The 41,036-nt window shown below is 41.9% G+C and carries 33 protein-coding genes; 15 read left to right on the top strand and 18 right to left on the bottom strand.

From position 1 onward, the window contains the following. From LYNGBM3L_RS45780 to LYNGBM3L_RS15405, 4 genes are all read left to right on the top strand, one after another. The coding region (locus tag LYNGBM3L_RS45780) for a hypothetical protein (protein ID WP_044493358.1) at positions 1-481 on the top strand (481 nt) is incomplete at its 5' end. Between the two features lie 171 nt (positions 482-652). Then, a complete protein-coding gene (locus tag LYNGBM3L_RS50405) occupies positions 653-2,566 on the top strand; it encodes a glycosyltransferase family protein (protein ID WP_044493378.1) in 1,914 nt (637 codons plus the stop codon). A gap of 26 nt (positions 2,567-2,592) precedes the next feature. After that, complete coding sequence (locus LYNGBM3L_RS48705) at positions 2,593-2,718, top strand: hypothetical protein (protein WP_267872044.1); 126 nt, start codon at positions 2,593-2,595, stop codon at positions 2,716-2,718. Between the two features lie 10 nt (positions 2,719-2,728). Continuing rightward, a complete protein-coding gene (locus LYNGBM3L_RS15405) occupies positions 2,729-3,220 on the top strand; it encodes a hypothetical protein (protein WP_008184995.1) in 492 nt (163 codons plus the stop codon). Between the two features lie 191 nt (positions 3,221-3,411). Here LYNGBM3L_RS15405 and LYNGBM3L_RS15400 read toward each other — a convergent pair whose 3' ends face one another. Continuing rightward, positions 3,412-3,708 (bottom strand): hypothetical protein, encoded by a 297-nt coding sequence (locus tag LYNGBM3L_RS15400; protein ID WP_008184993.1) that lies wholly within the window; start codon positions 3,706-3,708, stop codon positions 3,412-3,414. Positions 3,709-3,797: 89 nt separating this feature from the next. Beyond that, a complete protein-coding gene (locus LYNGBM3L_RS40800; RefSeq protein ID WP_131826896.1) occupies positions 3,798-4,052 on the bottom strand; it encodes a hypothetical protein in 255 nt (84 codons plus the stop codon). 174 nt (positions 4,053-4,226) lie between these two features. Here LYNGBM3L_RS40800 and LYNGBM3L_RS15395 point away from each other — a divergent pair, with 174 nt between their 5' ends. Then, positions 4,227-5,213 (top strand): MraY family glycosyltransferase, encoded by a 987-nt coding sequence (locus LYNGBM3L_RS15395; protein ID WP_008184991.1) that lies wholly within the window; start codon positions 4,227-4,229, stop codon positions 5,211-5,213. A gap of 2,760 nt (positions 5,214-7,973) precedes the next feature. Further along, on the top strand, positions 7,974-9,890 hold the full coding sequence (locus LYNGBM3L_RS15390) for a polysaccharide biosynthesis protein (RefSeq protein ID WP_008184988.1): 1,917 nt from the start codon (positions 7,974-7,976) through the stop codon (positions 9,888-9,890). A gap of 243 nt (positions 9,891-10,133) precedes the next feature. Here LYNGBM3L_RS15390 and LYNGBM3L_RS15385 read toward each other — a convergent pair whose 3' ends face one another. Next, entirely contained in the window at positions 10,134-11,117 is a 984-nt protein-coding gene (locus tag LYNGBM3L_RS15385; protein WP_008184985.1) for an NAD-dependent epimerase/dehydratase family protein, read from the bottom strand. Between the two features lie 317 nt (positions 11,118-11,434). Here LYNGBM3L_RS15385 and LYNGBM3L_RS15380 point away from each other — a divergent pair, with 317 nt between their 5' ends. Next, complete coding sequence (locus tag LYNGBM3L_RS15380) at positions 11,435-12,022, top strand: YdcF family protein (protein WP_008184983.1); 588 nt, start codon at positions 11,435-11,437, stop codon at positions 12,020-12,022. A 410-nt stretch (positions 12,023-12,432) separates the two neighbouring features. Here the strand turns inward: LYNGBM3L_RS15380 and LYNGBM3L_RS15375 are convergent, their stop codons facing one another. The 9 genes from LYNGBM3L_RS15375 to LYNGBM3L_RS15335 all read right to left on the bottom strand — a co-directional run bounded on the left by LYNGBM3L_RS15375 (position 12,433) and on the right by LYNGBM3L_RS15335 (position 24,819). After that, a complete protein-coding gene (locus tag LYNGBM3L_RS15375; RefSeq protein WP_008184979.1) occupies positions 12,433-13,611 on the bottom strand; it encodes a glycosyltransferase family 4 protein in 1,179 nt (392 codons plus the stop codon). Positions 13,612-13,680: 69 nt separating this feature from the next. Further along, positions 13,681-14,421, bottom strand: a complete 741-nt coding sequence (locus tag LYNGBM3L_RS15370) for a class I SAM-dependent methyltransferase (protein WP_008184976.1) — start codon at positions 14,419-14,421, stop codon at positions 13,681-13,683. A gap of 190 nt (positions 14,422-14,611) precedes the next feature. Next, on the bottom strand, positions 14,612-15,760 hold the full coding sequence (locus LYNGBM3L_RS15365) for a glycosyltransferase (RefSeq protein ID WP_008184974.1): 1,149 nt from the start codon (positions 15,758-15,760) through the stop codon (positions 14,612-14,614). Next, a complete protein-coding gene (locus LYNGBM3L_RS15360; RefSeq protein ID WP_044493375.1) occupies positions 15,753-16,868 on the bottom strand; it encodes a glycosyltransferase in 1,116 nt (371 codons plus the stop codon). The genes LYNGBM3L_RS15365 and LYNGBM3L_RS15360 overlap by 8 nt, the downstream gene beginning before the upstream one ends. An 8-nt stretch (positions 16,869-16,876) precedes the next feature. After that, positions 16,877-18,067 carry an O-antigen ligase family protein gene (locus LYNGBM3L_RS15355; protein ID WP_008184970.1) on the bottom strand — a complete coding sequence of 397 codons (1,191 nt, stop codon included), beginning with the start codon at positions 18,065-18,067 and terminating at the stop codon, positions 16,877-16,879. A gap of 497 nt (positions 18,068-18,564) precedes the next feature. Beyond that, positions 18,565-19,896: a phenylacetate--CoA ligase family protein gene (locus LYNGBM3L_RS15350; protein ID WP_008184969.1), complete on the bottom strand. Its 1,332-nt coding sequence runs from the start codon at positions 19,894-19,896 to the stop codon at positions 18,565-18,567. Then, a complete protein-coding gene (locus LYNGBM3L_RS15345; protein WP_008184966.1) occupies positions 19,896-21,011 on the bottom strand; it encodes a glycosyltransferase family 4 protein in 1,116 nt (371 codons plus the stop codon). Before LYNGBM3L_RS15345 ends, LYNGBM3L_RS15350 begins: the two co-directional genes overlap by 1 nt. Further along, on the bottom strand, positions 21,008-22,600 hold the full coding sequence (gene murJ, locus LYNGBM3L_RS15340; RefSeq protein ID WP_229414508.1) for a murein biosynthesis integral membrane protein MurJ: 1,593 nt from the start codon (positions 22,598-22,600) through the stop codon (positions 21,008-21,010). The genes LYNGBM3L_RS15345 and murJ overlap by 4 nt, the downstream gene beginning before the upstream one ends. Positions 22,601-22,623: 23 nt before the next feature. Continuing rightward, complete coding sequence (locus LYNGBM3L_RS15335) at positions 22,624-24,819, bottom strand: GumC family protein (RefSeq protein ID WP_008184963.1); 2,196 nt, start codon at positions 24,817-24,819, stop codon at positions 22,624-22,626. Between the two features lie 707 nt (positions 24,820-25,526). Here LYNGBM3L_RS15335 and LYNGBM3L_RS40795 point away from each other — a divergent pair. Then, a complete protein-coding gene (locus tag LYNGBM3L_RS40795) occupies positions 25,527-25,844 on the top strand; it encodes a hypothetical protein (RefSeq protein ID WP_131826893.1) in 318 nt (105 codons plus the stop codon). Here LYNGBM3L_RS40795 and LYNGBM3L_RS48700 read toward each other — a convergent pair. Next, complete coding sequence (locus LYNGBM3L_RS48700; protein WP_008184960.1) at positions 25,806-26,921, bottom strand: SdrD B-like domain-containing protein; 1,116 nt, start codon at positions 26,919-26,921, stop codon at positions 25,806-25,808. The two genes, LYNGBM3L_RS40795 and LYNGBM3L_RS48700, sit on opposite strands and share 39 nt — an antisense overlap. A 920-nt stretch (positions 26,922-27,841) precedes the next feature. Here LYNGBM3L_RS48700 and LYNGBM3L_RS15325 point away from each other — a divergent pair. The 4 genes from LYNGBM3L_RS15325 (at position 27,842) to LYNGBM3L_RS15315 (ending at position 31,715) form a co-directional block, all read left to right on the top strand. Further along, a complete protein-coding gene (locus tag LYNGBM3L_RS15325) occupies positions 27,842-28,075 on the top strand; it encodes a hypothetical protein (protein ID WP_008184949.1) in 234 nt (77 codons plus the stop codon). Between the two features lie 73 nt (positions 28,076-28,148). Beyond that, on the top strand, positions 28,149-28,283 hold the full coding sequence (locus LYNGBM3L_RS48695; RefSeq protein WP_267872043.1) for a hypothetical protein: 135 nt from the start codon (positions 28,149-28,151) through the stop codon (positions 28,281-28,283). A gap of 352 nt (positions 28,284-28,635) precedes the next feature. After that, positions 28,636-30,453: a tetratricopeptide repeat protein gene (locus LYNGBM3L_RS15320; protein ID WP_008184948.1), complete on the top strand. Its 1,818-nt coding sequence runs from the start codon at positions 28,636-28,638 to the stop codon at positions 30,451-30,453. A 2-nt stretch (positions 30,454-30,455) separates the two neighbouring features. Continuing rightward, positions 30,456-31,715, top strand: coding sequence for an ATP-binding protein (locus tag LYNGBM3L_RS15315; protein WP_008184945.1), 1,260 nt, complete (start codon positions 30,456-30,458; stop codon positions 31,713-31,715). Between the two features lie 40 nt (positions 31,716-31,755). Here LYNGBM3L_RS15315 and LYNGBM3L_RS47440 read toward each other — a convergent pair whose 3' ends face one another. Then, positions 31,756-31,914, bottom strand: a complete 159-nt coding sequence (locus LYNGBM3L_RS47440) for a hypothetical protein (protein ID WP_154659810.1) — start codon at positions 31,912-31,914, stop codon at positions 31,756-31,758. A gap of 17 nt (positions 31,915-31,931) precedes the next feature. Beyond that, positions 31,932-32,681, bottom strand: a complete 750-nt coding sequence (locus tag LYNGBM3L_RS15310) for an SDR family oxidoreductase (RefSeq protein ID WP_008184943.1) — start codon at positions 32,679-32,681, stop codon at positions 31,932-31,934. A 234-nt stretch (positions 32,682-32,915) separates the two neighbouring features. On the opposite strand from LYNGBM3L_RS15310, the gene LYNGBM3L_RS15305 reads away from it, so the two are divergent. From LYNGBM3L_RS15305 to LYNGBM3L_RS15295, 3 genes are all read left to right on the top strand, one after another. Next, positions 32,916-34,238: a tetratricopeptide repeat protein gene (locus LYNGBM3L_RS15305; protein ID WP_008184941.1), complete on the top strand. Its 1,323-nt coding sequence runs from the start codon at positions 32,916-32,918 to the stop codon at positions 34,236-34,238. 37 nt (positions 34,239-34,275) lie between these two features. Next, on the top strand, positions 34,276-35,976 hold the full coding sequence (locus tag LYNGBM3L_RS15300) for an Eco57I restriction-modification methylase domain-containing protein (RefSeq protein WP_008184939.1): 1,701 nt from the start codon (positions 34,276-34,278) through the stop codon (positions 35,974-35,976). Positions 35,977-36,040: 64 nt separating this feature from the next. Then, complete coding sequence (locus LYNGBM3L_RS15295; RefSeq protein ID WP_008184937.1) at positions 36,041-37,357, top strand: D-arabinono-1,4-lactone oxidase; 1,317 nt, start codon at positions 36,041-36,043, stop codon at positions 37,355-37,357. A gap of 473 nt (positions 37,358-37,830) precedes the next feature. Here LYNGBM3L_RS15295 and LYNGBM3L_RS15290 read toward each other — a convergent pair whose 3' ends face one another. The 3 genes from LYNGBM3L_RS15290 to LYNGBM3L_RS47435 form a co-directional block, all read right to left on the bottom strand. Beyond that, complete coding sequence (locus LYNGBM3L_RS15290) at positions 37,831-38,472, bottom strand: IS607 family transposase (RefSeq protein ID WP_044493348.1); 642 nt, start codon at positions 38,470-38,472, stop codon at positions 37,831-37,833. A gap of 559 nt (positions 38,473-39,031) precedes the next feature. Continuing rightward, positions 39,032-40,717, bottom strand: coding sequence for a purple acid phosphatase family protein (locus LYNGBM3L_RS15280; protein ID WP_229414506.1), 1,686 nt, complete (start codon positions 40,715-40,717; stop codon positions 39,032-39,034). Further along, positions 40,689-40,871, bottom strand: coding sequence for a hypothetical protein (locus LYNGBM3L_RS47435; protein ID WP_229414504.1), 183 nt, complete (start codon positions 40,869-40,871; stop codon positions 40,689-40,691). Before LYNGBM3L_RS47435 ends, LYNGBM3L_RS15280 begins: the two co-directional genes overlap by 29 nt. Positions 40,872-41,036 lie beyond the last annotated feature (165 nt).

The raw sequence follows: 41,036 nt of genomic DNA, 5'->3' as shown, positions 1-41,036 counted from the left end.
CAGTCAGCAGTCAGCAGTCAGCAGTCAGCAGTCAGCAGTCAGCAGTCAGCAGTCAGCAGTCAGCAGTCAGCAGTCAGCAGTCAGCAGTCAGCAGTCAGCAGTCAGCAGTCAGCAGTCAGCAGTCAGCAGTCAGCAGTCAGCAGTCAGCAGTCAGCAGTCAGCAGTCAGCAGTCAGCAGTCAGCAGTCAGCAGTCAGCAGTCAGCAGTCAGCAGTCAGCAGTCAGCAGTCAGCAGTCAGCAGTCAGCAGTCAGCAGTCAGCAGTCAGCAGTCAGCAGTCAGCAGTCAGCAGTCAGCAGTCAGCAGTCAGCAGTCAGCAGTCAGCAGTCAGCAGTCAGCAGTCAGCAGTCAGCAGTCAGCAGTCAGCAGTCAGCAGTCAGCAGTCAGCAGTCAGCAGTCAGCAGTCAGCAGTCAGACCTTGACCTTGGCCGTTGGCCACGCACTCGCGTTTGGCTGAAAGCACCTCAAGTAGCGTGCGGGTAGCACATAAGCTGATAACTGATAGCTGAAAGCTGAAAGCTGAAAGCTGAAAGCTGAAAGCTGAAAGCTGAAAGCTGAAAGCTGATAGCTGATAACTGATAACTGATAACTGATAGCAAGCCATATCGTCATAATTAGGAGTGGGGAAGAGTGCCAGCAGCAGATATTTTAGTTATGTCCAATGGCCCAGGAGAGGTGACCACCTGGGTGCGACCAGTGGTGAAGGCATTGCGGGAAACTTTAGGCAATGACCGTTCATTACTCCGGATATCGGTAGTCCTATCTCCTTGCCCTCATGCCACGGGCAAAGAAGATGCGATCGCAAAATCCTACCCAGAAGTAGACCGGGTTCAAGCAGCAGAGGATTTTTTGCCATTCTTGTTGTGGGGCAAGACAGCTCAAAACTGGGACTGGCATCCACAAGGGGTTGTTCTATTCCTAGGGGGAGACCAATTTTTTCCAGTAGTGATTAGTAAGCGCTTAGGGTATCGCAGTGTTGTCTATGCCGAGTGGGATGCTCGTTGGTACCCCTGGATTGACCACTTTGGCGTGATGAAACCCGATATTATCGCTCAAGTGCCTAAGAAATATGCCCACAAATTCACCCTAGTAGGGGATTTAATGGCAGAGATTAGGGGATTACCCCTTACCGGTTCTCAGGTTAATCAGGAGTTACAGGTTACTCAAGGGTTACAGGTTGCAGGTTCTCAGGTTACTCAGGAGTTACAGGTTACTCAGGGGTTACAGGTTACTCAGGGGTTGAAGGTTGCAGGTTCTCAGGTTACAGGTTCAACCCAAGAAGATAACCTTGGCCAAAAGGCCACGCTACGCGAACAACATTCAACCCAACCACCTTGGCCAAAAGGCCACGCTACGCGAACAACCCAAGAAGATAACCTTGGCCAAAAGGCCACGCTACGCGAACAACCTTCAACCAAACAACCTTCAACTAAACAACCTTCAACTAAACAACCTTGGCCAAAAGGCCACGCTTCGCGAACAACCGAAGATAACCTTCAACATTCCACTGAAGTGATCGGACTATTACCGGGGTCAAAACCAGCCAAACTAGCTCAGGGAGTACCTTTATCTTTAGCGATCGCTGAACACATCCATAGGGCTAGACCCCAAACTCGCTTTGTGATTCCGGTTGCTCCTACCATAGATCTAAAAACATTAGCCAAATTTGCCAATCGAGATCACAATCCCATTATTAACAAGACAGGATGGTCAGAGGCACAACTTATATATAAAGTTGATAACGACTCGGTGATTAATCCAGGGTTACAAGTTAAGGGGTTACAGGTTAAGGGGTTACAAGTTAACGGGTTACAGGTTAAGGGGTTACAAGTTAAGGGGTTACAAGTTAAGGGGTTACAAGTTACAGGTTCAAACTCCGATAACCTACCCTACGGCAACGCCAAAGGCGAACAACCAAATACCCTTCAACCAAATACCCTTCAACCAAATACCCTTCAACCAAATACCCTTCAACCAAATACCCTTCAACCAAATACCCTTCAACCAAATACCCTTCAACCAAATACCCTTCAACCAAATACCCTTCAACCAAATACCCCGCCCCCGCAACTATTCCTCAAAACCCCCAGTGGCTTGTGTGTAGAACTCTGGGAGTCCTTTCCTACCTATGAATTGTTATCGCAATGTTGTCTTTGCTTAACCACAGTGGGAGCGAATACCGCTGAGTTGGGGTCTCTGGCCGTGCCAATGATTGTGCTGTTGCCGACGCAACAGTTAGATGCCATGCGGGCTTGGGATGGCTTACCCGGTCTATTGGTCAAGTTACCAGGAGTAGGCTCTAGCGTAGCGAAAGTGATTAACTGGTTGGTGCTAGGGCAAAAGCGTATGTTTGCATGGCCCAATATTTGGGCAAAAAGGGAAATTGTGCCAGAATTGGTAGGAAAGCTTGAGCCGGTTGAGGTTGCCCAACTTGCTCTAGACTATCTGGAGCATCCAGAGAAGTTGTCGGAAATGCGATCGCATCTCAAGAGCGTTCGCGGAAAACCAGGAGCTGCCCAAACCTTAGCTCAACTGGTTAAACAAGAACTTCACAAAGACATGATATAGCTTACCTAAATCAATTCTGATAATTTTTGATTACCTACTCCCGATTCCCTACTCCCGATTCCCGATTCCCGATTCCCTACTCCCGATTCCCTACTCCCCACTTGAGCTTGACTTTCCGAGTTAGATGGGATTACAATACTATTCCGCAATAGTATTTTAATTATGATTGTCGGTACAACACAAGCTGCATCTCTGCTGGGTATATCATCTCAACGACTGCGGATGCTATTAAGTAAAGATCGCATCAAAGGAGCCAAAAAAGTTGGTCGGTTTTGGCAGATTCCATTATATGATGGTGTGCCAGTGGTCACCGAAGGTCGTAGGGGACCAAAAGGTACATGGAATCAGGAGAAGCATGTCGGAGCTACCTATATCCACGTTAATGAGGAAGCGTTAAAGAGCAATCACAAGAACCAGACATCTTTGCCAGTGTTTACTGTTAAACGGGGTGAGCGGACTCATTACTGTCATGAGGTAGAAATAGCAGGAGCCTGCCGACTGGTTTATCGACCATTACAAGCTGAGTCTATGAGTGATTCGGTGTGGCTCCAAGTTGAGCCTAATGTTCTAGTGACTACTAAAGTGTTTACTGGTAGTGAGAACCTCGACGATAAATTAGAGGAGTCTCAAGATAGCCTTGACGCAACAGTTTAATTAGTTAGTTAGATTAAGGCCATTGCTGAATCTTAGAATCAATAGGAGTAGAGTGGGCATCCTGCCCGCCCGAAAACATCCCCGAACGGGCAAGATGCCCATTCCACAAAACTATTAAAATCATTCCATTATTAAGCAAAGCCAAATTAAGAGCTATTTTTCAATAACTCTTGCTACCTATACCTTTAAGGTCAAGCTTGCATTAAAAAGCAACCGCCAAGATTCAACAAACCTGTAATCAAACCACCAATAATCACTCCTTTCATCAATTCCCATCGTCCTAGCAATCTTAGCACAACTAAGACTGGGATAACATAGACTAACTGAGCGATACCAATCATAGACAATATAATAAAATAAAACAGACCATCATAACCTGTAGAAAAGTGTAGATAAATACTTAAACAAATAATACCTATTACTAGATTGATCAAAATAACGACTAAACTGCCGATTACAATAGGATTTGCCTGATTACTGTTGCGCATATCACAAACCTCAAGAATGGTTTAGAGCAAGTCCGGTTAATCATTACTCATTAATAAGTTCTCAAATAGTACCAGGTTTTTGGTAATGGTTAATGGGTATAGCAGTACCCGATTGAGAACGGGTGTATCTCACTTTTGTAAATGTTGTATAGGGTGCGTGATAAGACGGGCTCGCCCTCATTTTCCCGGTCGCCAGTGTTGGGACAGCCCGACTGGGAATGAAACGGGCAAGATGCCCGTTCCACCAAGATGCCCGTTCCACCAAGATGCCCGTTCCACCAAGATGCCCGTTCCACCCACCAGGTCAAACAGCTTTTAGGAGATGCACCCGGCATAAGGGACAAGAGTTTCAGTTTTTTTTTCTGATTTAATAATATGTCGTTTAAATGCGCGACAGCTTAAACACTTCTGCCGTTTACCCTGTCACCGAAACGTATTGTAAGTTTTCTTTTCTCACTCTTAATACTGAATGTTTAACTGAGGCTAGTAAATAGTGGTGTATTAATCAAAAAGTTTAAATGCACCCACTATTAACTCTCTGTGTAATCAGTTTTTCCCTCAGCCTTCTTAGCGTCGCTCTAATTAAACAAAGCTTAAGTCAACAACTTATTGACATCCCCAACGAACGCAGTTCCCATAGTCAACCCACACCCAGAGGGGGTGGGTTAGGTTTTATTATTGCCTTTGCTATTGCCATCATTGCCAGCCAATTTCTTGGTCTTAACCTGATTGATTCCGGACAAAATACGCTTTGGTTCGCCCTCATTCCCTTGGTAATTATTGGCATTATCGACGATTCGCGAGGAGTTCCTGCCAGCGTTCGCTATCTAGTACAATTCTCGGTTGCTACCGTCGTGGTCGCCTCCTGTGGTGCTTTTCCCTTTCCTGGGCTAGCTCACCTAGGTATAGCAGGCGAGCTTATTGCTACTCTACTCACCATCATTGGCATGACCGCCCTGATTAATTTCTATAACTTCATGGACGGTTTAGATGGCTTAGTAGGCGGAGTAACTGCTGTACAGTTAGGATTTTTTGCCCTCTGGTTGAATCAGCCCCTTCTCTGGCTATTGGTAGCAGCTTTAGCAGGATTTCTCTATTGGAACTGGTCACCGGCCAAGATTTTTATGGGGGACGTCGGTAGTACTGTGTTAGGTGCTGTGGTGGCGATAACCCTCCTAAGTCAGAATCATAATCCGACTTCTGCTTGGTCAGCACTGGTATTGACTTTACCTCTAATCGGCGATGGGATCTATACCCTCTGTCGGCGGCTGCTGCGTGGTGAAAATATCTTCAAAGCTCACCGTAGTCATCTGTACCAGAGGCTCCAGCAATCAGGCTGCTCCCATAGTCAAGTGGCGATTACCTATATTTGCATAACTCTTCTGATGGCCTTTAGTATTGATTTCCTAGGAACCATAGGAGCTTGGAGTAGTTTAGCTTCCCTAATTGTGGCGATCGCCTGCGCAGAAACTTACCTACGGACGCGTATGCTGTCGTCTACTTAGGCGTTCCTGAATTGAAGTATGAATTTAGATTGTCTGGTTTTGAGAAAGCCCCCGTTGGTTCCCAGGGCTGTTTCATTCTCAAGAAAATAGAAGATAATCAAAGATAATTACTCTTAAGTGCCAAAAGTCAGGATATAGCTCAGATTATAGCTCATTGTATTGATCCAGCGCGGTTTTACCGCGCTGGATCGCTTTTATACATTGATATTTAGTCTTTTATTCGTAACCATAAGAAGTTTTAAACTCTAAAAATTGACGACAAAATTCGTGAATTTATATCTTGATTTTCCTCTGTGATGACCATATTTATGAGTTTTGTAGCTATGACATGCGCGGGCATTTTAAGTCGGGTTTGAGGAAACCATGCCATCCCCGTATATTGGGAACTTCTTGGTAAAAAATGAAATAGCAGTTTCGGCCAACAAAAAAAAGTAATTGCACCAGTATTACCCTTACTGCGTCCTTATCCAGTTGTCTTGTTAGGAGACCTTGGCCTTTCGGCCACGCTACGCGAACGGTGCGTAATTTCAGAGCGTGAAGCTAGCCAAGTGGCGCGAATTTCTGGGGGATAGACTTGGCATTACGTCAGAGGGGACATGCTTATAGCAATCCTATCTGATTCGTGAAAGAAATGGGCTGCTTTAAGGCAGAAGGCAGAAGGAACCCACCCCTAACTCCTCCCAGGAGGGGAATGGCAGAAGGGACAGGAGTTGGAGCTAGTTTTTAAGAAGTCCAGTGATTTTACAAGCGATGCAGAGGTGCGACCCGTGGCGAATTTAATTCGCCTACGGAAAACGCACCATTACGGTCTTGGGGGTTTCCCCCACTCGCGCTTTGCATCAAGACAATGATTTAGGATTGCTAAGCACCTACACAGAATTAATTGCCTACTCCCAATCTCTGTAACCCTTACCCTGCAAGGCTTTGAGTTTTGTAAAATGTGTAATTAATTTTGTGTACCTGCTTATATCTGATGACGAGCAAATTTATATGGCTCTAAAAAATTTAGTAATTAAACCGGGAATGTTGCGAGTTTATCAAGACATTTATTATACAAATAAAACATAATTTATTAAATTTTAATTTGGCGGCATATTGGAAGCGTAACTATCGAAGCAAGAGTCCTAAATAACCTTGGTATATCCTGAAAAGTATCCAGATTATATCAGGTTCGGATAATTAGTTATAAAAAATCATTACCCTTGAAAGCTTACTTCTTTACTTCTGCCTTCTGCCTTCTGCCTTCTGCCTTCTGCCTTCTGCCTTCTGCCTTGCTTTCGGCGCTTAGTATAAGTATTCAAACGGACATGATATTAGTCAACTTACTTTATCATTTTAGGCGGCTCGTTGGGGTATTGATACAATGTTCAGATATTACAAAACTGGAGGCGAAAATCGGGTAAACACGATAGTTAATATTCAGGGTTAACTTGGTATTATATTGCTCATTAATATCGCTTATTTTAATTGATATAAGTTTCCTTATAATATTTACAAAAAATGAGAGTGGATGAGTATATTTTTCACCCGAATGAAGAGAAACGTTCTGTGAAAAGGCACAGTGATTTTTGGATATAATTATATGGATCTATCTGGGTTGAATCGATGGAACTTTGGTCAGACCTAGCTACTGATCTGATGAATCTCAAACCTCATAAACACCTCAATTTTATCAAAGACATGAAAGCTCTATCCCTTATAAAGTCTATAGTGTAGCCATATTTTCACCCCTTAAGAGGGACTATTTGGGTTGGGAAGTGATTAACCGGAGATGAGATTATATCATGTCCGGTGCTTTCGGTAGTCTTCATAGTTTTCTGAAAAATTTTTCTGCAAATAATTTCACCATTTGTTCATTTTAGAGTAATTCACAAACTATTCACAAACTAGTGTTATCTCTTTCTAAATATAGTAGCTATTCATTTTTTTTTACTATCCGGATTTAGAGTTGATACGGTGTATTAATAATCGGGATACTTCATGGTTTAATTCCAAAATTATGATGCTTGTTAATTGAGTTATTAACATTTTTTTATTGTATTATGATGACCACCGAATAATTCTTTTAGTGAAAAAAAATATTTTTATCCTAGATTAGGGATGTTAATCAATGCCATCCACCTATTATCTATAGGGTTCAAGGGGAACGATTCCAACAATACTACTTAGTTGGTGAACACACTATGGTTAACTCTATAAATTCTCAGGACGAGTGAGGACAAAGCTTATGCTTTTAAGGCAGAAGGCAGAAGGCAGAGGGCAGAATTAATAAGGTCTTAAAGGCAATCAGCGCCAATCAAAACTGTACCTCATAGCTATGAGAAACGCTATATATAGCATTTCCAAATAGCTCATAAAACCCAAGACTGATTTATCAGCACACCAAAAAATCCTCGGATCGTCTTGATGCATCCCTCTTTCATACTGATCCGAAGTTCCCTGATCCGAAGTTACCTTGTTCTATCACTTCTATGTTTACATCTCAAATAGAAATGCTATGGGGAATCATCGCCAGAATCAGCACTGCCTCTACTTAAGTGCCAATTGCACTTTTTCCCACAGTATCCCTATCTCGGTCTTACCCCAATCTCCCCCCAATCTGGGTCGAAAATCCCGTTGTTTGGAGGTCGTCGCTACAGATAGGGGCGGATCTAGCTCTAGTCAGCGCTGTCGTGCCACTGGTGGGGCAGAGAATCATTAATCTAGGGTTCCAGTGACCCTAAATCGCACAAGCAATAACCTTCTGAATTCGTTATCTTTATGAAATCCTATATTAACTACCTGCTGATTAAGCTTTATGGTGGCTATAACTCAATCTCCAGACGGCAGAAGCGCCAGTTCCTCGTTGCTCTAGATGCATTTTTATTTTGCCTTGCTATTTATCTAGCTTTTTGGCTCCGCTTCGACGAAACACTTCCCCTCTCAGGAATTGTTCAGTATGCTTGGCTAATTATCCTGTTAATTGTGGTCAAACTTATAGGCTTCCAAGTCTGTGGCATTTATCGTCCTATTCTGCGCTACACAAGCCTAGAGTTTATTACCACAGCACTCCAAGCTGTTTTCTACAGTTCCGGAGTTTTAGTGATCCTCGCTTACTTACACGGTTCTTGGCCTCTTCCTCGCTCAGTTCTGATTATTGATGCCTTCCTTACTCTATTTCTCCTGATTGGGTTACGACTGCTAATTCGCAGCTCAACTCATAATCTAGCCTATTACGCCCATAGCAATTTACCGCCAGAACGGCTAGTGATCTATGGTGCAGGGGCAGCAGGTTCTCAGCTTGCTGCTGCTTTAGCTAATCAGCGAACTTACCGACTAATTGCCTTTATCGATGACAACTCGGATTTGCAACACCGTGTAGTCATACAGGGACTCAAGGTTTACTCTCCTGCTAAGTTGCGGTTACTTTGGCGACAAAAAGCTTTTGATACGGTAATTTTGGCAATGCCTTCGGTAACAAAAGAAACAAAACGCTGTATTCTAGAACGCCTACAGAGTCTTTCAATTCCTGTTAAAACCGTACCCTCCTTAAATGAAATACTCTCTGGTGGAGTTTCTATTCAGAAACTTCGCAACATTGATATTGCTGACCTCCTCGGACGAGAAGAAGCTGCACCTGATCTTGAACTATTACAAATGCAGGTGACAGGAAAAGTAGTGCTGGTGACTGGTGCAGGAGGCTCCATTGGTTCAGAACTGTGTCGCCAAATTGCTCAGCAGCAGCCCCAGTGTCTAGTACTCTACGAACTCAGTGAATTTGCTCTCTACAATATTGACCTCGAACTAGCAGAAACCTATCCTCAATTGCAGCGCTTTGCTTACCTAGGCAATGTCACCGATAAGGATCATCTCAGTACTGTTTTAAGGGATCATCAAGTCGAGACAGTCTACCATGCAGCAGCCTACAAGCACGTTCCTCTTGTAGAAGTAAATGCAGCGCGAGGCATTGAGAACAACGTTTTAGGAACCTGGACTACTGTCCGCTGTGCCATTGAGTGCGCTGTGAAAAACTTTGTCTTGATTTCCACTGACAAAGCGGTACGTCCTACCAATATTATGGGCGCTAGTAAACGGGTAGCAGAGTTGGTAGTACAGGCATTAGCAGCTCAACCAGGACATTCTACCCGCTTTGCCATTGTCAGATTTGGCAACGTCCTTAATAGTAGTGGTTCGGTTGTGCCTCGCTTCTCCCGACAAATTGACCAAGGTCAACCCATTACCGTTACCCATCGGGAAATTACTCGCTATTTCATGACCATTCCTGAGGCCGCTCGCTTAGTGATGCAAGCAGGGGCAATGGCAAGTGGAGGAGAGGTATTCTTGCTGGATATGGGAGAACCAATTCGCATTTACGATCTCGCTTTGCAAATGATTCGTTTGAGTGGGCTTATTCCCCAACAGGACATTGAGATCAAAATAACGGGATTGCGACCAGGGGAAAAACTCTATGAGGAGTTGCTGATATCTGGGGATAATGTCAAACCCACGCGACATCATAAAATTTTCTCTGCTCAAGAATATTTTTGGAGTTGGGAGATTTTGCAACCGCAGTTGACAGTTCTGGTTGATAAAGCTCGACTCAATGATCGTGCAGGTATTGTTACTCAACTGTGTAATCTGGTGCCAGAGTACCAGCCTTCTGGTTGTAATGTCCCCATTAATATGATGTGCGGTTGAATACTTACACGAGGCGCGAATCGAAGGCAGAAGCAATCCCCCCTAACCCCCCAATTTGGCGGTGCGACCCGTGGCGAATTTAATTCGCCTAGGTCAAGCGCACCGGGGGGGGAATTAGCGGATGCTTCGCTTTTTTAAAGATGGGGACCAACGGGGGCAAATGCGCAAAAATATCCCCTATCTTCCCATCTCCCCATCTCCCCACACCTCCCACCCTCCCCACCCTCCCCACACTCTCCTTAATTATGGGTATTCAACCAGACTTGATATTAATCCTTGCTCCAGGGTATAGGGTGGTTGCCAGTTGAGAGTCTGACAAAGTTTGCTACTATCAACCCATAGGGAACCATCCAATCGAGAAATCATTGAACTATTGAGGATGAAAGTTCGCCTGGTGATTAGTTCTACAGTATCTCCAAAATTACCGGCTAGCCTCAATAAGCTCAGGGGAATTGGCAAGATATGACAGGGTAGTTCTAGACATTGAGCAATTTGTCTGATCAGTTGCGTTGTTGAGAGGTCTTCGCCGTCGCTGATCAGGAACGTTTGGTTTTTAGCTTGGGGATGGGTGATAATAGTGGCGATCGCATCTACTAAGTTGCCTACAAAAACCAAACTACGGCGATTATTTAAAGAGCCAAAGGGTAGGGGTAATTTTTTCTGTACTAATTTAATTAAACGTTCCATATTACCTGGATTGCCCTGACCATAAACTAGGGTAGGACGCAAAATAGTCCAAGTCATCTTGTTGCTTGAGCTAGCTAACTCAATTAAAGCCTGTTCTGCTTTCAATTTGCTGCATCCATAGGGAGTATCAGGTTGGCAAGGAGAGTTTTCGGTGAGAATCTGATCACTTAAGGTAGCCATAGCACCAATAGAGCTAATGAATATAAAATGCTGTACACCAGCTTTAATGGCATGTTTAACTAGCTGAGTAGTACCTAAGGTATTCACTTCCAGAAATTCTGCTTCCGGATTCGGTGCGTCGTCCTGTAAGATGTGAGCCCTTGCGGCTAGGTGAATTACGGTGTCGATGCCTTCAAGAGCCTTACTCCAATCAGTATGACGATTGATATCACCTACAGCAATGGTTTTGAGGGAGATGTCTGGGGGATGGAAAAATTGGTTACGCACTGCTGCGGTGATTTGCCAACCTCGCTGATGGAGAATAGGCAAAAGATGACTAGCAATGAAGCCAGTTGCCCCAGTAACAAGAATATGTTTCATAATCGCTATGTGCTAAGTTGGAAGTGATTCAGTGATGGCTTTCAACTATCGGTACTACTAACTCTAGCGGTTTTCAATTAGGTGAGGTACATTTTTTTAGGGAGCAGGGAGCAGGGAGCAGGGAACAGGGAGCAGGGAGCAGGGAGCAGGGAGCAGGGAACAGGGAACAGGGAACAGGGAACAGGGAACAGGGAAAAAATGATCTGTACCTCATTAGACTAGAACACATTATACAATAAGAGCTATTAGAGTCCGAATTGGATGGCTAGTTATTAAGGAGGATTATGAGTATAAACAATAGGCTATTCAAGGATTTTATGAGCTTTCCAATTGCAAAAATTAGACTCAATAAGTTGTGGCTTGTTTTGCTTCCTATGGGACTGTTTTTTATTAGTATCATTCCCTTACGTTTAGCCATTGCACGCCATCAAGAACCAGCACCCCAGGCTATTTTGGTTCTTGGTAGTAATAAAGATCGCTTCAAATTCACTGCCCAGTTTTCCCACTCCCATCCTGAATTAGATATTTGGGTTTCTGACTACTACAGTAATTTTGAGCGTAACAGGCAGATTTTCCGAAAAGTAGGAATCTCAGACCAGCGAATTCACTATGATTTTTGTCCCACGGATACGGTGACAAATTTTACTTGCACAGTTAACTATTTTTATCGGCAGGATATTCAACATATCTACCTAGTCACCTCGGATTATCATATGGTAAGATCCCGGGCAATAGCAACTTTTGTTTTTGGTAGTCGGGGTATTACTTTCACTCCTGTTTCTGTCCCCTCAAAAGGCTATCCAAAAGAGTCAAAAATACGAGTTATTCGAGACTGTATTCGTTCTCTCCTCTGGATTGTGACTGGAAAGAGTGGGGCAAGTTTGAACCCAAATTTGAAGTCATGAAAGTTTAAGCTGTTCAGCATTTAGATTGGGATACCTAAATTGCTCAAAGGGAACGGGGAACTTCGGATCAAGGAACGGGTGCATCTTTTTGTTGTAAATCTATAACTCAGAGGAGTGTGGGAGATTTTTATTAAGGGTCATTATCCTGACATAATATTAGCCTTCAATGGTCGTATTTTTGCAAAAGCGATGCAGGGAGGTGGCGCGGTCAAAGCAGGCCACCCTATGAGCGACTACCGGTGCGGTCTTAGGCAGCCAGCGCGGTCAAAGCAGGCCACCCCATGAGCGACTGGCGTGGTTTCCACGGGGCAAACAGCGGTGCGGACGCAGGTGACCCACACAGCCCCTCCCCACTCGCGCTTTGCATCAAGACAGTGAGATGAACCCACACGGAACGGCGAATAACCAATTTAAATGCACATCAACTTATCAACTATTAATTCAGAATAAATTGTCTCAATTGTTTGTACCATTACATTAGCATCAAAAAGTTTTCTAGTTAGTTTTTTTGCATTTTGACCAAGGCGTTCTCTTTCTTGAGGATTTTGAAGCAAGTCAGTTAAATGAGCTGCTAATTCCTCAGTATCCCGAGGCGGAAAGAGTAGACCAGTTTCATTATGATGTACAACTTCTGGCATACCATAAATATTCGGGACAACAACTGGTGTACCCAGTAGCATAGCTTCAGTCATGGCTCGACTTAGCCCTTCCCAAAGGGAAGAAAGAGCGAAAATATCAGCGATTTTTAAAATTTCAGGGACATCTTCCCGAGAACCTAAAAATTTTACATTCTCCTTAATGCCCAGCTTTTGGGTTTGAGTTTCTAAGCGGGGTTGTAGCTGTCCTTCACCCACAATAAGTAAAATTGTTTTAGGAAATTTTGCAAGTATTTGGGAGAAAGCATCAATCAAAAAGTAAGGTGCTTTTTGTTCATCTAAACGTCCTACCATGACAATCGTTTGCCAAGCATCGGGAATTCCCAATTTATGCCTCATTTCTGTAGGATTAGACGGGTAGTCTAACTTAGTCAAGTCAATGCCACCATAAACAGTCTTAGAGTTTTCCAGACTTAATATACCTAGTTGAGCAGCTTGTTGACGGTTGAGTTCACTAACGGTAATAAAAAAATCAGTGCAAGATCGGACACTCCGTTCTAGGTTGATATAGAGTTGACGCTTCCAAGCAGGCATAAAGTCGTTGAAGGGAAAACCATGAATGGTGTGAACAACCACAGGAACCCTGGCAATGCGAGCAGCTAAGCGACCTAAGATTCCAGCTTTTGAGCTGTGGGTATGAACAATGTCAAATTGCTCTTGGCGTAGCAGTCGTACAATATCCAATAATGCCTGAAAATCTTGAGTGGGATGAAGAGGACGAATGAGATGGGGAAGAGGATAAAATTTGTCAGCAGCTTGTTGAGCACGTTCTATCCAATAGCCATCAGGATTAGAGGCATAATGTACAGTAAATCGAGTACGATCATGTTTTTTGACTGTGAGGAGGCTCGTATCTTGAGCTCCTCCAACCGCCAAGCGAGTAACAATGTTTAGAACTTTAGGCTTAGTTTTGAGATCAGTTGTTACTAACATAGATTTGCTAATTTAAGTTTACTGAAATAGACTATGGATAGCTTTCCAGGTTAGTGAAATATCTAGATACTACACTGGTTTGAGTATTACAGAGAATTCTGATACACATAATTCTTCATCAGGTAGATGTTGAAATAATTTTGATAGATTTGCCCTCTTTATTGGAAGATCAGGCCAACGATTTGCTTCCACAACTTCAACATCAAAATCTGCCATCTTAAAAAGGCTTATCATCTCAGTGTATTGAATTCTATTAGTGTAAAACCCTGATCGAGACATAAAGTCAGATTCCCAGATCTGCTCAGGGAATCTAAGATTATTCAAACCTTTTGCTAAATGATCCTTTAAATCAATTTCATGGGAACAGATTCCATCATCACGAATTACTCGTCGCAATTCTTTGAATGTATCAAGGAACTCTCCACGTCTAATATGCTCCAGTACAGCGTGAGACCATATAAAATCCACAGATTGATCAGGTATGGCTTTTAGAGATGATAAACCTGAGGTTAAATAGTTAGCTGAGCATTCATTTAGAATATCCGGTAAAGACTCTAGATTTTGTAAATCTTGTACAGGCAATCCTTTCTGATCGAGAAAGAGTAGCAATGCTTTATACATTTCTATATCTTTCTGTGCAAAATCTCCAACATCAACTAAGTAGGAAGCCGATCCTCCAAAAGCATAGCTGATAATGGCTGATGATAACGAATCGCCCACTCCAAGTTCTAAGCTAACAAAACCTGACTTTGCTTTTGCTCTATCAAAATGCTTTTTGAAGACGTTATATGCATAATTATAATTTTGCATGCATATTTCCATGCTCGAACCATGAGATGCTCTTCCAAAAATCGTAGCTAATTGGTAATCTAGAGAGTACTAACTTAGCTATTATTTTTAACCACCATGGGCTATATTGCTTTAACATGATTGAATCACTTATAAATGGGCAATGAAATGTCAGACCTCAAGTTAATGTAAGTTCAATTGATTGAAAGGATTATTGAGAACCTAAACACCTTTTTTTCGCTAACACTGTCCTGTAAAGTTTTTCCCAGATCTCCATTACTCGCTCAATGCTATAGTTCGATTCGACGTGAGAGCGCCCGATTTCACCAATTTGCTTACGTTTCTCTGGAGAAAGTTCCATCAAATGCAGCATAGCTTGTGTCAGGGATTCAGGAGACTGTGGGGGAACTAAAAAGCCACTTTTTTCATCTAATACAACCTCACGATTACCCCCAACATCAGTAGCTACCATAGGTAAACCAGAAGCAGATGCTTCTAAAAGTACTACTGGCATTCCTTCCCAAGCTGACGACATCAAATAAGCATCGGCAGCACTCATCAAAGCTGGTATATCCCGGCGTACCCCTAAAAATCTTACTTGGGATTGAATGCCCAACTTGTCCGCCAAAGTTTCTTCCTTAGAACCTAACAAACCATCTCCAGCAATCAGTAGAATTGCATTTTTATATCTTTGAGCAATTTTAGCAAAGGCTTTGAGCATATTGGGATAATCTTTTTGCTCATGGTTACGCCCTGCTGCTAACCAAACAAATTCATCTCCTAGATTTAATTCCCGGCGAATTTTGCTGCGTACTTCAGGGTGATGTTGAAATTTTTCACTGTCCACAACATTGGGTATAAATTTAATTTTCTGTTTGGGTACTACCCCCACTTTGATGTAGCGTTCCAAACCGGCTTGACTCACCTGAGTAGTTAAATCACACCAAGGATCTGTGCAACGGTAGGCAATTTCTCGCCAACGTCCCCCCTCTTTAAGATTATGAGCTGTAGCCACCAAAACCTGTATGGGAGTAAAAATCCTGGCGATCCTAGCCATCAGATTAGCGTGGAACATATGACTGTGTACAATTTGCGGTTGCCATTGGCGTAAGAGATTAATTAACTCTAGTAGTGCCCTGGGTTCTGGTACACCCCGTTTCATGTTTAAACTATGGACAGATAATCCTTGGGCTTGGGCTTCTAAACCCATTTGACCTATGGGAATTAGAGAAAGAATCCTTACTTGGTGACCTTTAGCTACTAAAGCATGGGCAAGATACATAACTTGTTGTTCTGCTCCCCCTACTCCTAAACCAGTGGAAAGAAGGACTATACTCAATTTATCTGTGGCATTACTCATTATCTGTGCTTAAATTCAATAGTTTTAAGTATTCAGTAGTACTCTTTTCTTGGGAGAATTCTTCTTTAGCTCTAGATTGCAAAACTTCCGGGGCAATGGGATTATTCAAAGTAGCTACCATTGCTTGGGCTAAACCCTCAACATCCCCCACTGGAACTAAATTGCCGTATTTACCCCCTGCTAAGATTTCCTCTGGGCCACTTTTGCAGTTAGTTGCTACTACAGGGGTTCCCACAGCCATAGCTTCAATTAACACCGTGGGTAAACCTTCTCGATTAGAAGAGAGAACAAATAAGGCTGCTTGAGCCATGTAAGCAAAAGGATTATTAACAAATCCTGGTAAACTTACCTGATCTTCTAAGCCCAATTCCTTGACTAAGGCTTCTAATTTAGGGCGTTCTTCCCCTTCCCCTAAAATCATTAATCGAGCGGAACAGTTTTGTTGAGCGATGGCAAAGGCTTTAATTAAGGTAGGGAAGTCTTTTTGCTTGGTGAGTCTACCTACTCCTAAAATTACGGGAGGCTCTCTGGGAGAAAACCAGGGATGGTCTATGGTAGCTTGAGCTTTGAGTAATAAATTAGGGGTAACTACTGGATTATAAATAACTTTGATGTGGTTGCGGGGTAAATTAACTGTAGTGGCTAGGTTATCTGCCACACCTCCCGATACCGCTACAATGGAATCTGCCCAGGGGTAACAATGATGGATTAAGCCGTGAATTAAGGGGTTTTTCCATGGGGATTGATTGCCCTCAGAAGAGAGAGTGTTACGCACAGTAACAATGATGCGGGTGGGTACTCCAGCAATAAATTTACCCCACAAGCCAACTAAGTTAACATAATCCATAGCGCAGATGAGGTAAGCAGGTTTTTCCTGTTTCAGGTATCCCACTAGCTTAGGTAGGCTCAACAGCACCCGTTTGGCTTCAAGGTGAACTAGATTAACTTGGGGAGATATCTCCGAAAAATAAGCACCATCTTTTTGCGCCAGAACTAAATCTACCTTTAAACCTTGTTCCGCAAGACCATTGGCGAGTCTGAGCATATTACGCTCTGCACCACCACCCCGGAGGGAAGCTAGGAAAATGGCTATAGTTTGAGTTGACATAAAGCTTCTCATTTTACTTTGCCTTTTTTGTTAATAACTGCTAATAAAGCACAGGACATAAGAACAGGACGATAATATAAAATTCGATGATTAAAAAGGCACCACACCAAAATAAATACGGCAAAACTCCAGATTAAAAATTTTTTGTTAGTACGGGTATTTTTATTAATGGTATAGATTAGAGAAGGAATAATAAAAATACCAATAATGCCATGCTCTGCTAGTAAAGATAAATACATATTATGGCTATTTAATTCCAATTCCCATTCTTCCGTAGCTCCAATTCCATTTCCTAACAATGGTTTTTCTGAAAAATAGTCCCAGGCATACTTAGCTAGCTGGAACCTTTCTTGAGCAGCGTTATCTTCAGTAGATCCAGTAGTAAAAATTTCAATTCTTTTTTGAGCTTCTCCATGTAAAAACTCTAAATTATTAACTTGATAGTTATTATCTAAAAAAAACGTTAGTTGATTTCCGATCACAACAAGTAATACTCCTATAACTAGAAAGGCTTTTACCAATTTATATTGTGGAATTACGTTAAATATAATCAGAGTAATAACACTAATAATCCAACCAAGTATTCCTCCTCGGGAAAATGTAGAAAAAACCCCCAAACCAACTAAAATAACAAATATTATACGATATTTAGGCTTGAAAAGATCGACAGTAAAAAGCATTCCTAGGGTTAATGTCCCTGCACTATCATTAGGATCTAGGTAAAAACCTGCGGAGCGTCCCACATCATCCCAGTAAAATGCTTCTGGGTAAAATATTTCATAAATATTATTAGCAATTCCTAGTAAAACAGCAAATAATATAGTCCAAATAGCACAAGTTTGTACTAAACTATTTTGGGATAAAATTACTAGCATAATCAGCACAAAAATCATAGATAGAACTCTAGTTTCAAGGGCTTGAAAAGCAATGCTAGATTGAGATGACAAAAAGAAAGACCCAATTGAAATAACTAAAAAAACTCCACACCAGGTGATTAAATAAGTAGACTTATAATTGATTTTTATTTTTAAGATTAACAAAAACAAGGTTGCTAAACAAAATACAGCAATAAACCAAAGAGGAATAATATTGACAATATCAGCATTGTGCAAATAGTTATCTATACCTGTAAAAAATATCGCAAATGACGCTACTGACAATAAAATATTATAGTACAGTAAAGCATTTTTTTTTTGCATAAACTTCATAAATTTGCATCAATAATATATTTATAAAATTGTAAAAACTATCTTAAATTTAGTGATAATTGTAATATAAAAACGAGAAGATATTGCTCCATCAAGAGTGTCAGTTTTATCTCTATGCCACTTGATTACAGATCCTGGTTCTAGAAACATTAATCTGAATCGACGCTTAGAGCCAGGAAGTTTGGTCAAAATCTCTTTAATATATGGGCACATTCCCATAGCGGGTGTTTATAAAAAAGGCTTCCCAGTAATAAGTTTATCAGTATAAACATCTCCCCCAGAGGTTATTAAACCTATAGCTTTCCATCCTCCATCGTGGTGATCATGTCTAGAATGTTACTCTCCTCCAAATTCTTTGATTAGATTATAGTAATCTGTTAAAAGTATTGATTGGGAGAAGTGAAGCGGTAATTCACACTGAAGCGAAAGATTACTAAGTGCTGTCAATATTTAAAATATTTGCATATATAAAAAGCTCCAAATCCTGTTTAAATTTCTGAAATTGTGTATCGGTACTTACCAGAAGCACTTGGGTAAATTTGATCAACAAATTCAAAACTAATTTGGCATTCTTCTCCTATCGCTATTTGGCAATGATTAACTATTTCATCTAATTCTTTTTGCTCTGGCTGATAATCTTGATTTCCTTTCATGATTCTTATCACTAGTTTTGAATAATCCTTTTGAACAACTTGGAAGTTATAAATCCAGTCTTTAAAATAAAGAAGATAAGTAAAATATGATCCATATACTAGACTGCCGTCTTTACGCTTAAACATATCCGTAATTCTACCTGAAACTTCCTTGAATATCTGCCGTGAGGGTTCGTTAACTAACAAAGTGCCACTGTCACCAATTTTGTACCGTATTAATGGCATAGCATAGTTAGTTAAATTAGTAACCAAGATGTTTCCTTCAACACCGGTTGGCAAGAGATTATTATTATCATCTACAATTTCAATATAACTGCCCCAAGGTGCAGCCCATAGACCTTCTTTACCAGGTAGTTCACAAGCAATATCACCCACTTCTCTAGAGCCATAACGATTGAAAACTTGGCATTGAAATACAGACTCAATCTTTTCGCGCATCCAAGGATAAAGTGTGCCGGAAGTGGTTATAATAGCTTTTTGAGGAACAATGGTTATTTGCTCCTGTTCAGCAAATTGTGCCAATTCATATATTGCCTGAACGTAGGCAATAATTATCTTAGGAGGTTTGTTATTTAGCTTGTGAATAAACCCCGCCATTTTTTCAGGAGTCATCAAGAAAGCATTCATATAGGTCGTATTTCTAAGAAAGCTTGATAACTTAGCTTTAATACCTTTGTTTGATAATAAATCTGTTCGTGAGCCCCATAAAATTGCTTGTGGATCACCAAATTTTCTACCTGAAACAAAATAAGAATAAAGCGACTTAATCGCCATCGAACGGTTGAAATATGCCCGGTCTTGAATAAGCCTTATTGGTTCTCCGGTTGAGCCACTTGATTGATTAAAATACCACTGTCGTTGTTTTAAATCCGTAGATTTTATTTGTTCAAAGTTTTGGCGAATTAAATCTTTGGTTAAAACTGGCAAGTTTTGAAGATATACTTCTGGATTTTGTTCAAGAAGTTTATAATTGCCAATTTGAGCCATTATTTGAGTATAATAGGGGACATTTTTTTGGCAATGTTTAAGAATTTTTATCAAGTTTGTTTGAGTTGTTTCAGGGTGTATTCCTGAAGTAATTTCTTGACTAAGCTTGTCAAAAATAGCAGAGTATCCTCTACCTTGTAGAGAAGAATAGTGTGAATAAAGCCATCCTCTAAAATTCATTATTTACTCACATTTTCAAAAAGTTTTTCCCAATCTTGCAAAATTTTTTCTAAAGCAAAGCGTTTATTGACTTCTGTCGCACGGCTAGCTAAACGTTGACGTTCTTCTGAGTTAGACATCAAATTTTCCATGGCAGTAGCTAAAGCTTCTGAGTCTTCATTGGGAACTAAGACACCATCTACGTTGTGACGAATAATTTCTTTTGGTCCTGTAGGACAATCCGTAGCAATGACTGGTAATCCACAAGCTAAGGCTTCGCAATGTACCATAGGAAACCCCTCCCAGCGAGAAGCCATAACAAATAATTCAGACTTTTTTAAGACAGGAAAAGGATTACTTAAACGACCTACTAAAACAACCTGAGCAGATAAATTTAGTTTATTAATTAGAGCTAATAACTCAGATTTTAAATGTCCTTCCCCTATGATTAGTATTTGCCAATCGGGATATTTATGGGCAATTTTTGAAAATGCGCTGATTAGAATATCGAAACCTTTTTGTTTTGTTAGCCTCCCCATACTTGTGATCCAATTTTTGTGGGAATCTATACCTAGATTATGTAAGACATGGTCTTCAATCAGATCATTCTCTGGTATTTTCACTATTGGGTTATATATCACTACTCTTTTATTTGGATTTAGCCATTGGAATGACTGATCTAATTCTTTACTTACACTCACTAATTTATTAGCGTATTTATAAACTAATTTTCTAAGAGTGTACTTTTTGCGTTTATCAGATTTTTCTCTGCCGTAAGAATGTTCAGTAATAATTGTCGGCAGATTAGTTTTTAATAAAGATAATATAGTTAATAGATTTGTAGCTACTAAATGGGAAATAACTAGATCAGGATTAGTAGATTTAATAGCTTTTCTTAAAACTAAACATCTGTGTAAGTTATTTCGTAAAGCTTGCATAGCATTGTGTGAAGCACCCGCAATATTCAGAGCTAATCTAGAGACCTTAGGTGACAGTTTATAAAAATCACGTTCTTTACCAGCTATGGTGATAAGTGTTACCTGATGACCTTTTGCTACAAATCCTTCAGCAAGCAAAACCGAAACACGTTCTGCACCACCACAAGAAAGAGATGAAATCACTAACGTTATGTTCATATTTTTTGTTGGTAATTTGTGTTAATTTTTTGAGTAATAAATGTAGTATGTAATAAAAAACAAATCACATAAATTATGCTAGTAGATAAAGCAATTCCAGCGATTCCTATCCATTGGATAAATAAAAAATTGCAGATAATATTTACCAGTAAATTAAATGCACAAGTCCAAGTAAATACATAATTCATTCTCATTGAAGTAATCAGTCGAACCACTAAAATGTTGCCAACATAGAAAGGGATCTGTAAGGCATACAAAGCTTGAATTTGAGCCACTAAAGATGTGTCATCAGCTGTAAATGATCCCCTTTGCAAGAGAATCCTAACTATAGGAACGGAACAAATTAAGAGAATAATGGTTAAGGGAATAGTTGTGATTAATATTAGCTTCAGATATTTTTTTAGCGTATGTTTTACCCCTTGCCAATCTTCCCTGGCGATCATCTTAGAAAAGTAAGGCGTAGCAACTGTCCCTAATCCTATGGTGGCAAGAGTAAGGGGCAGAGCAGTCAATTTGTAGCCATAGCTCAGGGCTGCGACGCTTCCCGGTGCTAACATGGCTGCCATTGATTGGTCTACTAATGTAGTACTTCCTATTAAAAATGCAGCAGCAGCAGAGGCTCCATAGAGCCGAAAGACCTCTTTAAGCTTAGAATCAAGCTTATATAGTTTTGGTATTAAGCTAATGCCTTTTCGCCTCAGTGATATACCTAGGAAAATAATTTGTATTAAAGTTCCTCCTAGTAGTGCTATAACTAAGGCAAAGACTCCCCAAGATGAAAATTTTAAAAGTAAGATAATGCTTAAGGCAGGGATGGCAATGGGCAAAATAGCAGCCAAGCCAAAACGTTCACCAGAATTCAAAACTGCCTGGAAAATCGAAACAATTCCATTAAGTATAAGTAGAGGAGAAACTGCTAATAGTAGTTGGAAAGTAAAGTCGATTTTGCCAGAGTCGAAACCTGCTGCGATTTTAGGTAAATAGAAGGGAGCAAAAGCTACCATGAGGATGGTAACTATTAGTAACAATCCAATTACATAAGACATTGCTCCAGAAAGCAGTTTCTGAGCCTGTTGTTGTCCTTGTTGCTCTCTTTCCCGTATATAGGTAGGAATAAAAGCAGGTTTAAAAGAACCAGCGACTACATTATCAATAAACTGAGGAAGCAACAAGGCAATCACTAATGCATCCACTTCATTGCTGGTGCCAAAACTCCAAGCAACCACAAATTCTTTGCCCACAGATACCATTTTTACCAGTACAGTCATACCAGTTACTTTAGCTGCAGCACCAAAAATTTGGCGATTATTAGAGCCACTGGAAATATTTTTCCAGAACTTAAATGCATTATGTAATGGCTGTTTTTTCACTGTCAATATTTCATCTAAATTTTTGATAGCTGTGTGAACTATAGCGGTTTTTAGCCTAATGAGGTACACAAGATTTTTTCGCTCTTCCCTCTTCCCTCTTCCCTCTTCCCTCTTCCCTGCTCCCTGCTCCCTGCTCCCTGCTCCCTGCTCCCTGCTCCCTGCTCCCTGCTCCCTGCTCCCTGCTCCCTGCTCCCTAAAACCCAAAAATGTGTACCTCACCTAATTGAAAACCGCTATAACGATTACCAAGACTCCCTAACCAATCCAAGATTACTTTTCTCATGGTCAGACTGGGGAGGATTACCAGCAGATTGCCCGTAGGAGTAAGTGTGACCATGCTTCTTACTCACAAAATTTGCTACCACCCCAGCTAAAGTACACTGATTGCTCCGTAAAATCTCCAAGGAACGGGTAATATCATCATGGGTACTGCATTCCATGCCAGCAACAAAGATAATTCCATCCACATAACTGCCTACACTTTGGGTATCAGCAAGCCCTACCACAGCAGGAGTATCGATTAGCACATAATCATAAGTCTGTCGCCACTCATCAATTAGCTGCTTCATTTTCTGGGAATTCAACAGCGCCACTGGATTAGCAGGAGTAGGACCAGAACTTATGAAATCAAGACTTTCAGTCTCTGCCGTCTGAACCAGGGAATACCAAGGACGGTCACTGGTAAGAGCTGTACTTAGTCCCCCATGGTTTGGCAATCCTGCCAATAGATGTAACGTTGGTTGACGCAAATCCCCATCGACTACTAAAACTCGCTGTCCTAATTTAGCCAAAACACCTCCTAAATGATAGGTAATCGTTGTCTTACCTTCAGAGGGCATTGCAGAAGTGAAAGCCAAAACCTTGATCCTGTTTGTAGCTGCACCAAGATAGCGTAAATTCATGGCTAGAGAGCGCAAGGATTCTGTAAATGCTGACTGCTGATCACTCGATAATGGTCTTTGTTCTTCGATTCGAGCACCGATTATATGTCCCCGGATACGGGGAATAGTTCCTAATAAAGATAGCCCCGTTAGTTGCTTTAAATCTTCGACCTGTTTTACCTTCTGGTCTAAACGCTCCAGCAGGAATGCGGCTCCTACCCCAGACAATCCTCCCATAAGTAAAGCCAAAAGCAAATTCAGTTTGATATTGGGAGAAATAGGATCTTCTGGTAAGTAAGGAGACTCAAGAATCTCCCAAGGGGCAATTTCTTGAGCTTCAGCAATCTGTAACTCTTGCCGTTTTTCTAGTAAGTTATTGACTGCTTGGGATCTAACTTCCAACTGACGCTGTAGCTCGGTATACACTTGCTGGAGTTGGGGAATTTGCTGAAACTGAGCTGCCACTTCAGCTTGAGCTTTACGAATAGCCTCTAGCTGGTTTTCCTGAGCGGCCAATCCTGTCTCTAGAGCAAGTAATTGATTAGTTAATGTTTGGCGAGTTTCCCCGTATCCCACCACCTGGTTAATATCAATTTGTGAGCTTGCTGACCCCAGGATGCTTTGGGTACGCTTCTGCAATAGATTCTGTATTTGGTTACGCTTCAGTTGTAAGCTTTCCACCGCAGGATGATTATCCTGGAAACGAGTTAGTTCTAGAGCCAGCTCGGATTCTAGTTTTGTCAGTTGATTAGCTAAGTTTTGATAGTAAGGATCTTGGCTGAGAACCGAATTGGCTAAAGCTGCTTGGGGTTGTTGACCTGCTTCTTGTAGCTGTTGGCGTAATTCCTGAAGCTGTCGCTGAGTCTGACTCAGAGCAATTTCTACTTCCTGCTCCTGTTGCACAAGAGATTGCTTGAGTTCAGATACCTGAACAGCATAAGCTTCTGGTTCCACAATACCATAGCGTTCTCGAAAGCTACGCAGAATTGATGTGGTTGCATTTAGGGCTTGTTGTGCTTTCGGTAGTTGCTCATCAATAAACTGAATGGCATTGGTTGCCTGGGAGCGCTGCCGCTCTATACTGTAATCGACATAGGTATAACTGAGAGATTCTAGTACTTTTTGAGCCCTTTGGGGATCTATGTCTTGGTATGAAACGATCAGTACATCAGCATCCCCTACCTGACGAATCGACATGTTTTCGATTACTTCTTTAACAGACAGTTTGTCAAAAGAGCTTTCTGGGGGGCTAATTGCCTTAGCAACCAAAGAGCGACTTTTAAGAATCTCAATTTCGGTAGATAAATCTTCCCTATTTTTAGGTTTTTCTGTTGCTTCTAACCCACGAACACCAGGCACGGAAGCTTCCCGATACATTAGGATCAGCATCTCTGACTCATATTCAGGGGTCTTGAGAAAAGTCGCTGCTGCCCCCCCTGCAAAAACTGTCGTTCCCACTGCTAATGCCGTTTTCCAAAACCGAAGCAGAATGGACCCCAGTTTAAATAGGTTAATTTCCTCTTGTCCGGTCTCAACACTCTCAGTCTTTACTTCCATGCTCATGTTCTGTTAAGTAGTTCTGGTGAGCGAGAACTATTCTATCTAGAGTGAAAACGAATTTCACTTGAGTAAACGCTGATTAATACTACAAGTGCTAACTAGATAATCAGGAAAATTAATACCCCACTTTCCGCACTTGAGCTTGTAGCATTAAGTAGTTATGGCCAAAAGCTTTCCATTACAAAGGCTATAGTGATCATGAGTAAGTTGTTGTGCATTTAAATTAGATATTATTTAGTTAGAACAAAAACGTCAAACCCTATCCCCCTGGGCAGTGCTGATTCTGGGTATGATTCCCCATAGCATTTCTATTTGAGTGGTGCTCATAAATAAAACCAACAAAAGGTTGAGGTAAATAACTAACTAAAATAAACGTAATTATTTTGAAATTAAACAAATATACCGATTAGTAATACACCTTCAAAACTCTAAATCCGGATAGTTATCAAAAATTGAATAGCTACTGGATTTAGAAAGTGATAACACTAGTGTGTGAATAGTTTGTGAATTCCTCTCAACTTAAAAAAGCGTGAAATTATTTCCAGACAAATTTTTCAGAAAACTATGAACACTACCGAAAGCACCGGACATGATATTAGATCATTTCCGGTTAATCACTTCCCAACCCAAATAGTCCCTAAATTTTTGGTAAGCTGTCGCGCATTTAAACGACCTTGTCTTGATGCACACCTAACTACCTGTTTGTGGATGGTGGTAGCGCTAATCCAAACGGCATTGCTGAATCTTCGAATGAATATGAGTGGGGTGGGCATCCTGCCTGCCCGGAAATGAAACGGGCAAGATGCCCATGGCACCACAGCCAAGATGCCCATGGCACCACAGCCAAGATGCCTGTTCTACCAAGATGCCCATTCCACCACGGGCAAGATGCCCATAGCACCACAGGCAAGATGCCTGTTCTACTATTATCCCCTGTTCCCTGTTCTCTGTTCCCTATTCCCTACTTCTGCAAGAAATCTATTCTATACCAATTGGAAATCGTCACCACTCAATTGATCTAGATGCACATCCTCAATCACAAGGGTTCCACCAGTCTTAGGAGAAAGAACAACACCCTTGTCACTGTCAGATAGGATACCAGATTTTACTGCTCTATGAAACCACTGTTGAGGATCAATGGCACCAAAGCCCTTCAATTTAATCAGATCTGCACCAATTTCAAAGTCCTCGATCACATCCACGTCACCATGGCGGAAGCTACTGCCCTTAGTGAACAAAAACTGATCATGACCAGCACCACCAACTAACGTATCACTACCACGACCACCATTAATCCTGTCATCACCACCACCACCAGTGATGTGGTCATTACCACGACCACCCACTAAACGATCCTTACCACCACCACCATTAATCGTGTCATTACCACGACCACCATTAATCGTGTCACGACCAGTGCCACCATCAAGCACATCCTTACCAGCACCCCCTTTAATTACATCCTTGCCTCCATCCCCGGAGAGGGTATCATTACCACCACGACCGACAATAGTATCGTTACCCTTTCCACCACTAATGTGGTCATTACGACGAGTACCAATCAGTTTGTCATCCCCTGGGGTACCGGTTGACCCTGGTTTAACTGGCACCAGACCAGCATCCCATACCAATTGGTCAATCCCTTCTGGCAAGAATCGAGTGATCGGACCGATAGTAACACGACCGGTATTGGGATCAACATCACTATCTATGGGACTATCGGTATCAATAAACTGTCGTGGGTCATTATCTTGGGTAGTAAAAGTAAACCCTTCCGGTGCAACGAATTCCAGGGTATAACGAGTAGAAAGGTCATCCGGGATATTCTCAAATAGATAGAAACCAGGATTCTCATTATTATCATCATTCGTAGTAGTTGTCTGGATTAGGTTACCGTTGATGTCGAAGAGATTAACAGTAACGCCATTGACACCATTTTCAGGAGGCTCATTTTGGAGACCATCTCTGTTGCTGTCTAACCAAACATAATTGCCAATAGAACCAGTAGGATCATTCGGATTTGGTTCTGGTAGTGGTACCGGAGTAGGCAATGGGTTTGGGTGTGAATTGGAATTGTCGCTATCGTTGATTACTATCATGGTTACTTTCCTATTAATGAAATGTATGTTTATAGGGAATAGGGAATAGGGAGTAGGGAACAGGGAACAGGGAACAGGGAACAGTTACGTAGGGTGCGTTAGGAACCGGCTCGCCCTCATTTTTTCGGTTCCCACTATTGGGACAGCCGGTTCCGTAACGCACCACCGGGTCTGATTAGGCTAGAAACCCCTATATCAAATAAGTAATCAATCAGACTTGAGATGTTGCTAATCCCAGACCTATCTAAAAAATGGAACAATAGGCTCAATCTGTCCCGCCATTTTGGCCATAGTTGCAAAACGTTACAAATTGAGTTCTGATGTAGATATGATGTAGGGTGGGCAGTGGTTTATTAAGGGATAGTAATAGTTGAAAATCGGATAGAGCACTGCCCACCAGCCAGATATACATGTAGGGTGGGCAGTGCTCTATCGGATAGAGCACTGCCCACCCTACGATTAATATCTAATTAAATCCCTGTTGGTGGGCAGTGCATATCCAACCGATTCCGATCGGATTTTATTGGTTTAATCCACTGCCCACCCTACGATTAATTTTATTAAAACTGTTGGTGGGCAGTGCATATCCAACCGATTCCGATCCGATTTTATTGGTCTCGTCCACTGCCCACCCTACGATTAATTTTATTAAAACTGTTGGTGGGCAGTGCATATCCAACCGATTCCGATCCGATTTTATTGGTCTCGTCCACTGCCCACCCTACGATTAATTTTATTAAAACTGTTGGTGGGCAGTGCATATCCAACCGATTCCGATCCGATTTTATTGGTTTCATCCACTGCCCACCCTACGATTAATCGTCGCTATTTGGTAATAAAAAAAAATTCCTAAACCCCTTGACCAGAGATTAATAAATTGATATATTAATAATGTAAGCGTTTTAAACCAATAACGATTCATGAGTACAAACTTTCCTTCAAACCCTGATGACAATCAAAACCCTGAAAACCAAGGTCGCAAAGCTAAGAAAGCCAAGCACATCTTGGTCGGTTCTCCTGAACAAGTTCGGAAAACAATTCTTACCATCTATTCTCTTAAATACGCTTATCCCGACGAGTGGAGCACTCCCGAACCTACCGGAAATCCTGGTGAGGTTATGGTGACTTTGATTCGATATTTTTACGTAGATTAGGATAGTAAATTGCCAGGGCGTCGCCCTGGCGACCAGGAATGAAGAATGAAGAATGAAGAATGAAGAATGAAGAATGAACGTTTTTTTGGGGAGGGGTATAAATCAGCAAGCCGTCAGCGGTCAGCCGTCAGCTTATTTTATTCAAAAGCACCGATTGCGCTACGCGCAGGCTAAGCCTTTGGCTGATACGCGACACGCTGATAGCTGACTAACTCGGGAATAATGTACAATTAATCAGGAGTTATATGGTTTAAGTGCAGCTTAGCTGTACGTTTTGAGGTTTACACAATATAATTCGGTCAAGTATTAGAGTTTATCTGAGCTTGACCGAATTTTTTTATTAATTGCTATACTTATAGAAGTTATTAATGGGAGTTTTGATCCCCCCTAACCCCCCTTAAAAAAAGGGGGGAAAAGAGTAGGCGTATGGTGCGTTAGGGACGGGCTCGGCATCATTTTATAGGTAGTCAGTCTTGGAAGAGTCCGTCCCGTAACGCACCACCAGGTCAAACTGATAGCTGACCGCTGAGCACTGATAGCTAATAGCTGAATAAGTAAAAATGGACGAAGAAAGAAGACAAGCATACCTCGAATTTATCCAGGAACTGCTAACTTGTCCCAGCGGTGAAGTAGTTAAAATTATTGAGAGCAACCGCGAGTTAGTGGATGCATGGTTATTGCAGGTAATGGCACAAGAAGCAGAAAAACTAGCAGCCGATGGCAACCAAAACGCTGCTGACTTTTTAGCTAGTCTCAGGAATCAGCTTTTAGAAATAATTTCAGAATCCTATACCTTAGTTAATCCTTCATCCGAAGACTATCTGGAATTCTTGAAAGAGGTATTGCTAGCAACTGCGTACAGCAATAGCGACCCCACAGTAGTATACCCACTCCTGGAAGAAAACCTAGACAAACTCGATCATAACTTTATCGATATCTTAAAAAACTGGGCAAGTTATCAACTCTCAGAAGCGGAACCAGAAACAGCAGATTTTATTGCTATAGTTATTGGCAAATTCAGCAATTTTATCAGCAATTTTCCCCTGGGCAATAAAGCAAATTACATCGAAATTGCTATTGCTGGTTACGAAATAATACTAACAGTTATAAACTGTAAAAGTAACCCGGGAACTTGGGCAAGGACTCAAAATAACCTGGGCTATGCCTACAGTGACAAAATCAATGGAGATAAAGTTGATAATCTCGAAAAAGCCATTAAAGCATACCAACTAGCTTTGTCCGTTTATACCAAATCAGACTTTCCCGAAGATTGGGCAAGGACTCAAAATAACCTAGGCTATGCCTACAGTAATAGAATCCATGGAGATAAAGCTGATAATCTTGAACTTGCGATCGAAGCATTCCAACTAGCTTTGTCAGTTATCACCAAACAAAATTTCTCCCAATATTGGGCAAGCACTCAAGCTATCCTGGGTCTTGCCTACAGTAACAGAATCCGTGGAGATCAGGCTGATAATCTCGAAAAAGCCATTAAAGCATACCAACTAGCTTTGTCCGTTTATATCAAAGAAGATTTCCCCCAATATTGGGGAAGGATTCAAAATAACCTGGGCATCACCTACATTTACAGAATCAGTGGAGATAAAGCTGATAATTTTGAAAAAGCCATTGAAGCATACCAACTAGCTTTGTCCGTTTATAGCAAACAAGACTTGCCAAAAGATTGGGCAATGACTCAAAATAACCTGGGCTATGCCTACTTTTACAGAATTCGTGGAGATAAAGCTGATAATCTCGAAAAAGCCATTGAAGCATACCAACTAGCTTTGTCAGTTATCACCAAACAAGATTTGCCCGAAAATTGGGCAATTTTTCAATATAACCTGGGTAATGCCTACAGTAAGAGAATACTAGGAAATAGTGCAGAGAATCTGGAAAATGCGATCGCATCCTATCAAAATGCTTCAGAAATCTACACCCGTGAAGCATTTCCCGAATATTGGGCAGACATCCAACGTAATATTGGTAAACTGCTGGTTCAGCAAGGAAGCTGGTATGATGGGCTATCCCGCTTAGAGCAAAGTCTCGCTATCTATCGCCAAACCGAAAATCTAGAAGCCCTTGCGGATTCAATATACCACATTGCCCGCACCCATCATTTAATCATGAACCTAGACAAAGCCCGGATGAATTACCGGGACGCTCTCCGCATCTACAATCATCTCAATAATCAACCAGGAATAGCTATCTGCAAAACGGGATTAGGCATGCTGATGATTTCCATTGGCTTTATCGACGATGCCCGACAAGAACTAACCCAAGCTTATGAAATTTGTCATACAATTAAGAATAACCAAGGAATTGATAATATTCAACAACTCCTCCAAGTAATTAACAAAATAAAAACCAAGCCATAGCCATGAGTGAAGCCGATAAACTTTGGGATGAAACCGACGAAATTTTTACTAGCTGGAATCTTAAAGACATTCCTTTTTCTGAAAGTGCTTCTAGCTTGGTATCAAACCTAGACCAAGTTTTCACAGGTCGCACCCAGGAGTTAAAGACGATATTTCATTTGTTGCGGGGTCGCGAACGGAAGCGGATATTAGTCTACGGTTCCGTTGGGATTGGTAAAACAGCATTTATTTTAGAAGTCTTGAGCGTCTTACAACGAAAAAGTAAAGATACTCTCGCTACCTATATCAGTCTACCCTTTGAAACTGATTTAGCAACCGCTGCTTTGATTGCCCTAGCTCGACATATGCCAGAGGATGAGTGGGCGCAACAACTGTTAAACAACATGGGATTGATGAGTGAATCGACTCGCAAAACCAAGACCAAGTTTGATGTAAAAATTCCAATGGTTGGGGGAAGTATTGAAACGGAATCAAAACCCGTTAATGCCCCAAAGTTTCCCACCCTCACTTTTCAAGACTTATTGGAAAGGGCGCTGGAAAAGTATAGTCGTGTGGTGATTGCTATCGATGACTTAGATAAACAAGACCCAGCTAAGGTGCGTCAACTATTGCACGATGCTCAAGGCATGCTCAAAGGTGATGCTTGGTTTATTTTGACTGGGCATCCTTCCGGGTTGACTCGGGATTTGTTGATCTCTGAACGAGGATTATTTGATTTAGCATTAGAGATTAAAGCATTAGACCAACCCACCACTTATCAAATGTTAATTAACTATCTCGCTAGCGCCCGGATTAACAAAACCAGCAAAGACGAAACTAATCCTGATGCGGTTCATCCCTTCACTCTAGAAACCGCTAGAAATCTGTGCGCACATTCCCAGGGGATACCCCGTTGGTTTAATCGCATTGGTAATTATGTATTACTGAAAGCAGCGGATTTACAAGCAGAAAAGATTACACCAGAGGTATTTCAGCAAGGTTTAGAGTATGTCAGTCAGAAACTGCGTGGTCAGTCAGAATTAACTCCTGAAGATTATTATGTCCTTGACTTAGTTTTAGAAAAAGGGGTGCTATCCGATGAAAACGTAACCATGGATGACCTCAAGCGTCTTAAAGCTCAACAGTTTACTCAAGTTTTACCGATTTTAGATAAATTAATCCAATTTGACTTAGTGCGTCGTTTACCTACGGATAAAGCAGCGGAATATCAAGGAAATCCTCTACTTTTGCCTCCGTCAGAGCAGTCAGATGAAGAAGAATGAAGAATTTAGAATTTAGAATTTAGAATTTAGAATTTAGAATTTAGAAATGAGTAGTTACGTAGGGTGCGTTAGGGGCGGAAAGCCTCTGATTTTTGGCCTCAACGCCCGGATCGGGATAATCCGCCCCGTACGCACCACCTTTGGGGGAGCCCTCTGAGCTGACCGCTGACCGCTGACCGCTGACCGCTGACCGCTGCATGCTTACAGCTCCTACATCTATTGAGCGAGAAAACCTCCATCTACAGCTAAAAATTCTCCTGTAATAAAAGATGCTTTATCTGAACACAGAAAAACTACAGCATTGGCAACTTCTTCTTCTCTGCCTACTCGACCCATAGGATGTTTTTTAATAAACTCTTGATAGAAAGGAATAGGGAAGAAAGGACGAGCCATGTCTGTGTCAATTACACCGGGACATACGGCATTAACACGAATGTTAGACTGTGCCACCTCTAAAGCCGCTGTTTTAGTTAAGCCCAATACTGCGTGTTTACTAGCGGTATAAAGAGATATTGGTGCTAAAGCAACCAAACCTAGAATAGAAGCACAATTAACAATTGCTCCCCCTCCATGATTTAACATATAGGATAGTTCGTATTTCAGAGATAAAAATACCCCTTTAACATTGACATTAAAGACTTGGTCATAATTTTCTACTGTTTCTTCAGTAATTGGATTTCCTACAGCGAAACCAGCATTATTAAAAGCACAATCAAGATGACCATAGATTTCAACGGTTTTTTCGACTAAATTCTTAACCTGTTCTTCTTGAGTGACATCAGTTTGGATAAAAATACCTTCTCCACCTACTTTTTTGATTAAATCAACCGTTTCTTCTCCTTCTTTACTTCGACGGGCAGCAACCACAACTTTTGCACCTTCTTTGGCAAAGGCGATCGCCGTTGCTCGACCAATACCAGAACTAGCACCAGTAATTAATGCAACTTTATTTTTTAGTTCTTCCATTGTTGATATCTCAGGCAGGATAAGCGTGTCTAAAATACTATTTATAAAATACTATTATATAAGTAACAACCAAAGGAAGCAACTCAAAGTTGCAGAACAGATCAACTATGTACCATCAGAGCAAGCTTAAACCAATGAGGGGGCTAAAGATTTAGTACAAATGTTCTGCATAAGTTACATGCTCCCACAACCAAGACAGCTGAAGGCTGACAGCTGACCCAGGGGTAATAAACAATGGACAAACAAAGAAAACAAGCATACCTCAACTTGCTCCACCAACTCCTAACTTGTCCCAAGGGCAAAGAAGTCCAACTTCTTAATAGCAACCGCGAGTTAGTGGATGCGGAATTCTTACAGGTAATGGCACAATCAGCAGACTATCTGACAGCAAAGGGTCAGCAAAATGCTGCTAACTTTTTACGGCGGATCAGGAGTAAGCTTTTAAAGGGTCTGGCAATTTCAGAAACCCTTACTTCAGCTAAGGCTTCATCGGAAGATTATCAGCAATTCTTAGAGGAAGTATTGCTAGCAATCGCAGACAGCAAAGGCGACCGCGAAGCTGTCTACCAACTCCTGGTAGCAAACCTAGACAAACTCGATCATAATTTTATCCCTATCCTGCAAACCTGGGCAAGTGCTAAACTCTCAGAAGCGGAACCAGAAACAGCAACAGAAATCGCTAATACTATCTGGGAATTCAGCACCCTGATCAGCGATTTTCCACTGGGTAATCAAGCCAATAATAGGGAAATCGCTATTGCTGGTTACCAAACCATGCTAACGGTTTTTACTAATCACAGTAACACGGAAATTTGGGCAGCTATTCAAAACAACCTGGCCAATGCCTACTGTGACAGAATCCGTGGCAATCGGGCTAATAATCTCGAAAAAGCCATAGATGCATACCAACTAGCCTTGGAGGTTTATACCAAATCAGACTTCCCGGAAGATTGGGCAAGTACTCAAAACAACCTGGGCATAGCTTACTGTGAAAGAATCCGTGGAGACCGGGCTGATAATCTCGAAAAAGCTATTAAAGCATTCCAACTAGCATTAGACGTTCGCACTAAACTAGACTTGCCCGAAGATTGGGCAATGACTCACTATAACCTGGGCAATGCCTACTGTGAAAGAATCCGTGGAGACCGGGGTGATAATCTCGAAATTGCCATAGAAGTATACCAACTAGCCTTGGACGTTCGCACCAAACCAGATTTCCCGGAAGATTGGGCAAGTACTCACAACAACCTGGGCATAGCCTATAGTGACAGAATCCGTGGAGACCGGGCTGATAACCTTGAAATTGCTATTGCCCAATACCAACTAGCCTTGGAGGTTTATACCAAACCAGACTTCCCCGAAGAGTGGGCAAGGACCCTATATAACCTGGGTAATGCTTACAGCAACAGAATAGTAGGAGAGACTACAGAGAATCTGGAAAATGCGATCGCATGCTATGAAAATGCCTCAGAAATCTTTACCCGTGACGACTTTCCCGAAGATTGGGAAAACATTCAACGTCATATTGCTAGACTACTGATTGAGCTAAGAAACTGATATACCTTAAAATACCACAAGTCATGGTTCGGTCACAATGGAACAGCAACTAAGCTTGCGATTATTTGATTTTTCCTCTGCTGTCGGAAGCTTTGCAGCAAAGAGTAGTGAGGAACGAGGAGCAATTTTTACCCGACGTGAGGTTGTAGAGTTTATTCTTGACCTGACAGGTTATACCGTAGATCGCCCTTTGCCAGACTATCGGATACTTGAACCCTCGATTGGTGAAGGTGACTTTCTTGTTCCGATTGTAGAGCGACTGTTAACTGCTTATGGTGCTCATGATTCTAATCAAGTCAGACTAGTTGATAGTCTCCACAATTCTATTCGTGCAGTTGAGATCAATCCTCAAAGCTTTGAAAATACCAGAATTAAACTTTTAAGGTTACTCCAGCACCATGGAATTAATCAAGATGACGCCTATCAATTGCTAACATCCTGGCTGATTGAAGGTGACTTCCTACTTGTAGATTTACCAGGTTCATTTACTCATGCAGTTGGCAATCCGCCTTATGTTCGGCAAGAGCTGATTCCGGATATTCTCTTGGCCGAGTATCGAGCCAGATATAACACTATATATGATCGAGCAGATTTATATGTCCCTTTTATTGAACGTGCCCTAAGTAGTTTGGAACCTGGAGGGGTTTTAGGTTTTATTTGTGCCAATCAATGGCTAAAGAATAAATACGGTAAGCTACTACGAGCAATGGTTTCTGATCATTATCATCTTGCTTACTATATTGATATGGTCGATACTCAAGCGTTTCGCACTGAAGTTAGTGCTTATCCTGCCATTACAGTCATCAAGTGCCAAAAATCCGAAGTTGTTCGAGTTGCTCATCGACCATTAGTTGAATACAACACACTTAAGAAACTAGCCCAAAATTTTTGTGCTGACTCTATTTCACCGGAAAGTGGTATCATCGAGCTTAGGGGTGTCACAAATGGTTCAAAACCATGGATTCTAGATTCTGTTAAAGAACTTATGGTGGTTCGTCGCCTGGAAGAAGACTTTCCTAGTTTAGAAGACGTTGGTTGTAAGGTAGGCATTGGTGTAGCGACCGGAGCAGATAAAGTTTACATTGGGCCCTTTGAAAAACTGGAGGTTGAACCCGATAGAAAATTGCCTTTAGTCAAGACACAAGATATTAAAACTGGTATTATCAAGTGGGGTGGCCTTGGTGTTATCAACCCATTTCACGACAATGGTTCTTTAGTTGAACTTGAAAATTATCCCAAGCTGGCAAGTTACCTTGCCCAACATTCCGATACAATTTTGAAACGGAACTGTGCCAAGAAAAATCCCAAGAATTGGTACAGAACAATTGATAGAATTTATCCCAGCCTGACCGCTTACCCTAAACTGCTAATTCCTGATATTAAATCCAAAGCACATATTGTCTATGAAGATGGAAAATTATACCCCCATCATAACCTTTATTTCATTACTTCACAAGAGTGGGACTTAAAGGCACTTCAAACAGTTCTCAAATCAGGTATAGCTAAACTATTTGTATCTATTTACTCAACTCAGCTCAGGGGAGGGTATCTTCGCTTTCAAGCACAATACTTGCGGCGAATCAGACTTCCTCAGTGGCAAAGTATTTCAGAGAATCTTCAAAGAATGCTAATAGAAGCAGCAAACACAGGAGATCTTAACCTTGGAAACTATGCAGTGTCTGAAATTTATGGATTGACACCAAAGGAGCGAGCTGTGATTAGAGATAACCAGATCTAAATAAGCAATGAGTATCCTATGCTATAATATATAAAAACCATTACAAGATTTTTCATAAATTAATATGTCAGTTACTTGGTCAAATTGGAGGGGTAATGTTTCTTGCAACCCCAAAAGTATTGTCGAGCCGTCTTCTAACGAAGATCTCAGGAAAGTTCTTGCCATGGCTCGAACCGAAAGGATGAAAGTTAAGGTTGTTGGTTCGGGACACTCATGGTCAGAAGCTGCATGCACCGATGGTGTTCTTGTATCCTTGAAGCGACTAAACCGAGTAATCGAGCTAGACCGAGAACGGGGCACCGTTACTGTCGAGCCAGGAATAACACTAAACAGCTTGAATCAATACCTAGACCAACACGGCATGGCCTTGGAAAACCTGGGAGCAATTACAAAGCAGACTATTTCTGGTGCCATAGCAATGGCTACCCATGGAACAGGAGACAAGAATGGCTCACTGGCCAGTGCAGTGGTCGAGCTGGAGCTAATGAAAGCATCCGGGGAAGTTGTCCGCTACCAACAAGATAATCCCACATTTTATGGAGTATGTGTCAACTTGGGTGCCCTTGGTATTATTACTAGATTAACGCTTCGTTGTGTACCTACATTCTTCTTGCGAGATGTTCAACAACCGATGTTAACTTCCGTGCTCAGAAAAGAAATAGACACACTAGTTAAAGAAAACGATCATTTCCAATTCTTTGAATTTCCCCACACCTCACGCTCCTATTGGTTTAAGTTTAATAAAATGGATGAGCCGGTTACTCCCATGCCATTCTGGAGACAATTCCTAGACGACCTATCTAGAACTATATCTAGATCCGGCAATGGAATCGGTGACTGGATTACCAGAAATTTTCCTGCTCTAATTCCTATCATCTTTAGAGTAGCTTTTTTTACTAATCTACGGGGATTAAACCGTTGGGATAAGAGCTTTAAGATCCTCGCCTTTGAGAATATTAATTTCACCTATTCCGAGTTGGAGTATGCCATACCAAGGTCAGCTACAATCAAAGCTCTGGAGCAAATTCACGAGATGATAAAAAAACAGGGATTTAGGATAAACCTACCAATATCAGTTCGATTTGCTAGTTCCGAAGAGCATTGGTTAAGCCCACTGTATCAAAGAGAGTCTGCTTATATTAGCCTTAACTTATCAGGGTCAGATTTTAAGGTGATTGAAAACTATCACCGGGAAGCCGAAAAGATATTATTAGAGTATGGTGGCCGTCCCAACTGGGGCAAGCACTTTTATTCCAATCGGGAATATCTTCGCTCACAATACCCACGTTGGGATGACTTCGCTCTGCTTATGAAAGAATTTGATCCTGATCGACTTTTTTCTAACCCCTTCCTCGACCGCCTCTTCCCTTTTGATGTATGATTGGCTCAAATCGGTTGGGAGTTCGTTTCACAGCCGGGGTTTCTTCCATACTCTCTAATATCATTTCGGGATAATTACCCTTAATAAAAATGTAAGCATTCAGCCGTCAGCTATCAGCTTTCAGCTGTCAGCTTTCAGCTTATCGGCTACGCGCATATGCTTACAAAATCTCGAACTATTAAATTCTCCCGTTTGAGGTTGATCTTAAGCTGACGGCTGACAGCTGACGGCACCTCAAGTAGCGTGCGCGTAGCGCATATGCTTACCTTAAATTATACCAAAAGAAGTTTACAAAAGAGGTTTATTTTAAGCTGACGGCTGACAGCTGACAGCTGTTCGCATAGCGTGAGCTAAAAGCTCACGACTGAATACTTACATAAAAATCTCCCCAATCTCCCCATCTCCCCATCTCCCCATCTCCCCATCTCCCCATCTCCCCACACCTCCCACACTCCCCTCTCTCCACCTACTCTTTACTCTAATGCCTTTACCACTTGAGTCATTCCATCAAGTAATTTTTTATTTTTTTCGCTCCTAGCGCCATAGAGACGGGCAGAAAAGACTGTGATTAATTCCATCATGTCTTGGGTTAATTCGTCTTCAAAGCTGACTCCCTCTGGGGATTTATTAATGATAACGACTTCTGTGCCAAACTCTTCACAAATGGTAAAGATTAATTCTGAGCCAAATCTCAGCAATCTATCCTTGTGAGTAATCACCAACCGTTCAACATCCCCTGTCATAATTTTTTTGAGTAATTTGTTCAATCCTTTTTTGTGATAATTTAAACCACCCCCGAAATCAGAAATAGTCTCGTATTGCCAACCATTAGCAGTGCTAAAATTTTCTAATAATTGAATTTGAATCCTCAGGTCTTTTTCTCGCTCATCACTGGAAACTCTGGCATAGTTGATGGTCAATCTGTCCGTCAATGGCTGAGAATTTCTTGGTGTTATATGTTTGATATCTTTAAGGTAGAATCGTCGTTGTCCAGTAGGTGAACGTTGATATCTGATTTTTCCCCCATCAGCCCACCGTCTTAGGGTTTTGGTAGAGACTCCTAGCTGTTTAGCTGCCTCCCCAATGCTTAATGTCATCTCAGAATGACTTTCCATATCAATGCTAGATCTCATGACTCCGCTCTCTATTATTCCTCATTTCGTAAGTAATGTCCAAGGGTGTCTATTTTTTATAGAGAGGCAAGCTAGCAATAGGCAATAGGCAAGAGGCAAGCTAGCAATAGGCAACCTACCAAGAGGCAAGAGGCAAGCTAGCAATAGGCAAGAGTAGCAAATTAATTATTTATTATATAATATAATTCCAGGATAATTATAGCAGTCGCCAGGGCAGTTAGGACATCGACATTAGTCTCACACCCTTTGTAAGCGATGCAGAGGTGCGACCCGTGGCGAATTTAATTCGCCAAGGTCAAGCGCACCTAAGCGGTCTTGGGGGTTTCCCCCACTCGCTATTGCATCAAGAAGCGCAAGAGTTTGACTTCTGACTTCTGACTTCTGACTTCTGACTTCTGACTTCTGACTTCTGACTTCTGCTATACCTTTAATCAAAATTCCCCCCCTATTACCACACTTCCCACACTTCCCACACTTCCCACACTTCCCACACTTCCCGCGCCCCCGCCCCACACTTCCCACACTCCCCCCTCTGACCACCCTAATCCCTTGGCTTTAACAGAAACTGATCGAATTTAATCACCTCTGAATTAGGCGATCGCGTATCAAAGCGATAGCTAGTTACTATACCGGTGCCAGTATCCAAGATACTAAACACAGTCACGTCATTACTAGCGATATAAGGCAAGGGCTGGTTATTGTCTCCTAACAATGGCGCTATGGTTGGCCTCACTGGCTCTAATCCATTTGGGTCTCCAGTAGCGGAATAGTTTTCGTTATAACCAGTTGGTACTGGGCGCTTCTTCTGACCAACATAAGCACCATAACTATTCCCCACATTGGAGGATTCTAAAAAATGCATGCCATTACCATCAACAAAGCGATTCCATAGATGGGAATGCCCATAATACACCAACTGCACACCAGCAGCTTCTAACAATGGCACCACATCCCGAATGATATAATCCTGGTCTTTGGGGTACTCATAACGCACTGCTGTCACCTTACCCGTCCGATCCCGCTCAATGATCTGCACTGGGTCAGTATAAGCTGGGACAATATTGTCCCCTAGGCTATGGGGAGGATGGTGAAGCATCACAATTTTATACTTAGCTTGTTGGAACTCAGTGCTATTGAGTTCTGCCTGGAGCCATTGGTACTGGGGACTCCCTTTACTAACTGCTTCAAAGATATGTTGTCCGTATCCCCAAGCGATGGGATTGTCTAAATCTTGTTGCCGTTCTTGATACCTACCTTTGGCATTAGGACTTAAGCTAGGTGTCCGCCAAATATTAGTAATGTACAACACCACTAAGCGAATATCACCAAAGGTTACCGCATAATAAGGTTTGCCATTAGGTAGGTAAAAAATCTCGTTATAAGTGTCAGTATTATAGGTATTATTTTTTAGCCAAGCTTGGTAATAATTAGGGTCATTATCTGGATTTAACTGTTCAGCTTTTTGCTGATAGATGGCTTGTGCTGCAGCCCGAGGAAAAGGGTCATTGAATTGGCTATTCAAATCCTTTTCCATAGAAAAACGCCCCATCACTTCATGATTGCCAACTACAGGAAAGATCGGGGCATGTTGAATAATTTCACCGCCATGGTAGGTAGTTTGAACCCCATTCTTTTCCAATTGGTAATTGGCTCGACCCTGAAGACAGGGGAAAAAGGCACCACCCCGGTTATCATCAAACCATTCCGAAGCCCGGTCAGGAATATTAACTAAATCACCAACATAAAACACCCCATCGATTTGGCCTACGGTTTCTACCACCTTCTGGAGATTAGCTGCTGTCATCGGCATTAGTTGATGGTCAGAGGTCAGAAGAATTTTCTGGGGTGTCTCAGGGTTTGGTAGAGCACTGAGGCTATAGAGCTTGCTCCTGACAACTTGCCCATTCTCCTTGATACTGGTGACTTGATAGGGAACACGAAGACCAGGAGTCAGTCCAGTTACGATGGCTTCATGACGCCAAATATCCCGCATGATTGGCTTCTGGTAGACTTGGGAGTCTTCGGTCTGGTTGCCGACTCGGGATTTTTGGTCTTCCCGAGTGCGGCTGAGTTTAGTAGTAGTAGCAGTGGCCTTACGGTAAGAGGTCGTGCCGTAGGTAACGGTGTGGCGGGAGCCAGGAAAGTCGGTAAACCAAACCACCCGCACGGAATCTTCTGTAGGAAATTGTAAGAATGGGTCAGTCAGTAATTCGTAAGCGGATGTCATGGCTCGCTGCTGGGTAATTTGCTTGATAGTTGGGACAAGAACAATTACACCGATCACTATAGCTGCCATGAGGATAAAGCGACTGATAGAAAACTTGACCATGAAAGCTATCGGGCAGGGAATCGGGAATCGGGAATCGGGAATCGGAACCCACCCCTAACCCCTCCCAGGAGGGGAACGGGAATCGGAACCCACCCCTAACCCCTCCCAGGAGGGGAACGGGAATCGGAACCCACCCCTAACCCCTCCCAGGAGGGGAACGGGAATCGGGAATCGGAACCCACCCCTAACCCCTCCCAGGAGGGGAACGGGAATCGGA

The sequence above is a fragment of the Moorena producens 3L genome, from assembly GCF_000211815.1.
GTDB lineage: Bacteria > Cyanobacteriota > Cyanobacteriia > Cyanobacteriales > Coleofasciculaceae > Moorena > Moorena producens.
This window is presented reverse-complemented; position numbering and strand designations above follow the sequence as displayed.

Bases quoted from the DNA above. Each gene is read 5' to 3' on its own strand.
- LYNGBM3L_RS15325 (WP_008184949.1), top strand. From the start codon at position 27,842: ATGAGTACAAACTTTCCTTCAAACCCTGATGACAATCAAAACCCTGAA.
- LYNGBM3L_RS15290 (WP_044493348.1), bottom strand. From the start codon at position 38,472: ATGGAAAGTCATTCTGAGATGACATTAAGCATTGGGGAGGCAGCTAAA.
- LYNGBM3L_RS15320 (WP_008184948.1), top strand. From the start codon at position 28,636: ATGGACGAAGAAAGAAGACAAGCATACCTCGAATTTATCCAGGAACTG.
- LYNGBM3L_RS15300 (WP_008184939.1), top strand. From the start codon at position 34,276: ATGGAACAGCAACTAAGCTTGCGATTATTTGATTTTTCCTCTGCTGTC.
- LYNGBM3L_RS15355 (WP_008184970.1), bottom strand. From the start codon at position 18,067: ATGCAAAAAAAAAATGCTTTACTGTACTATAATATTTTATTGTCAGTA.
- LYNGBM3L_RS47440 (WP_154659810.1), bottom strand. From the start codon at position 31,914: ATGCAGCGGTCAGCGGTCAGCGGTCAGCGGTCAGCGGTCAGCTCAGAG.
- LYNGBM3L_RS15375 (WP_008184979.1), bottom strand. From the start codon at position 13,611: ATGTTAGTAACAACTGATCTCAAAACTAAGCCTAAAGTTCTAAACATT.
- LYNGBM3L_RS15310 (WP_008184943.1), bottom strand. From the start codon at position 32,681: ATGGAAGAACTAAAAAATAAAGTTGCATTAATTACTGGTGCTAGTTCT.
- LYNGBM3L_RS15390 (WP_008184988.1), top strand. From the start codon at position 7,974: ATGAAATCCTATATTAACTACCTGCTGATTAAGCTTTATGGTGGCTAT.
- LYNGBM3L_RS15360 (WP_044493375.1), bottom strand. From the start codon at position 16,868: ATGTCAACTCAAACTATAGCCATTTTCCTAGCTTCCCTCCGGGGTGGT.
- LYNGBM3L_RS15335 (WP_008184963.1), bottom strand. From the start codon at position 24,819: ATGGAAGTAAAGACTGAGAGTGTTGAGACCGGACAAGAGGAAATTAAC.
- LYNGBM3L_RS15370 (WP_008184976.1), bottom strand. From the start codon at position 14,421: ATGCAAAATTATAATTATGCATATAACGTCTTCAAAAAGCATTTTGAT.
- LYNGBM3L_RS15295 (WP_008184937.1), top strand. From the start codon at position 36,041: ATGTCAGTTACTTGGTCAAATTGGAGGGGTAATGTTTCTTGCAACCCC.
- LYNGBM3L_RS15350 (WP_008184969.1), bottom strand. From the start codon at position 19,896: ATGAATTTTAGAGGATGGCTTTATTCACACTATTCTTCTCTACAAGGT.
- LYNGBM3L_RS15305 (WP_008184941.1), top strand. From the start codon at position 32,916: ATGGACAAACAAAGAAAACAAGCATACCTCAACTTGCTCCACCAACTC.
- LYNGBM3L_RS15395 (WP_008184991.1), top strand. From the start codon at position 4,227: ATGCACCCACTATTAACTCTCTGTGTAATCAGTTTTTCCCTCAGCCTT.
- LYNGBM3L_RS50405 (WP_044493378.1), top strand. From the start codon at position 653: ATGTCCAATGGCCCAGGAGAGGTGACCACCTGGGTGCGACCAGTGGTG.
- LYNGBM3L_RS15400 (WP_008184993.1), bottom strand. From the start codon at position 3,708: ATGCGCAACAGTAATCAGGCAAATCCTATTGTAATCGGCAGTTTAGTC.
- LYNGBM3L_RS15385 (WP_008184985.1), bottom strand. From the start codon at position 11,117: ATGAAACATATTCTTGTTACTGGGGCAACTGGCTTCATTGCTAGTCAT.
- LYNGBM3L_RS15345 (WP_008184966.1), bottom strand. From the start codon at position 21,011: ATGAACATAACGTTAGTGATTTCATCTCTTTCTTGTGGTGGTGCAGAA.
- LYNGBM3L_RS15280 (WP_229414506.1), bottom strand. From the start codon at position 40,717: ATGACATCCGCTTACGAATTACTGACTGACCCATTCTTACAATTTCCT.
- LYNGBM3L_RS15380 (WP_008184983.1), top strand. From the start codon at position 11,435: ATGAGCTTTCCAATTGCAAAAATTAGACTCAATAAGTTGTGGCTTGTT.
- LYNGBM3L_RS15405 (WP_008184995.1), top strand. From the start codon at position 2,729: ATGATTGTCGGTACAACACAAGCTGCATCTCTGCTGGGTATATCATCT.
- LYNGBM3L_RS48695 (WP_267872043.1), top strand. From the start codon at position 28,149: ATGAACGTTTTTTTGGGGAGGGGTATAAATCAGCAAGCCGTCAGCGGT.
- LYNGBM3L_RS15365 (WP_008184974.1), bottom strand. From the start codon at position 15,760: ATGAGTAATGCCACAGATAAATTGAGTATAGTCCTTCTTTCCACTGGT.
- LYNGBM3L_RS15315 (WP_008184945.1), top strand. From the start codon at position 30,456: ATGAGTGAAGCCGATAAACTTTGGGATGAAACCGACGAAATTTTTACT.
- LYNGBM3L_RS48700 (WP_008184960.1), bottom strand. From the start codon at position 26,921: ATGATAGTAATCAACGATAGCGACAATTCCAATTCACACCCAAACCCA.